Below are 55,298 nucleotides of genomic sequence, written 5' to 3' on the forward strand. Positions count from 1 at the left end.
CGTCGCCGCGGGTGCCGCCGCCGCGGGCGCCGTCGCCGCGCTCGCCGGCAGCGGCGCCGTCGCGAAGCCCTCGTTGTTCGCGTTGGGCAGCTCGGCTGGGCGCGCGTAGTGCGTCACCTCGGGCGTCGCCGTGCCGTTCAGCGTCAGGAACGCCGCGTCGCCCTGGCAGCCGTCGTCGCAGACCGCCCACAGGCCACCGCGCACGGTATCCCAGTCGAGCGCCATCACTCCGCTGAGGCCCGGCTTCACCTCGGCGACGCGCTGCGCGCTGCCGTCCGAGTTGAGCGCGAACGCGAACACCTGGCCACCGTCCTCAACGGCGACGAAGAAGAGTCCATCCCCGTGCAGCGGGTAGGCCGCAGGGTCGTAGCCCGCGCCGGTGTTCGCGTCGACGAGCTTCCCAGCGAGGTCGGCATCGGCCACCCACTCCACGGCCTCGATCCCGAGGTTCGCGCTCACCTGCGGCAGCAGGGCCGTGAGATCCCACTCGGTGGTCGCCACGACGTCAGGGCCGGCCGCCTCCGGGTCGATCTGCATGACCACGTTGAAGTTGACGCCCTTCGCACTGTTGTCGCGCTCGGAGGCGAGGTAGATGAAGCCGTCGTTCGCGGCGGTGATGCCCTCCGTGTCGGGGCCCGCCGCGCGCGGGTTGTCCGCGTCCTTCTGGAATCGCGCGCGCTTCCCCTCGGCCCAGCCGGGCGCGAACGACGCGCTGCCGTCGGCCTGCGCGTTGAGCTTCCAGAACCGACCCTCGCCGTTGTCGACCGCCCACAGGACGAGCCCGTCGGCCGTCGCCTGCGTGTCGAGTCCCGAGCTGTCCTCGCGGAACATCTGCGTCGCGTCCACCGCGGTCACCGCGGCAGCGCCCGGCCACGTCTCGTTCACGTAGCCCGGCGTCTCGCCGCCGCCGTCACCGCCGCCGTCGCCGCCGCCCGTGTCCGTCGCGCAGCGGTTCGCCGCGCCGGGCGTCGGGTGCGCGAGCACGAACGGGCCGGTGCCGCCGGTGCAGCGCGCGAGCGTTGCGAGGCTCGTGTCCCCGCCGAGCGCGGCGTGCGCCGTCCACGCGCTCGTGTCGTCGATCAGCGTGCCAGCCGGGTCGAAGAGCCGGATCTGGTCGGCGCTGCCGATCCCGATCGCCTCGCGGAAGAGCCCGGGCTGCGCGCCGACGGTGCCGAGCGAGTTCTCGTCGACCACGAGGTACGCGCCGCCGGCGAGCGTCGCGCCGGCCGGGAACTTCCAGCTGTGATCGTCGGAGTTGTCGCGGAGCTCGTAGCCAGCGAGGTCGAACGCCTCGGTGCCCGTGTTGACGAGCTCCACCCAGTCGGCCGGCTGCGAGTCCACCTCGCTGAGGCGCAGCGTCGCCGCCGGCTCGGGCTCGGTCGGCTCGGCAAATCGGTTCTCCGCCCCCTTCGTCGGCTCGAGGGTCTCCGCCCACTCCCCGGCCGGCGTGAGACCCAGCGTCTGCGCCGCGTGCGCGGTCCAGCTGACCTGGTCGACGAGCGCGCCGCTCGCGTCGAACAGCCGCACGGAGTCGGCCTTCCCGAGGCCGAAGTCGAACGCACCAGCGCCGGTGTTCGTGTCGAGCTCGTCGAGCACGAGGAACGCCCCGGGCTCCACCGTCGTGCCGGCTGGGATCACGTACACGTGCGTGTCGTCGCTGTCGCGCACGCTCGCGCCGCCGAGGTCGACCGCCGTGTCACCGATGTTGCGGAACTCGATCCAGTCGCCCGGCGTGCCCCCGTTCGACTCGATTTCGGACAGCTGGACCCCTGCGAGCGGCGCGGGATCCTGGCCGGGCGCAGCGAGGGCGGCGCCGACCGGCGACAGCGTGAGACAGGTGGCCCCGATCGCGCCTGCGGCAAGCGCGGCGAGCGGGCGGACAGTTCTCGGCAACGTAACTCCTTCGTGATGGATGGTGCGAAACCATCGCATCAGTCGGAGGTTGCCGACGCGCGAACACCGCGCAAACGCACGGTGTCCGCGCGCGGAATCTACCCCTGCGCCACGACCCTCGCGAGCAGCTCGGGTGCCTTGCGGTCGTAGATCGCCGCGCCCCAGCGCACGCCGAGCCAGCACACGAGCGCACCGCTGACCAGGCCAACCGCGAGCGTCAGCCAGATGAAGAGCGGCTGCCCGGTGACGCCGGCCGCGATGGTGAGCCCGATCGTCGGCAGGGCGACCACCGCGAGCGAGCCGTAGGATCCGACCATGCCGATGAGGCTCAGCATGCCGGCACCCGGCTTCGAGGCGAAGGGGTTCTCCCCCGACTGCGGGACGGGCATCACGAAGAGCGCCGAGCACACGCTGGCCACGCCGAAGCCGCCGAGCGTCACCGCAGCGGTGAGCCCGAGCAGCGTCGGCAGCTGGTCGAAGCGGCCAACGATCGCGGTGGTGACGATCGCGACGATCACCACGGCGGGCACCGCGATGATCGCGTTCGCCCAGATGCGGCCGAGCCGATCGTCGACGCCGCGCACCCCGCGCAGGATGTGGGTGCTGAACGCGGTGCCGTCGTACGAGATGTCGGTGAACGTGCTGAGCGACAGCATCACGGCGACCAGCACGGTCGATCCGGGGAGCATGATCGTCGCCCCCGTGCTGTTCGCGACGAAGGCGAACAGCACGGGGAGCACGAGCACCACGAGGAGGCTCTGCAGGTAGCGCGGATCGCGCAGCCAGTACGTGAACGCGCGTGCGGCGACCGCGCCGCGCGGCGTGTCGGGGAAGCGCGCGAACCAGCCGGCGCCGCGCGCGGCGGTCATCCGCGATCCCTCGCTCAGCGTGCCGAGGCTCGCGCGATAGAGGGAGCGCCACGCGAAGAACAGCGCGAGCGGGGTGGCGAGCGCGATGAGCAGCTTGAGCGCCGCGATCCCCCACGCGCCGCGCGCGAGCTCAGCGGGAACCGCCCACACGGCACCGAGCGGTGACCAGGAGATTCCCTCGGCGACCGCGGGGAGCCGCTCGGCGAACGTCGCGGCCCCGTCCGTGACGGCCGCGAGGATCGGGCCGGCGCACACGAGCAGCAGGATCACGATCCCGCCGATGATCTCGCGGAACCGGCGGCTCGATGTGGCGCGCGAGAGCGCCGTGATCATGAGCTGGCACGCGAGCACGCAGGTGAGCGCGGCAACCGGGGCGAGGAGGATCGCCGCGACCACCGCGGCCGGCGAGCGGAACCAGGTCGCCGCGGTCGCCGCCGAGACGAGCAGGGTCACGATGCCGGGGACGCCGAGCAGGCTCGCGGCGACGATCCCGCTCAGCTGCGTCCCGGCGCTCATGGGGAACATCACGAGCCGCGCGGGATCCAGGGTGCGGTCCATCCCGGATGACACGATCGGTCCGAGCATCCAGCCCAGGATCAGGGCCGCGCCGCCGAAGATCAGCACGGTGCGCGCGAGCTGCGGATCGAGGCCCGACGCGGTGATGAGGCCGACGAGCACCATGCCGAGCACGCCAAGCCCGTACAGCGCGCCGATGATCGCGCCGACCAGCTGCCAGGTGTGTCGCGTCAGCGTGTTCCACATCACCCGGAAGCGCAGGCGCACGAGCACGCGAATGCGCGCGAGGGCGCCGGTGCGCGGCTGCGCAGCTCCGCCGAGGGGCGCAATGCTGTGCGGGATCGGGGCTACGCCTGGTTCAGCCATGACGGGCCCTCCAGGTGCTGCCGACCGCCGACCAGCTCAACGAAGCGATCCTCGAGCGTTGACTCACCGCGCACCTCGGCGACGGTGCCTGCCGCGAGCACGCGTCCGTTCGCGATCACCGCGACGTGGTCGCACATGCGCTGCACGAGATCCATGGAGTGGCTCGACACGATCACCGTGCCGCCGCCGCGCACGAACCCCTGCAGGATGTCGCGGATGTTCGCCGCGGAGACCGGGTCGACCGACTCGAACGGCTCGTCCAGCACCAGCACGCGTGGCGCGTGGACGAGCGCGCAGGCGAGCGCGATCTTCTTGGTCATGCCGGCCGAGTAGTCGACCACGAGGGTGTTCCGCGCGTCGTTCAGGTCGAGCATCGTAAGGAGGTCGGCGCAGCGGCGCGCGACCGTCTCGGCGTCGAGCCCGGACAGGAGGCCGTTGTAGGTGATGAGCTGCTCGCCCGTCAGCCGGTCGAACAGCTTCACGCCGTCGGCGAGCACCCCAACGAGCTGCTTCGCCTCGGTGGGCTGCGCCCACACGTCTACGCCGTGGATCAGCGCCTGGCCGAACTCGGGCCGGAGCAGCCCCGTCGCCATCGAGAGCGTCGTGGTCTTCCCGGCACCGTTCGGGCCGACGAGGCCGTAGCACGACCCCGCAGGGATACTCAGCGAGATCCCGTTGACGGCGATCTTCTCGCCGAATCGCTTGGCGAGCCCGCGCATCTCGACCGCGGCCTGGTGAGTGAGAGTTTCCATACATTCACCCTAGCGACCGCGCGCACCGCGTCCCCTCCCCCGCGAGGGGGAAATCTAGCGGTCCAGGTGCCGCTCGGGCGAGCCGATGTACAGCTGCTGCGGGCGGCCGATCTTCGTCTGCGGGTCCTCGCGGGCCTCGCGCCACTGCGCGATCCAGCCGGGCAGGCGGCCGATCGCGAACAGCACGGTGAACATGCGCGTCGGGAAGCCCATCGCCTTGTAGATCACGCCGGTGTAGAAGTCGACGTTCGGGTAGAGCTTGCGCTCCTTGAAGTAGTCGTCCTCGAGCGCGATCTGCTCCAGCTCCTGCGCGAGGCCGAGCAGCGGGTCGTTGACGCCGAGCTCCTGGAGCACCTTCGCCGCGCTGTCCTTCACGATGCGGGCGCGCGGATCGTAGTTCTTGTAGACGCGGTGTCCGAAGCCCATGAGCTTCACGCCGTCTTCCTTGCGCTTCACCTTCTCGACGAAGGTTTCGACGCTCTGCCCCGAGTCGCGGATCTGCGCGAGCATGTCGAGCACGGCCTCGTTCGCGCCGCCGTGGAGCGGGCCGGAGAGCGCGTTGATGCCCGCGGAGATGGAGGAGAACATGTTCGCGCCGGTCGAGCCGACGAGGCGCACGGTCGAGGTCGACGCGTTCTGCTCGTGGTCGGCGTGCAGGATCAGCAGCTTGTCGAGCGCGTCGACGAGCACCGGGTTCATCTCGTACTTCTCGGCCTTGTTGCCGAAGTTGAGGCGCAGGAAGTTCTCGACGAAGCCGAGGTTGTTGTCCGGGTACAGGAACGCCTGCCCGATCGACTTCTTGTGCGCGTACGCCGCGAGCACGGGGAGCTTCGCGAGCAGGCGGATCGTGTTCACCTCGACGAACTCGGGCACCGCGGTGTCGAGCGAGTTCTCGTAGTAGGTCGACATCGTCTGCAGGCCGCCGGAGAGCACCGCCATGGGGTGCGCGGTGTGCGGCACGCCCTCGAAGTAGTAGCGCATGTCCTCGTGGAGGAGCGTGTGGCGCCGAATCTCGTCGTCGAACGCGGCGAGCTCGTCGGCGCTCGGCAGCTCACCGTAGATGAGCAGGTACGCGACCTCCAGGAACGTCGACGCACGCGCGAGCTCCTCGATCGGGTAGCCGCGGTAGCGCAGGATCCCCTCGTCGCCGTCGATGTACGTGATCGCCGACTTGGTCGACGCGGTGTTCACGAAGCCGTAGTCCAGCGCGGTGTAGCCGCTCTGGCGAGTGAGCGTGCTCACGTCGATGGCGGACTGGCCACTCACCGCTTCCTGGATCGGCAGCTCCGCCGATCCGCCGGGGAAGGTCAGTTTCGCTGAGGCCGAGCCCAGGCCCTGAGTCGATTCGGTCACGTCGTCTCCTCGTGGGGTCTCATGTGTGGCGAGGCGTCGGGTGCGACGCCGCCATTCCTACACCTTAGCGGCTCCGCGCGGAGCCGCGTCGCGCGACGTAGATCGCACGCATCACCTCAGAATATCTTGACGTCGAACAAAAAGTCGATTCGTCGCCGGTGTCGCACCCGCTCAGGAGCAGTTTCGCCGCGCCTGCTCGGGCCGTCAGCTACGCCGCGCTGATCCGGCTCGCCGCGGCCGAAATGTCGGTGTCGCTCGCGGTGAGCGCCAGCCGCACATGCTGCGGCGAGTGGTCGCCGTAGAAGTGGCCTGGGCCCACCACGATCCCGAGCTTCGCGAACTCGGCAACGCTCTCCCACGCGTCGGCGCCGCGCGTGGCCCACAGGTAGAGCCCGGCCTCGCTGCCCTCGATGCGGAAGCCCGCGGCTTCGAGCGCTGGCCGCAGCACATCGCGCCGCGCACGGTAGCGCTCGCGCTGCTCGGCAACGTGCGCCTCGTCGGCGAGCGCGGCGATCATGGCCGCCTGCACCGGCGCCGGCAGCATCAGTCCGGCGTGCTTGCGCACGGTGAGCAGCTGCGCGACCAGCTCGGGATCCCCCGCGAGGAACGCCGCGCGGTAGCCGGCGAGGTTCGACTGCTTGCTCAGCGAGTACACGCTCAGCACACCCTCGTGGGAGTCGCCGACGACGGCGGGGTCGAGGATCGACGGGATCCGCTGCCCATCCCACGGCGCGTCCCAGCCGAACTCGGCGTAGCACTCGTCGCCGGCGATCACGGCGCCGAGCTCGCGTGCGCGCGCAACCGCGGCGCGGAGCCGCTCGGTGTCGAGCACGCGTCCGTCCGGGTTCGACGGCGAGTTCACCCACACGAGCCGCGTGTGCTCGGGCCAGTCGGCCGGGTCGTCTGCGGCGATCGCGTCGGCCCCGACGAGGGCGGCGCCCATCGCGTAGCTCGGGTACGCGATCCGCGGGAACACGACGGCCTCGCCGGCCCCGATCCCGAGCAAGAACGGCAGGAGTGCGACGAGCTCCTTCGAGCCGACCGTCGGCAGCACAGCGTCCGGCGCAACGGTCACCCCGCGGCGGCGCAGGAACCACTCGGCGATGGCCGCGCGCAGCGGCGCGGATCCGGCCGTCGCCGGGTAGGCGTGCGCGTCAGTCGCGTTCGCGAGCGCGTCGCGCACGCTCTCGGGGCTCGGGTCGACGGGCGAGCCGACGGAGAGATTCAGCGCCCCGTCCGGGTGGCTGGCGGCCTCGGCCGCGTAGGGCGCCATCGCGTCCCACGGGTAGTCGGGCAGCTGACCGCGCACGGCTAGTCGCCCTGCGGCGGCAGCACCGCGACGACGGGGTGGTCGAAGTCGTAGACCCCCACCTTCGCTGCCCCGCCCGGGGAGCCGATCTCGTCGAAGAACTCGACGTTGGCCTTGTAGTAGTCCGACCACTCGCCGGGCAGATCGTCCTCGTAGTAGATCGCCTCGACGGGGCAGACGGGCTCGCACGCGCCGCAGTCGACGCACTCATCCGGGTGGATGTAGAGCATGCGGTCGCCCTCGTAGATGCAGTCAACGGGACACTCGTCCACACAGGCGCGATCCTTCACATCGACGCACGGCAGAGCGATGACGTAGGTCACGTCGCCCCCTTTCACTCGGCACTACGAACAACACCGCCAGTCTACCGGTGCGAGCGCGGCTCCGTTCGCGCGCGCCTCGGCGGGGCGCTTCTCGCGGGGCGATGCGCGTCAGGCCCCGGCGCGCATGGCGGTCCCGGCGATGGGGGCGAGCCAGCTCGCGGCGAGGATCGCCGGGCCGAGGGCGAGTTCGGCGCGCGGCCGGGCGGCTGCGCGGTGTCGTGTGAGCCGGAGCGCGGCGGCACACGCGACGACGAGGAGGGCGGCGGCGAGGAGGGCGGGGAACAGTTCGATCGCGTCGCGCGGCGCGCTCAGTGTCGCCCCGAGTACCGCGAGCGGCAGCAGTTTCACGTCGCCTGCGCCGATGGCGCTGCGGTCGCGTCGCGGGCTCGGCCCTGCCGCGGGGAGCCAAGCCGCGCGGAACCAGGCCGCGAGAAGCCAGGCCGCTGCCGCCAGCGCCCCGGCGCACGCCGCGATCCCGATCGAGACGAGCGCGCGCCGCGGCTCCCCCGCGAGGACCCAGGCCGCCGCGAGCGGCAGCGCGGTGCCGAGCGCTGCCGCCCCGAGCACGGCGTTGGGGAGGCGGTGCGCGCGGAGGTCGGCGGCGCTGAGCCAGGCGCTCCCGCAGGCGTAGGCGCAGACCGCGAGCAGCCAGGCGCCGTCCGCGAGCGGGGCGCCGTCCGGCGCGCCGCTCCCCCAGCCGAGCGCACCGGTGCCGGCGAGGAGCGCACCACCGATCGGCGCGAGCGCGACGAGCACCCGCGCACCGGGCGGAAGCGCCCGGAACTCGGCGAGGAGACTGCGCGCTGCGCCGCCCCCTCGCCGCGCCAGCATTACTCCGGCGTCACTTCGGTGCCGATTCCCCGCTCCGTGAAGATCTCGAGCAGCACCGAGTGCGGCTCGCGCCCGTCGATGATCGCCGCCTTCGAAACCCCGCCGCGCACCGCGTCGAGGCACGCGCGCATCTTGGGGATCATTCCCGATTCGAGCGACGGCAGCATCTCCTCGAGCTCCGTCGCCGAGATCGACGAGACGAGCGAGTCGCGGTCCGGCCAGTTCGCGTAGAGCCCGGCGACGTCGGTGAGGATGACGAGCTTCTCCGCCCCGAGCGCTGCGGCGAGCGCGCCGGCGGCCGCGTCGGCGTTGATGTTGAGCGAGTCGCCCGGCCGGTCCGCGTCTGGTGCGATCGAGGAGACCACGGGGATCAGGCCGGCTTCGAGCAGCGCGAGCACGGGCTCGACGCGCACGTCAACGACGTCGCCGACGAGCCCGAGATCGACGAGTTCGCCGTTCACCTCGATGGGCGGCCGGCGGCGGCCGACGAAGAGCCCGGCGTCTTCTCCCGTGGTGCCGGCGGCGAGCGGGCCGTGCGCGTTGATCTCGTCGACGAGTTCGGGGTTCACCTTTCCGGTGAGCACCATGCGCACGACGTCCATGGTCTCCGGGGTGGTGACCCGGTAGCCGCCTTTGAACTCGCTCTCGATGCCGAGCCGCGCCAGCATCGCGTTGATCTGCGGGCCGCCGCCGTGCACGACGACGGGCCGGATCCCGGTGTGGCGCAGGTACACGACGTCCTCGGCGAAGGCCGCGAGCAGCGCGTCGTCGACCATCGCGTTGCCGCCGAACTTGATCACCATGATCGCGTCGCGGAACTTCTTGAGCCACGGCAGCGACTCGATCAGCACCTGCGCCTTTTCGGCCGCTTCGGTGTGGTCCATGGGGTCCAGTGTGGTGGTCATGGTGTCCTAGCTCGAGTACGCGCTGTTCTCGTGCACGTAGTCGTGCGTGAGGTCGTTCGTGCGGATCGTCGCGCTGTGCGATCCGGCGAAGAGCTCGATCTCGACGTGGGTGCGGCGCGGCGTGAGGTCGCAGTCGTCGACGGGGCGGTCGGGGGCGCCGGCGTGGCAGAGGCGCACGCCGTTGAACGACACGTCGACCTGGTACGGGTCGAAGGCGGCGTCCGTGGTGCCGATCGCGGCGAGCACGCGACCCCAGTTGGGATCGTTGCCGAAGATCGCGGCCTTGAAGAGGTTGTTCCTCGCGACCGAGCGTCCCACCTCGACGGCGTCGGCCTCGCTCGCAGCCCCGCGCACCTCGATGTCGATGTCGTGGCTTGCCCCCTCGGCGTCGGTCTGGAGCTGCGCGGCCAGGCTGTCGCAGACCTGCACGAGCGCCGCGGCGAACTCTGCCTCGTCTGGCGTGACACCCGACGCCCCGCTCGCGAGCAGCGTGACCTGATCGTTCGTCGACATGCAGCCGTCGGAATCGAGCCGATCAAAGCTCGGCGCGGTGGCGCCGCGGAGCGCGCGATCCAGCGCAGCGTCATCGAGCACGGCGTCGGTGGTGATGACCACGAGCATCGTGGCGAGCCCCGGCGCGAGCATGCCAGCACCCTTCGCCATCGCGCCGATGGACCAGCCGGCCCCCGTGTGCACGGCGGTCTTCTCCACCGAGTCGGTCGTGAGGATCGCTGCGGGTGCGGTCGTGTCGTCCGCGGCGAGGCGCGCAACCAGTTCGGGCACGTTCCCCACGATCTTGTCGCGGAATGCCTGGTCGCCGGTGCCGATGAGGCCGGTGGAGCAGACCAGGATCCGCTCTGCGGCGTCCGCGTCGCCCAGCTGCGCGGCAACCGCCTCGGCCGTGAGCCGCGTCGTCTCGTAGCCGAAGTCGCCCGTGAAGCAGTTCGCGCCACCCGAGTTCAGGATGATCGCCCGCGCCGGACCGTTGTCCGCGACCTTTCGGCTCCAGAGGATCGGGTTGGCCTGCGCCCGGTTGCTCGTGAACACGACGGCGCTGGCCTGGGCCGGCCCGTCGTTGACCACGAGTGCGAGGTCGGGCTTCCCCGTGCTCTTCAGGCCGACGGCGATGCCTGCCGAGCGGAAACCGGCTGGGGTGGTGACGGTCACGGTGTCTCCTTGGTGCCGCACGCGCGGCGAGTAGTGGATAGGACGTCTGGTGCGGTTACGGCGCGACGCCGTTAACGCTGAGCCCAGTGGTTTCTGGGAGGCCAAGCGCGATGTTCGCGGACTGAATTGCGGCGCCTGCGGTGCCCTTCGCGAGGTTGTCGAGTGCGGCGACCACCACAACGCGACCGGCGGCCTCGTCCACCGCGACGCCCATGAGGCAGGTGTTTGCCCCCAGCGTGTCGGCGGTGCGCGGGAACACGCCCTCCGGCAGCACGTGCACGAACGCCTCGTCGGCGTACGCGGTCTCCCACGCGGCACGCACCTCGGCCGCCGTCACCCCGGGCGCGAGGCGGGCGGTCGATGTCGCGAGAATGCCGCGACTCATCGGCACGAGCACCGGGGTGAAGCTCAGCGTCACCGCGGACGATGCGCCGGCCGCGCGGAGCGCCTGCTGGATCTCCGGAATGTGGCGGTGGCTGCCGCCAACAGCGTATGGGTTCGCGGTCCCCATGAGCTCCGCGCCCAGCAGGTGCGTCTTCGCGGCTTTGCCCGCGCCCGACGGGCCGACCGCGAGCACGCTCACGATGTCGGCGGGCTCGATGACCCCGGCCGCAATGCCAGGCGCAAGGGAGAGCGCCACCGTCGAGGCGTTGCATCCCGGCGCGGCGATCCTGCTCGTGCCGACCAGCGCGTCGCGCTGTTTTCCGGCCCCGGCGACGATCAGCTCGGGCACGCCGTACGTCCACGGCTCGTGGTGCTCCCCACCGTAGAACGCCGCCCAGTCCGCCGCGCTCGTCAGCCGGTGATCCGCACCGCAGTCCACCGCCAGCCGCACATCGGTGAGCTGGGCGGTCAGCTCCCCCGACGCGCCATGGGGCAGCGCGAAGAACACGATGTCGTGGCCGTCGAGGACCTCGGGCGTCGTGGCCTGCAGCGTGAGGTGCGCGAGTGAGCGCAGGTGCGGCTGCGATGCGATGAGCGGCTGGCCAGCGGTCGAGTGCCCGGTCACCGTTCGCACCTCGAACTCCGGATGCCCCGCAAGCAGGCGGAGGATCTCGCCTCCGGCATAGCCCGATGCTCCCGCTACCGCCACGCTGTACGTCATCGACGCTCCTTTCGATTGCGCTCCCCCTATTCTGGCACCTCGCGGACGGCCGACGCGCTGTTCTCCACAGGCGAGCACGTCCATGATCCCGATCCGCGTCTGCCTGTGGATAGCGTCTGCGCGGCCGCGCGATACCTGGCTGAATGGGGTCATGTCTCCCAGCACCTCACTCCCAACGCCCGAAGCGGCGTCCGCCCAGCACCGCATCATCGACCGCGTGGAAGCGCTGGAGCGCGAGCAGCGCGCTCGCGATGCCGAGCGGATGTCGCTCCTCGCCGCGGCGCTCGCCGGCGCGCTCGACCCGGAGTCCGCGGAGGGCACCGGGGGCGGCCCCGCCGCGCCAGCTGCCAGGCGAGGCCCACCGACGTTTCGTCCCGGCATGCGTGAGCTGCGCTATCGCGCGCTCCGCGCCGAGATCGCGACCGTGCGGCAGCAGTCCGAGCGGTGCGTTGATGCCGAGCTCTCCGCCGCGCATGCACTCACCTCCCAGTACACGCGCACGCACGAGGCGCTCGGCGCTGGCGAGATCGCGCTGGATCACGCGATCGTGATCACGTCGGCTGGGACGACGATCGGGCCGGGCGACGACGCGGAGACCGTCGCGCGGCGCGGCGCATACGAGGCTGCCGTCGTCTCCGAGGCCACGCGCACCACCGCGCACCGGCTCCGCCCGATCGCCGCGCGGCTCGCCGCCCAGGTGTCGCCGCGCTCGCTCGCCGAGCAGCACACCGCCGCCCGCGAGCGCCGCAGCGTGAGACTCGTCGACCTGGAGAACGGGATGGCAGACCTCGTCGCACACCTCCCCCTCAGCGAGGCGCACGCGATCCACGATCGAGTGACCCGCATCGCCACCGCGGTGCGGCGCGCGCCGCAGGCGGCCGAGTCTGCGCAGCACGGCGCCGAGGAGCGCAGCCTCGACCAGCTCCGCGCGGACGCCCTCGCGGATCTCCTGCTCGCGGCGTCCCCGACCGGGCTCTTCGCCGGCAGCCCCGAGGAGGCGGTGCAGGCGCGGATCCAGCTGATTGTCCCCGCCCCGGTGCACGGCGACGCTGGCTCGCTCCCGCCGCCGCCCGAGCTCGTGGGGCGGGGCCTCGTCGACGGTGACACCGTCGGCAGTTTTCTGCTCAACGCCAGGTGGTGGGAACGGATCACCACCACGGCTGCCGGGGAGATCACCGCGATCGATCGGTACCGGCCGGGCGCCGCGCTCCGCAAGCTCCTCCGCGCGAGGGATCTCCACTGCCGCTTCCCGGGGTGCCGGGTGCCGGCACACCGCTGCGACATCGACCACACCATCGACTACACCAGGGGCGGCGCCACCGCGCAGGAGAACCTCGTGCACCTCTGCCGGGGGCATCACTCCGTGAAGCACCACACCGCCTGGCGCTCCACGCAGGCCCCCGACGGCACGCTCACCTGGGAGACCCCCACCGGGCGGAGGCGGGCAGAGCCGCCGCCGAGCCGGGTGCGCTTCGCGCGCCTCACGCTTCGGGAACCGCCGTCTGGCGCGGGGCCAGGCCCACGCCGGGCAGTCGAGACCGATGTTCCGTTCTGAGCGGGGCGCGCCGTGCCGGCCACGGTCGCGCAGCGCGCTCGGACGCCTAGCGGTGCGTGAAGTTCGCCTCGCGCTTCTCGGCGAACGCGCGCATGCCTTCCTTCTGGTCGTCGGTCGCGAACGCCGCGGCGAACGCGAGTCGCTCGAGCCGGAGCCCCTCGGAGAGCGGCACCTCCTGCGCGGCCTGCAGGGCATTCTTCGCGGCGTACAGCGCGAGCAACGACTTCGACGCGATCGTGTCGGCGAGCTTCGCGGCCTCGGCGAGCAGGTCATCGGTGGGCACCACCCGCGAGACGAGCCCGGAGCGCTCCGCCTCTTCGGCGCCCATCATCCGGCCGCTCAGCACCATCTCAGCGGCCTTGGCCTTGCCGATCGCGCGCGGCAGCCGCTGCGAGCCACCGAAGCCCGGCAGCACGCCCAGGTTGATTTCGGGCTGCCCGAACTTCGCCGACTCCGCGGCGAGGATGATGTCGCACATCATGGCGAGCTCGCAGCCGCCGCCGAGCGCGAACCCCGACACCGCGGCGACCACGGGCGTGCGCATCCGCTCGAAGCCCTCCCAGCTAAGGAACGCGCTGTTCACGAACATGTCCGAGAACCCGAGCTCTGCCATCTCCTTGATGTCGGCGCCCGCCGCGAACGCCCGTTCCGAGCCGGTGATCACGATGCACCCGATCTCGGGCGATGCGTCGAACTCGAGCGCCGCGTCGATGAGTTCCCCGACCAGCTGCCCGTTCAGCGCGTTCAGCGCGGCGGGCCGGTTCAGGGTGATCCACCCCACTCGCCCCCGGACCTCGGTGAGTACGGTGCGGTCAGCTGTGCTCTCGGCCTTCGCAGTCTGAGTCATGGTGTTCGCCCTCTCTCGGATCTCGGGGCCGGATCGCAGCCCCACGCTGGGTGTCACCCCAACGCTACAAGCTCGACCACCGACGCGTCACGTCACCCTGCACACCGCAGCCCAGCCCCGCCGTGCGGAAGGGCGGCGACGCGGGATTCACGCCACGTGGCGCTCCGCGGGGCCGACGTAGGCGGAGAGCGGGCGGATCAGCGCGTTCGATGCCGCCTGCTCCATGATGTGCGCGGTCCACCCGGTCACCCGAGCCGCGACGAACAGCGGCGTGAAGATCTCCGTGTCAAAGCCCAGCAGGTGGTACGCGGGACCGGACGGGTAGTCGAGGTTCGGGAAGATCCCCTTGCGCGCAACGAACTCGGTCTCGAGCGCGGCGTACAGCTCTGCGAGGTCGTCGCGCCCGTGCTCCGCGAGCAGCAGTTGGAGCGCCGCGTGCATGGTCGGGACGCGCGAGTCGCCGTGCTTGTAGACGCGGTGCCCGAATCCCATGATCTTCCGCTTTTCAGCGATCGCCCGGTCGAGCCAGGGCACCACATTCTCGGCGCTCCCGATCTCCTCGAGCACGTGCATCACCGCCTCGTTCGCGCCGCCGTGCAGCGGACCCTTCAGCGCGCCGATCGCGCCGACCACCGCCGAGTACATGTCGGACGTGGTCGACGCGATCACCCGCGCGGTGAACGTCGAGGCGTTGAACGAGTGCTCCGCGTAGAGCACAAGGGAGATGCGAAACACGTCAACGGCCGCGTCAGACGGCAGCTCACCGAAGGTCATCCAGAGGAAGTTCCGCGCGTAGTCCAGGTCGTCGCGCGGCGGGACGAGCGGCAGCCCGCGCCGGCGACGCTGCACCGCGGCGACGATCGTTGGCAGCTGCGCGAACAGGTACTCCGCGCGACCCAGATCGAGCGTGCGGTCGGTCCAGCCGCCATCCCGATGGAGCGTGTGATCGAACGCGCCGAGCTGGCTCACCGCGGTGCGCACGAGATCCATCGGGTGCGCGTCGGCCGGCATCGTGTCCAGGAGCTCGCGCGTGCGCGGGTCGAGCGGGCGCAGCGCGCGCTCGCGGCGCTCGAACTCGGCGAGCTGCTCGGCGCCCGGCAACTCGCCATGCCACAGCAGGAGGGCCACCGCCTCGAACGACTGCGACGCGGCGAGCTCCTGCACCGGATACCCCCGGTAGAGCAGGCTGTTCGTCTCGGGGTTGACCTTCGAGACCGCCGTCTCATCGACGACGACCCCGGCGAGGCCCTTCTTGATTTCCGTGTCAGACATGGTCGCTCCTTTGCGAAGTGTGTCGGGCTGGTGCTGGTGGGACCGGGTGCTAGCGCTCCACCTCGAAGTTGAACACGCTCGTGTCGAACTGGGTGTACCCCTCGTAGTCGACGAGCTCGTAGAGCTCGGCACGGTGCTGCATCTCGTCGAGCTTGCCGGTGAGGTGCCCCTCCGCGTTCAGCGTGTCGAGCGCCCGCTCGGTCGCCCCCATCGCGATCCTGAGCATCGACACCGGCCAGATCACGAGGTTCACGCCGACGTCGGCGAGCTGCTGCACGCTGAACAGCTCGCTCTTGCCGAACTCGGTCATGTTCGCGAGGATCGGCACGTCGACGGCCGCGCGCACGGCCGCAAACTCGGCGAGCGTGCGCATCGCCTCGGGGAAGATCGCGTCGGCGCCAGCGTCGACGAGCGCCCGCGCACGGTCAACCGCTGCGGTAAGACCGGCGTCCCCCTGGGCGGTGGCGCGAATGTCGGTGCGCGCCATCACCAGGAAATCGGGATCGCGGCGCGCGTCGACCGCTGCCCGGATCCGCTTCAGCGCGGTCGCCTCGTCCACCACCGTCTTGCCGTCCAGGTGGCCGCAGCGCTTGGGGTTCACCTGGTCCTCGATGTGCGCGCCGGCGAGGCCGGCGTCCTCGAGGGTCTGGATCGTGCGCGCCACATTCATCGGCTCGCCGAAGCCCGTGTCGGCGTCGACGAGTGCCGGCAGTTCGGTCATCCTGGCGATCTGCTGCGCGCGGCCGGCCACCTCAGTGAGCGTGGTGAGCCCGATATCGGGGAGTCCGAGATCGGCAGAGAGCACCGCGCCGGAAATGTAGACCCCGTCGAAGCCTTTCCGCTCGATCAAGCGCGCCGAGAGCGGGTTGAACGCGCCGGGGAAGCGGAGCAGCTCGCCGCTCGCGAGGCGCGCTCGGAACGCGCGGCGCTTCTCGGCCGGGGTCGACTTCGCGTAGAGCATCAGAACAGTCCCTTCGGTGCGGCGGCAAGATCGATCACGCCGGGTTTCGCGACGATGCCGAGCTCGCGCACCTCCGCGGCGCTGAGCTCCGGCAGGCGCTGCACGAGCGCGAGGAAACGCTCCACCTCGGCGTCGGCGAGCACGGGAGCCGCGAGCGTGCGGAACTTCGCGATGTAGTGCTCGCGCGCGAACGGGCGTGCCCCGAGCGGGTGCGCGTCGGCGACCGCGATCTCGTCGACGATCCGCTCCCCCGAGCTCAGCTCGATCTCGACGCGGCCGCCGAACGCTTTCTCCTTCGGGTCCTCGGAGTGGTACCGGCGGGTCCACTCGGCGTCCTCGGCCGTGGTGACCTTGTGCCAGAGCGCCACCGTGTCGGCGCGGCCAGCGCGCTCCGGCGTGTACGAGTCGACGTGGTGCCAGCCGCCGTCCTGCAGCGCCACCGCGAAGATGTACGGGATCGAGTGGTCGAGCGTCTCGCGCGAGGCCGTCGGGTCGTACTTCTGCGGGTCGTTCGCGCCGGAGCCGATCACGAAGTGCGTGTGGTGGCTCGTGTGCAGCACGATGCTCGCGATGTTCGCCGGGTCGGCGAGCTCGGGGTGCTCCGAGCCCAGGCGCCTGGCGAGATCGATCCACGCCTGCGCCTGGTACTCCGCGGAGTGCTCCTTCGTGTAGCTGTCGAGAATCGCGCGCTTGGGTTCGCCAGTGGCGGGCAGCGGCACCTCGTAGCTCGCGTCGGGGCCATCGAGCAGCCACGCGATGACCCCGTCCTCCCCCTCGTAGATCGGGCTCGGCGAGGTCTGGCCGCGCATCGCTCGGTCGACGGCCTCGACCGCCATCTTGCCGGCGAACGCCGGGGCGTGGGCCTTCCACGTGGAGATCTCGCCCTTGCGCGACTGCCGCGTCGCCGTCGTCGTGTGGAGCGCCTGCGCAACCGCCTGCGCGATCGTCACGGTCCCGAGCCCGAGCAGCGTGCCGATGCCGGCGGCAGCCGACGGCCCGAGGTGGGCAACGTGGTCGATCTTGTGACGATGCAGGCAGATCGCGCGGACCAGATCCATCTGGATCTCGTAGCCGGTCGCGATCCCGCGCACGAGCGCGCGCCCGTCAGCCCCGACGTGCTGGGCGACCGCGAGGATCGGCGGGATGTTGTCGCCCGGGTGGGAGTACTCCGCCGCGAGGAACGTGTCGTGGTAGTCGAGCTCGCGCACCGCGACCCCGTTGGCCCACGCCGCCCACTCGGGGCTCGTCAGGTGGGCCGCGCTGGCCGCGAGGCCAAAGATCGACGCGCCGGCACCGCCAGAGGACACCGGATGCGCGAGCGCCTGCGCCCGCGCCGCGACGATCGGCCCGCGGGTGAGCGACGCCGCGGCGACCGCAGCATTGTCGATGATGCGGTTGATGACCATGTCGGTCACCTCGGGATCGACCGCGACGGGATCGACCGCGACCTCCGCGATCTTCCAGGCGAGCTGCTCCGTGCTGGGCAGTGGCTCCTCACTGCGGTAGACGCGAACGTGGTGCGAAACGGTCATCGTGAAGCTCCTTCGGTGGCGGTGTGGCGTTCCGTGCTCGGCGGCACTGCCGCCTCGTCGATGGCCGCGAGTATCGCGGCAAGGGCGCGGTGGAGGTGGACGTGCGTGGCGTGCGCCGCGAGATCCGGATCGCGCTGCGCGATCGCCTGGGCGATGAGCGCGTGCTCGCGCACGGACGCGTGCAGCCGTTCCGCGTTGTCGCGGGCGAGCCGTCTGGCCCGCGCGAGGTGCGCGCGGATGGGGCGAAGCGCGTGCGTGAGGTAGTCGTTCGCAACGGCCTCGTCGATCGCCGCATCAAAACGCGAGATCAGCGCGTAATAGTCGTCGGTCTCGCTCGCGCCGGACTCGGGGTGCGCCGCGAGGAAGTCGGCGGCGAGCGCGCTGAACACGGCGCTGTCGCCGCGCTGCGCTGCGAGCCGCGCGGCGCTCTCCTCGAGCGCGCGGCGCACCTCGAACAGTCGCCGGATGTGCACCGCGTCGAAGCCGGAGACCACGAGCACTCGCGCGGACTGCTGCTGCACGAGCCCGTCAGCGAGGAGCCGAGCGATGGCCTCGCGCATCGGCGTGCGGCTGACGCCGAGGCGGGCGGCCTGCTCGACCTCCCCGATCACGGCACCCGGGGCGAGCGAACCGCCCTGAATCTCCTCGACCAGCCCCTGATAGGCCCGCTCGCTTGCGCGCATCTTCGCCTCCTCCGCTTCGCCTTAATGTATACATAAATCCGGAACGAGGCAAGCTCTACGCCGAATCCAACGATTTATGTATACGTAATGCGGGAGGGGGCACCGCCTCAGGCGCGCGCTACAGCTCGGCGATGATCAGTTTCTTCATGGCGAGCATGCGCTCGAACGCGCCGGGGTGCGCCATGAGCTCCCCCATGTTCTCGGGCACGATCTGCCAGCTCACACCGAAGCGGTCGGCGAGCCAGCCGCACTGCTCGGCCTCCGGCACCGCGGAGAGCGCATCCCACAGCCGGTCGATCTCGGCCTGGTCAGCGCACTGCACCTCGAGCGAGACGCCACAGCTGAACGTCTCGTGCTGCTGAACGCCGGAGTCCATCGCGCAGAACCACTGCTCCCCCACACGAAACTCGCCGAACATGAGCGCGTCGGCTGTGGCCGGCCCCGTCGGCTCGCCGTACGGCACCAGCTGACCGGGCGCGGCGTCCGGGAACACGTCCGTGTAGAAGCCGATCGCCTCGGTCGCGCGATTCTGCACGGGGCCGCCGAACATGAGGCACGGGAGCACGCCGGGGCGCGGATCCCCATCTGGTTGCGTCAGCATGAGCTGCCAGTTCACCCCGTAGCGGTCCTCCACCCAGCCGTAGCGCGCGCTGAACGGGTACTCGCCGAGCGGCATGCGCACCTCACCGCCGTCGCTCAGTCGCTCCCACGCGGCGTCGAGCTGCTCGCGCGCCGCGATCGCGCCGCCGGCGATGCGCGACGGATCGAAGTTCAGCATGAGGGAGAGCGCGAGATTCGGCCGGAACTCGGGCCCGGCGTTCACGAGCACGAGTCGATAGTCGCCCACCGTGACGGCAACCGTCAGCGGCTGCCCGGCGAGCGGCTCCTGAAACGGGAGCAGCCCCTCCGTCGGGTATCGGGACTCGACGGTGAAGTTCGTGTCGGGAAGCGCGCCGGCGTAGAACGCCCCGGCCTCCTCTGCGGTGCCGTTGCACCAGATGTTCGGCACGATCCGCTGCGTCGTGTGATCGCTCATGATTCCCCGCTCCCGTTCCTGCGCCGCCCCGCGCCGTGCTGGCGCGAGTGCGGCGTCGTCTGGGGCCAAGTATCCGCCCGTCGGGCTCGCACCACAAGGGGCGCTGGCACGAGGGGCGCGGGGCACCGCGCGCCGCAGCACGCCCGCGCCCCGCGCGCCTCGTGCTAGTCGCGCAGCTTCGCGTCGAAGGCGAGCTCCGCCGCGGCGACACCCTCGAGCTTCGCGGCGCTGGCCTCCTCGGCCTTCAGCGTGCGGTCCTCCGCACGGAAGCGGAGCGCGAACGTGAGCGCCTTCTGGCCCTCGGCGATGCCGGCCCCCCGGTAATCGTCGACAATGCGAGCGCTCTCGAGCAGCTCACCGGCACCCGCGGTCACGACCGCGAGCACATCGCCGGCCGGCACCTCGGCGCCGACGACGAGCGTGAGATCCTGCGTCGCCGCCGGGTACGTCGAGAGCTGCCGCGTCTCCGGCTCGCGCGGGGCAAGCTCGATGATGCGGTCGAGATCCAGCTCGAACGCCACCACCCGGCCGGGCAGGTGATGATCCGCAACGAGCTCGGGCAGCAGCTCGCCGGCGACGCCGACCACCTCAAGACCGCCGTCCTCGCCGTCGACATCCGAGGCGACGCGGATGCTGAGCTCCGCGGTGCGGCCGGGGTGGAACGCGCGGTGCGCGCCCTGGGTCACCACGAGCTCGGCGGCGACCGCGCCAGCGACGATCCGCGCGGCGTCGAGGGCGTCAGCCCAGTCCACCGCACGCGCGCTCTCGCCGGCCTGCTTCGCCACGGCGTCACCGAGCAGCAGCGCGGCGGCGCGGCGCGGCTGATCCGGCACCGCGGCGTAGAGCGCGGTCAGCGTCTCAGCGTCCGGTAGCTGCGCGAGCGGCGGCACCGTGTCCGTGCCGAGGTCGGCGCGCGGCTCGAACACCGAGCCGAACTCGACGAGCGCGAGATCCGTGAGGCCGCGCGAGACGTTGCGCTGCGCGGCGGTCACGAGTCCGGGCAGCAGCGAGCGGCGCATGAAGGGCGACTCGCCGTCGAGCGGGTTCGCGAGCTTCACCGCGGCCACCTGAGCACTCGGCTCCTCGGCCTGCGCGACGCCATCGAGCACGGGGATCGCTGGCTCCGCGCCAGCGCCGAACGCGTCGAGCTGCGCGCGGCTGACGAACGGGTAGCTCTGCACCTCGTCGAGGCCCGCCGCCGTGATCACGTTCGCCGCGCGACGGCGCAGCCGCTGCACGCGCGTGAGGCCACGGCCCGCCGGGGCGACGGGCAGCACCGAGGGGATGCGGTCGTAGCCGACGACGCGCGCCACCTCCTCGATGAGATCGGCCGGGCGGGTGAGATCCGAGCGCCAGCTCGGCGGGCTCACGAGCAGCACCGCGCTGCCCTGGGCGTCGGCCGGCGCATCGGCGACGGCGCAGCCGATCATCTCGATCGCTGCGCGCGCCTCGCCGTCCGTGTAGTCGGTGCCGAGCAGCCCGTTGATGCGCGCGAGCGGCAGCTCGATCTGCGGCGCCTCCCACGGGGCGAGGATCTCGGCGCCGAGCTCGTCGGCGGTGCCGCCAGCGAGCTCGACGAGCAGGTCGACCATGCGCTGCGCCGCGGCGCGAGCGACCAGCGGGTCGACGCCGCGCTCGAAGCGCTTGGACGCCTCGCTCGGCAGCTTGTGGCGGCGCGAGGTGCGCGCAATCGAGATCGCGTCGAACGACGCCGCCTCGATGAGGACGTCGGTGGTCGACTCGTCGGCCTTCGTCGAGTTGCCGCCCATCACGCCGGCGAGCCCGATCACGCCGGACTCGTCGGTGATCACGAGGTCCTCGGGGTGCAGCGTGCGCTCCTGGCCGTCGAGCGTCACGAGCGTCTCGCCCGCGGCTGCACGGCGCACCGTGATGCCGCCGGAGAGCTTCGCCAGATCGTACGCGTGGAGCGGCTGTCCGAGTTCGAGCATCACGTAGTTGGAGATGTCGACCTCGAGCGAGAGGCTGCGGATCCCCGCGAGCTGCAGGCGCGCGACCATCCAGGCCGGCGTTGGCCGGGACTGATCGATGCCGCGCACCACGCGCGCGACGAAGCCAGCCGCACCGACGCGGCCGCGGATCGGGGCCTGATCGTCGATCGCGATGGGGAATCCGGTGCCCGTCGCAGGGGTGACGGCGGTCGCGGGATCCCGGAAGGCCGCGCCGGTCGCGTGTGAGACCTCGCGGGCGACGCCGCGGATCGAGAACGCGTAGCCGCGATCGGGCGTCACGTTGATCTCCACCGCGGTTTCGTCGAGACCGAGGAGCGCCTTCGCGTCCGCACCGACCTCGGGATCGAGGCCCAGCGTGGAGAGCACGATGATGCCGTCGTGATCCTCGCCGAGCGTCAGCTCACGCGCCGAGGCGATCATGCCGTCGGACACGTGGCCGTAGGTCTTGCGCGCCGCGATCTCGAAGCCGCCAGGCAGCACCGCGCCGGGCAGCGTGACCACGACCTTGTCCCCCACCTCGAAGTTGTGGGCGCCGCACACGATGCCGCGCACGTCCTCGCCGCCGTCGGCGGCCGCCTGGCCGGCGGGCGCGACGCGCACCTGGCACCAGTTCACCACCTTGCCGTTGGAGTGCTCCTCGGGCTCGCGGGAGAGCACCTCGCCCACCACGATGGGTCCGGTGACGTCGAAGCGGCGGATGTCCTCCTCCTCGAAGCCGACGCGCACGAGATCGGCGTGCACGGCCTCGGGGGTCACTCCCGCGGGGAGCTCAACGGATTCGCCCAGCCAGCTGAGTGGAACGCGCATTAGACCAGTCCTCCGAACTGACGGTTGAAGCGCACGTCGCCCTCCACCATGTCTCTCATGTCATTGATGTCGTGGCGGAACTGCAGGGTCCGCTCGATCCCCATGCCGAAGGCGAAGCCCTGGAACTCCGACGAGTCGATGCCGGCAGCGTCGAGCACGCGCGGATCGACCATGCCGCAGCCGCCCCACTCGACCCAGCGTGCGCCGCCCTTCGCGTTCGGCTGCCACACGTCCATCTCGGCGGACGGCTCGGTGAACGGGAAGAAGTTGGGGCGCAGGCGAATCTTCGCCTCCTCGCCGAACATCTGGCGCGCGAAGTGCTCCAGCGTGCCGCGCAGGTGCGCCATCGTGAGCCCACGGTCGATCGCGATGCCCTCGATCTGGTGGAACACCGGGGTGTGCGTCGCGTCGAGCTCGTCCGTGCGGTAGACGCGGCCGGGAGCCACGACGTAGACGGGCAGCTCGCGGTCGAGCAGCGACCGGATCTGCACGGGCGAGGTGTGGGTGCGCAGCAGCAGGTGCCGATCGGCCGGCTCAACGAAGAAGGTGTCCTGCATCGCGCGCGCCGGGTGATCGGGATCGAAGCCGAGCGCATCGAAGTTGAACCACTCGTGCTCCACCTCGGGCCCCTCGGCGACCTCCCAGCCCATGCCGACGAAGATGTCTGCCGCCTCCTCCTGGAGCTGAGCGAGCGGGTGACGCGATCCCGCGCGCTGGCGCGTCGGGGCAGCGGTCACGTCCACCGTCTCCTCGAGCAGGCGTGCGGCGGCCTCCTGCGCGACGAGCTCCGCCTCGCGGCCCTTGTACGCGCCCTCAATGCGGCCGCGCGCCTGGCCCATGAGCTTGCCCGTTGCGGCCTTCTCGTCCTTGGGCACCTCGCGCATGCGGGCGTTCAGCTGAGCGATCGCCGAGCCGTCGCCGGCGTGCGCCGTGCGAGCGGATTTCAGCGCCGCAACAGAGTCGGCTGCGGAAAACGCTGCGAGCGCTTCCGCGACGGCCGCGTCGGCGGCTTCCTGGGTGATCGGATTGAGGTCTGACACGGGGGTCAAGTCTAGCCTGTGCGCGTGACGCGCGCGTGCCCGCGGTGCGATCCCCAGCGAGCAGCCGCGTACACTGGAACACATGCAGAGCTCGCGGCGTTTCCCGCGGGTCGTTCCGGCTGCCGGGATGACCCGCGGCGTCCGGGTATTCCGCGGCGCCATCGGGGCTGCCGTCGCCGTGGCACTCGCCGCAGCCTCGCACGGGCTCGCCGGTGGCGTCATCACCTGGCCGTCCGTCGTCGCGACCGTGGTGCTCACGCTGCCGCTGTGCGTCGCGCTCGCCGGCCGGGTCGGCTCGATCTGGCGGCTCGCGCTCGCGGTCTCCGCCGCGCAGTTCCTGTACCACTGGACCTTCGCTGGTCTCGGGATCGCCGCAGCTGGCGGCCCGGACGGCGCGCCGGTGTCCCCGCACGCGGCGCACTTCGCGGCCCTCGAGGCGTTCTCTCCGCGGCTCGCCGAGGCCGGCGCGGCCGACACCACGATGTGGGTGCTGCACGTCTGCGCCGCCGCGCTCACGACGGTGCTCCTCGCACGTGGCGAGCGCGCGGTCGTCGCGCTCGGCCGCGCGCTGCGGCGCGTGCTCCCCTCGCGCCGGCGCTCGCTCACCCCGAGCCCGCACCGCGCCCGTGTGCTCCCGCGGTTCGCCGCGCCGCGGCAGCTGCGCGATCGGCTCCTCGCCGTCGGGGCGATCTCCCGGCGCGGGCCACCACGCTTCGCCTGATTCCACTCACCCTTTTCCCGCGCCACCACTCAGATGTGGCGCTCCGCTTCGCGCACCCGGCGCGGCGGAGTCGTCGGCGCACACGGACCCGGCACACGCCGGAGAGAATCAGGAGACCATGTCTCAGTCAACACTTCCCACCACACCGCTTCCCCGCACGGCGCGTCCCGCCGCAGCGCGGCGCGCGTCGCTCGGCCTCGCGGCAATCGCGCTGCTCGCGGGCGCGACCACGCTCGGCGTCGCGGCGCCGGCGCTCGCCCACGATGAGCTCCTCAGCACCGAGGTCGTCGCTGACGCGAACACGGGCGCGGTCGAGGCGTTCGAGCTGAAGTTCAGCAACAGCATCATCGAGGTCGGCACCGAAATGGTGGTGACCGGCCCGGACGGCGCCGATGTGCGCGACGGCGAGCCCGAGATCGCCGGCCCGATCGTCACCCAGAAGCTGAGCGCGGACCTCGCACCTGGCGACTACGCCGCAGCGTGGCGCGTCGTCTCGAGCGACGGCCACCCCATTGAGGGGGCATTCGGCATCAGCGTTGCCGAGGACGGCAGCGGCGAGATCGTCGCGGCCGATGCGGTCGAGGCCGGCGCGGACCACGAGCACGCGGACGACGCCGAGGCGCACGAGCACGCAGATGATGCCGAAGCGCACGAGCACGGCGCCGCGGGTGACTCCGATGGGGCTGCGGACAGCGCGGATGGCGCTGAGGCCACCGACGCGGCTGGCCTGCCGCTCGGCGGCATCATCGCCATCGTTGGCGGCACGGCCGTCGTCATCGTCGGCGCCGCAGCAGTCCTGATCGGCCGCCGCCGCCGCGCGGCCGGCATGGCCGCCGCCGCAGCAGGCACCGACGCCGCACCCGCCGACACCGCAGCATCCGAGGGAGACGCCAAGTGAACCGCAGCACCACCGCACGCATCGCAACGCTGTCCGGGACCGCCCTCGCGGCCGCGCTCCTCTTCACCGGCTGCGCGGCGACTCCGCCCGTTGATGCCCCCGCAACGCAGGACACGCAGGCGTCCTCCGCTGAGCAGGGCGGCCACGCGACGTTCTCGATCGAGGGCGGCTGGGTGAAGGCGCAGGAGGGGATGACCGGCGTGTTCGGCACTCTGAAGAACTCGGGCGACACCGACCTCACGCTGGTGAGCGTCGAGAGCTCCGCCGCGAAGATGGTCGAGCTCCACGAGACCGTCACCTCCGGCGCAACCGCCACGATGCGGGAAGTGGACGGCGGCTTCGTGATCCCGGCAGGAGGTTCCTTCGAACTCGCGCCCGGCGGCAACCACATCATGTTCATGGACATGCCGGAGCCGATCCTGCCGGGCGACGATGTGTCGCTCACGCTCCACTTCGACGACGGCTCGCAGGCCGAGGTCACCGTGCTCGCGAAGGCCACGGATGGGGCGCAGGAGAACTACGAGGGCGGCAGCGAGGACGGGTCGGATGACTCGGCCGATCACGGCGAGATGTCACACGATGACGCCGCGAGTGATGAGCATGCCGCACACTAAGCCCGACACTGGTTCGAGCAGCGCGGCCCCCACGGCGGGGGCCGCGCCCGCGGGCGACGGTCAGGCCGACGAGCAGCGCACTGACCCGCGCATCGGCCGCCGCGCGCTCCTCACCGGGGGCGCCTGGGGTGCCGGTCTCGGCGCCGCGCTCGGCCTCGGAGCGGCGATCGGGGTGCCTGCGCTCCGCGACTCGGCCGCCCCCGCAGCAGCGGACGACGATTTCGGCGGCGACACGCTCCCCTGCCACGGCGCGCACCAGGCCGGGATCATCTCGACGCCGACCGCGCACCTGCGCTACCTGTCGTACACGCTGAAGCCTGAGACGGACCGCGACGCGATCCGTCGCATGCTCCGCATCCTGAGCGGCGACGTCGAGGGCCTCACCTCGGGCGCGGCGCCGCTCGCCGATCCCGAGCCCGAGCTTGCTGCTCGGCCCTCGCGCCTGACCATCACGGTGGGCGTCGGCCCGGAGCTCGTGAATCGGGTCGATCCCGCGAAGCGTCCGGAGTGGCTCGCGCCGCTGCCGGCGTTCTCCCGCGATCGGCTCGCTGGGACGCACGACGGCGGGGATCTGCTGTTGCTGCTGCAGGCCGATGATCCGCTGCCGCTCGCGCACGCCGCACGCATGCTCGAGCGGGATCTTCGCGCGTTCGCCGACCTCGCGTGGAGCCAGCAGGGCTTTCGGCAGGCGCGCGGCGCCGAGCCTGCAGGCACCACGATGCGCAACCTCATGGGGCAGGTCGACGGCACCATCAACCCCGCGCCGAAGGACGAGGACTTCAGTGACCTTGTGTGGGTGGGCGCCGGCGACGCCGCGGCGGCCGGCGGCGGTTGGCTCACCGGCGGCTCGGCGTTCGTGCTGCGCCGAATCCGGATGGAGCTCGACACCTGGGATCAGGTGGATCGTCCGGGTCGCGAGCAGACGATCGGGCGGACGCTGACCGACGGCGCCCCGCTCACCGGCGGCACCGAGCACACCCCCGTCGACTTCGAGGCGAAGAGTTCGCTCGGGCTCCCCGTGATCCCGAGCTACGCGCACATTCGGCGCGCGCACTCGACGGATCCCGCCGAGCGCATCTACCGGCGCGCGGCGAACTACGACGAGGGCGGCGAGTCCGGGCTGCTGTTCGGGTGCTTCCAGCGGGATCCGCGCACGCAGTTCGTGCCGATCCAGCAGCGCCTTGACGAGCTGGATCTGCTCAACGAGTGGGTGACGCACACCGGCTCAGCCGTGTTCGCGATCCTGCCGGGCTTCGCGCCGGGCGAATCGCTGGGCGCTTCGCTGCTCACGTAGCGCCCACTCCCGGGGCCGCGCTCCTGCACCCCCGTTCACACGGACGCCCCCAACCCACACGGACACCCCAATCCACACGGAGAAATCTGAGATCTCGGGCGCTCCCGCGCAAACACCTCCGAGATTCCAGATTTCTCCGTCGGGGTTGGCGGGTGCGGGCGCACCTAGCTCCGCTGCGCGAACGCCGTCTCGTAGATCAGCACGCTCGCGGCGGTCGCAAGGTTGAGAGACTCCGCCGCACCGTAGATCGGCAGCTTCAGGCTCCGATCAGTGAGGACGCGCTCAGCCTCCGTGAGCCCGCGCGCCTCGTTGCCGAACACCCAGGCCACCGGCCCGGCGAGCACACCATCCGCGCGGGCCGCGAGCAGTTCGTCCCCGCGCACGTCCGCGGCGAGCGTGGTGAGGCCCGCCGCGCGCGCCGCGTCGACGGCAGCCGCCAGATCGGGCGCCACGGCGACCGGCAGGTGGAACAGTGAGCCCGTCGTGGAGCGCACCACCTTCGGGTGGAACGGGTCGATGCTCTCGCCGGCAAACACCACGGCGTCCGCGCCAGCGGCATCCGCCGCGCGCAGCACCGCGCCAGCGTTCCCCGGATCCCGCACCTCGTGCATGATCGCGACGAGCCGCGCGCCGGCGAACGTCTCAGCGAGCGTGGCCTCCCAGGTCCGCGCGACCGCGATCACGCCCTGCGGGGTGATGGTCTCCGCCATCGCCGCGAGCACGGGCTCGGTGACCCGCTCAAGGGCCACCCCCGCGTCGGAGGCCAGCCGGTCGATCTCGTGCTGCCAGGGTTCGGTCCCCATCGTGGCGAACACGACCTCGGCGAGCTCGGGGCGGTGCGCGAGCAGTTCCCGGACCGCCTGCGGCCCCTCGACGAGGAACCGCCCCTGCACCTGACGCTCCTTCTTCCTGGCGAGCGCCGCCGCCTTCTTCACGCGCAAGGACTTCGGGTTTTCAATCACTCGGCAAGTCTACCGAGCCCCAGAAACGCAGAACGCCCCGTCGCGGAGGACGGGGCGTTCTGTCGTGATTCCGGTGCGTTACGCAGCCTTCGGAGCCGAGGTGTCCTCGGGAAGGGCGTTCTTCGCGACCTCGACGAGCGCGGCGAACGCCGTGGGCTCGTTGGTGGCCAGCTCGGAGAGCATGCGGCGGTCAACCTCGACACCCGCGAGGCCGAGGCCCTGGATGAAGCGGTTGTACGTCAGGCCGTTGGCGCGGGCGCCAGCGTTGATGCGCTGGATCCACAGGCGACGGAAGTCGCCCTTCTTCTTGCGACGGTCGTTGTATGCGTAGACCAGCGAGTGGGTGACCTGCTCCTTGGCCTTGCGGTACAGGCGCGAACGCTGTCCGCGGTAGCCCTCAGCGCGCTCGAGGATAACGCGACGCTTCTTGTGGGCGTTGACGGCCCGCTTTACTCTTGCCATTTCAGTTCTTCCTTACAAAATCTGTGATGAAACGCGTGGTGCTCGTGGCTTAGTGGCCGAGGAGCTTCATCGCCTGCTTGGCGTCACCCTTGGACAGCACCTGCTCAGCGTTCAGGCGGCGCTTGCGACGCGAGGACTTCACCTCGAGGTTGTGGCGCATGCCGGCCTGCTGCTTCATCAGCTTGCCGGAGCCGGTCAGCTTGAAGCGCTTCTTGGCCCCAGAGTGGGTCTTCTGCTTTGGCATCGATTTCTCCTTGTTGTGTGCGCGCCCGAGGGCTGCGTTGTGCACGGCTGCAGCGGCGCGAGGGGCGCTGCGCCGACAATTAGTCGTCGGTGGCGACGGCCTCTGCGGCCTTGTCTGCCTTCCGCGTGGCCTTCTCCTCGGCACGGCGAGCGTTCTGCTCGGCCTTCGCCTCGGACTTGTTCTTGAGCGGGGCGATGACCATCACCATGTTGCGGCCATCGATCCGGGGGTTCGACTCGACGGTACCGAACTCGGCGATGTCTTCCGCGAACTGCTGAAGCAGGCGAACGCCCTGCTCCGGACGCGACTGCTCACGGCCACGGAACAGGATCATGGCCTTGACCTTGTCACCCTGCGAGAGGAAGCCAACGGCACGCTTCGTCTTGGTTTCGTAGTCGTGCGTGTCGATCTTCAGGCGGAAGCGGACCTCCTTGAGGACCGTGTTCGCCTGGTTACGGCGAGCTTCCTTCGCCTTCTGCGCAGCCTCGTACTTGAACTTGCCGAAGTCCATGATCTTGGCCACCGGGGGCTTCGAGTTCGGGGCAACCTCAACGAGATCGAGATCGGCGTCGGCGGCCATGCGCAGTGCGGTCTCGATCGGCACGACACCGACCTGCTCGCCACTGGCACCTACCAGTCGCACCTCGGGGACGCGGATTCTGTCATTCGTACGGGGATCGCTGATCGCCGGCTCCTCTGCTTCCGTGTGGCCACTCCCAGTCGGGAGAACCGTTGACGCTCCCTTGCGGGAGTCACGGAGAGGAAGATCAGGATCGCGCACGCGCCATCCCACACCCTTCACTGCTGCCTCCTGGGAGGCGGGGTGCCAACAACCCGATAACCTATAACCGGTGCCGGGTGGGAGAATCTCCTCTTCCGCGTCTCGGCTGAAACACCGAGAACCGAATCAATGGTAGCACACCACAGCAGCAACAGTCAGGACAGCATGAGCGAGAACCCCAGCGATCAGCCGCAGACCGAGGCCGCAGCAGCGGCAACCGCGCCCGAGGCGCCAGCGCAGGAGAGCGCGGCCACCGAGGATGTCGCGCAGGCGACCCGCGATATCGCTGACGTCGCAGCGGTCGAGGTGATCACCACCGCCGCCGTGCACCTGCTGAGCGCCGCGGCCGTGAAGGTGGGCCTCGCCGACGACCCCGAGACGCAGATCGACCTGGACGAGGCGCGCAAGCTCATCAACGCGCTCGCCGGCCTCATCACCGCGGCGGCGCCCGAGGTGAGCGACATGCATGCGCGGAGCTTGCGCGATGGCCTGCGTTCGGTGCAGCTCGCGTTCCGCGAGGCGTCAGCGATCCCCGACGCCCCGGGCCAGGGCCCGGGCGAGAAGTACACGGGGCCGGTCAACTAGCCCGAGCGCCCCGACACCCGGGCAGCGCGCACCCCGCGGCGTGTCCGCACGCCGCACCGCACGCCGCCACCGAGCTCCCGCTTCGCCGTCACCCCTTGATGTTTTTCATGGCGAAGTGGGAGCTCACCTTTCCCACCCCGCGGATCGACATGATGCGCGTGGTGAGGAACTCCTCGTACCCCGCGAGGTCGGCCACCGCGATGCGCAGGTAGTAGTCGGGTGTCCCGAAGAGGCGCTTGAACTCGGAAACCTCGGGGAGCGCGGCGGCCTCCTGCTCGAAACCCGTCACAACCGTGGCCTCCTGGGTGACGAGATCGACGTGCAGGATCACCTCGAAGCCACGGCCCACCGCGTGCGGATCGACGATCGCCCGGTAGCCGCGGATCACGCCGTCCGCCTCCAGCCGCTGCACCCGCCTGAGGCAGGGGCCTGGCGTCAGCCCAACGCGCGCGGCGAGTTCCACATTGGTGATCCGCCCATCTGCCATGAGCTCCGCAATAATTGCGCGATCGAGTGCATCCATGCAGCTATATTGCCGGATTCGAGTACGGAGCGCACGATCACGCACGCACATTGCGGGGATTTTCCGCAAATATAGTCGTATGCACGAACCCCCTGGCGCCACGCGCGCCGCACAGATCCGCGCCGGTCTCGGCGACTCGCTCGGCGTCGGGCTCGGGATCTTCCCGCTCGGCATCGCGCTCGGCGTGCTCGTGATCCAGGCGGGGCTCCCCTGGTGGATCTCCCCCGCGCTCGCGATCGGGGTCTTCGCCGGCTCGGTCGAGCTCCTGCTCGTCGGGATGCTCGCCGCGGCCACCCCGCTCCTCACGATCGCCGTCACCGTCTTCGCGGTGAACTTCCGGCACGTGTTCTACGCGCTCTCGTTCCCCGTGTCGCGCGTGCGCCGCGGACTCCCCCGCGCATACTCGATCTACGCGATGGTCGACGAGGCGTACGCCACCTACGTGCTGATGCCCGAGGAGAAACTGTCCTCCGCGCGCATGGTGAGCGGGCAGCTCGCCATGCAGGCGTACTGGGTGGGCGGCGGCCTCGTCGGCGTCCTCATCGCCACCGCCCTGCCCGCACCCATTGAGGGCTTCGAGTTCGCGCTCGTCGCGCTGTTCGTCGTGATGACCCTCGACGCGCTGCGAAGCCGACGCGAGATTCCCTCCGCGGTGCTCGCCGGACTCTCCGTCGGCGTCGCGCTGCTCGTCTTCCCCGGCCAGGCGCTGCTCGCTGCGCTCATCATGTTCACGCTCGCGCTCACCGGGCGCTTCTTCCTCACGAAGGGGGCAGCGCGTGCCTGAGATCGCCTACCTCATCGCCGGCGTCGTGGTCGCCGGCCTCATCACGCTCCTGCTCCGCGCGCTCCCGTTCGCGATCCTGAAGCCGCTGCGGAAGTCGCGGTTCGTGCAGGCGCTCGGCCGCTGGATGCCGGCCGGGATCATGCTGATCCTCGCGGTCGTTGTGCTGCGCGACGAGCTCGCCGCGCGCCCCGATCACCTGTGGGCGGTGTTCGCGGCGACCGCGGTGACCGTTGTCGTCCACCTGCTCGGCAAGCGCCGTGCGCTGCTCAGCATCGCGGCGGGCACAACGGTCTACGTCGTACTCCTGAACGTGCTGTAGGGCGGGCGGGCCACCGCACGCCCGCCCGACAGCACACCCAAGGGTCTATTCGATGCGCTCGAACTGCCCGTCCTCGCCGCCTGCCGGGTACTCGGCAACCTCGGGACGCCGCATCAGGAACACCGTGCTCGCGATGAGCCCACCCCAGATGATCACGAGGGCGAGAATCAGGAAGGCGATAGCGATCGGGGTCATCGTGCGTTCTCCTCGTTCGGTGCAGCGGCGGGCGCTGCGGACGCTGCTGGTGCTGCTGACGCGCCGGGCGCGAGCGGCGGCCACGGCGTGAAGCGATCCGGATCGTAGCGCCACGGCGCGAGCGTCAGCACGATCGAGCCGATGATCATGAGCGCGACCGAGCCCCACCCGACGATCAGTAGGTAGCCGGTGTCGTAGCCGGAGTACGGCTCCTGCACCAGGTTCACGATCGTGGCGATGAGCATGTAGCCGAGCACCACGGGGCCGAGCACCGACACGAAGAAGAGCCAGGTGCGGCCCACCTTGAAGGTGGAGAGCACGCTCAGGTGCCCGGCGAGCTGGGTCCCGGCGCGCCGGATCCAGAGCACGGTGACCGTCATCACCACGGCCGAGGCCACGATGCCGATGTTGTTCGACCAGTTGTCGATCGTGTCGAGCGCGGTGAGCCCCGACTGCGTGCCGAACAGGACCACGGAGATCACGGCGAGGACGCCGCCGATGCCGTAGACGGCGCGGCGTCGCGTGAGCCCGAACTTGTCCATCACGCCGGCCAGGATCACCTCCATGATCGAGATCATCGAGGTGAGGCCAGCGAGGGTGAGCGCGCCGAAGAACAGCGCGCCGAAGATCTCGCCGCCCGGCATCTGCGCGGCGATCGCGGGGAACGTCATGAACGCGAGGCCAACGCCCTTCAAGCCCTCGAGGTCCGCAACGGCGACGCCCTGCTGGTGTGCGAAGAAGCCGAGGGTCGCGAAGACTCCGATGCCCGCGAGGATCTCGAACGACGAGTTGCCGAACGCGACCACGAGGCCGGGGCTCGTCATGTTCGATCGGCGGCGACGGTAGGACGCGTACGTCATCATGATGCCGAACGCGACGGAGAGCGAGAAGAAGATCTGGCTGTACGCCGCGACCCACACCGACGGGTCGGCGAGCGCCGCGAAGTCGGGGGTGAAGAGCGCGTTCAGGCCCTCGGCGGCGCCGGGCAGGAACAGCGCGCGAACGACCAGGATGAGGAAGCCAACAACGAGGAGCGGGATCGCGATCATGTTGAGCCGCTGCACGCCCTTCACGACGCCGGCGCCGAGCACCACGAGCGCGACCACCCACATGACGATGAGCGGGATCAGCACCGCGGGCACGAACGTCATGCTGAAGGGCTCTTCGGAGAGCTGCAGGTACTCCCCCGTGAAGAAGCCGGCCGCGTCGTCGCCCCATGTGAGATCGAAGGAGTAGACGAAGTAGCTCGAGGCCCACGCGAGCACGGCGGTGTAGTAGATCGCGATGAATACGCAGATCATCACCTGGAACCAGCCGATTCCCTCGCCGAGCTTCCCCGCGATGCGGCGCAGCGCGAGCGGGGCGGAGCCACGGAAGCGGTGCCCGATCGCGTAGTCGAGGAACAGGATCGGGATCCCCGCGGTGAGCAGCGCGACGATGTACGGGATCAGGAAGGCCCCGCCACCGTTCTCGTAGGCGACGCCGGGGAAGCGCCAGATGTTGCCGAGCCCGACCGCGGATCCGATCGCGGAGATAATGAAGCCGAACTGGCCGGTCCATTCGGCGCGCTGGGGCGCTGCTGCTGCTGTGGTGGTCTGAGTCATGGTTCTCGCTTCGTCTGGGATCGGAGCCGCGCGCACACCCCGCACGGCGCCAGAGGCACCCCGCGAGCGTAGCAGGCTGCGGGGCCTCACGCCCAGACGTTGGCGAGGGCTACGGCGCCGATCGCGGCCGGACGCGCATCGAATCCACCCGCTCAGCGATCACTTCGGAGCTCGCCCAGCCGGCCTGCGCGCGCTCCAGCAGCGCCGTGAGCGCTGCGCGGTCGAGCCCGGGCGCGAGGCTCACGTGCACGTCAACCTCGGGGGCACGCAGCCGCCCCTCCGGATCGCCCGGCGCGAGCCACAGCTCGACGACCGCTGGCTCGCCTGCGACCCCAGCGCGGAACGCGGCGAGCACCTCGTCGTCGGCCCACGCTGGCACGTACGGCTCACCGAGCGCGAGGGCGCGAAGCGCCGGTCGCCGGATCCCGTACTCGAGATCCGGCGTCGCAGCGTCGAGAATGATGAGGTCGGTCAGCTCCTGCACAGCGGCGAGCGCGGCCTGCGTCGCGGGGACGGGGATCGGCCGCGCGCTCTCGTGCCACGTCGCGAGCGTGGTCACCGAGCTGAACACCGGGAGCACCCGCCGCCCATCCGGCGCCGCGACCGTGACGATGGAGAGCTCCTGCGTCTTCTCGACGGTCTTCCCCTCCGGGGTGACGCCAAGATCGCCGGCCTCTGCGAGCATCGGCACGAGCACGCGGGCCGAACCGAGCTCGGCGATCACGCGGCCGTGCGCGGCAGCGATCTGGGCGACCGCCGCCCAGTGCGTTGCCGCGTCGCTCGCGGCTGCGGCCGCAGCCGCGGCAGCCCGCAGCTCGGCGACCGCCGCGGCGACGAGCACGGGCGTCGCCCCGTCGTCCTCGGCGAACGCGGTGCCGTGGTGGTCGAACGTACGCCCAGCCCAGGGGAAGCCGGCAGAGTCGGCGGCGCCACCGGGGACGAGGCTCTCCGGGACCCCCGTCGACCGCGGGGCGTCTCCCGTCGACGGGAGCTTCTTGATCGCCACTCTGTCCGTCCCTTCTCGGCTGTGCGGTCTCGGCTGCGCCTGCGCGCGCGCGTGGGTGCGTGCCCCTGGGCCGCTAGGAGACGCGGCTCGGGCGCCCGGCGACGTCGAGCGCCGCGGGCAGCGTGAACGCGCCGTCGTACAGCGCCTTCCCGATGATGGCGCCCTCCACGCCGAGCGGCACGAGCTCGCGCAGCGCGACGAGATCGTCGAGGCTCGACACTCCGCCAGAGGCGACAACGGGACGGTCCGTCCGCTCGCACATCTGGCGCAGCAGCTCCACGTTCGGCCCGCGCATCGTGCCGTCCTTCGTGACGTCGGTGACGACGTACCGCGAGCAGTTGGCGTCCTCGAGCTGCTCAAGCACCTCCCAGAGGTTCCCGCCCTCCTCGGTCCACCCGCGCGCCGCGAGCGTCTCGCCGCGCACATCGAGCCCCACCGCAATCTGGTCGCCGAAGCGGGCGATCACCGAGCGCGTCCACTCGGGGTTCTCGATGGCCGCGGTGCCGAGGTTCACGCGGCGCGCGCCCATCTCGAGCGCGGCCTCGAGGCTCGCGTCGTCGCGGATCCCGCCCGAGAACTCGATATCAATCTGGCTGCCAGCGCGCTTGATGATCTTGCGCGCCACAGCGACGTTGCTGCCGCGGCCGAACGCCGCGTCGAGGTCGACGAGATGGATCCACTCCGCGCCCTGCTCGATCCAGTCCATCGCGGCGTCGACCGGGCTGCCGTAGTTCGTCTCGGTGCCGGCTTCGCCCTGCGTGAGGCGCACCGCCTTGCCGTCGACCATGTCGATCGCGGGCAGGAGCTGCAGCTTCGGGCCCTCGGTGAACTCGCTCATGTGTGATGTGCTCCTTGTGTGGGTCAGAACGTCGCGATCCAGTTGCGCAGCAGCTGGATCCCGGCTTCGCCGGACTTCTCCGGGTGGAACTGTGTGGCTGAGAGCGGGCCGTTCTCGACCGCGGCGATGAATCGCTCACCGTGCTCGGCCCAGGTGACGCGCGGCTTCGTCGCGGCGCTGCGGCCCTCGATCGACCACTCGGTTGCGGCGTTGGAGTGGACGAAGTAGAACCGCTCGTCGGAGATCCCGGCGAACAGCTGCGAGTCGGCGGGGGCCTCGACGGTGTTCCACCCCATGTGCGGCAGCACCGTGGCGTGCAGCTCGCGCACCGTGCCCGGCCACTGATCCAGTCCTGCGGTCTCGATCCCGCGCTCGATCCCGCGCTCGAACATGACCTGCAGGCCGACGCAGATGCCGAGCACCGGCCGACCGCCGGCGAGGCGCCGGTCGATCAGCTCGTCGCCGCGCACGGCGGTGAGCTGCTGCATCACGGCGTCGAACGCGCCGACGCCGGGCACCAGCAGGCCATCGGCGGACTGCACGGCGCGCGGATCGCGGGTCAGCTCAACCTCGGCGCCGGCCGCGGCGAGCGCTTTCACCGCCGAGTGCACGTTGCCCGAGCCGTAGTCGAGCACGGCGACGCGTGGGCTCGCGCCCGCGGCTGCGGTCACAGCGCGCCCTTCGTGGAGGGCACCCCGGTGACGAGCGGGTCGAGCGCCTTCGCCTGGCGGAACGCGCGCGCGAACGCCTTGAACTCCGCCTCGGCGATGTGGTGCGGATCGCGCCCCTCGATCAGCGTGAGGTGCACGGTGAGCCGCGCGTTCAGCGTCAGCGCCTCGAAGAAGTGGCGCACCATCGAACCGGTGTAGTGCCCGCCGATGAGGTGGAATTCGAAGCCGGCCGGCTCCCCCGAGTGCACGAGGTAGGGCCGCCCGGAAATGTCGACCACGGCCTGCGCGAGCGCCTCGTCGAGGGGCACGAGCGCGTCGCCGTAGCGCGAAATGCCGCGCTTGTCGCCGAGCGCAGCGAGGAGCGCCTGGCCGAGCAGGATCCCCGTGTCCTCGACGGTGTGGTGCACGTCGATCTCGACGTCCCCCTGCGCGCGGACCGTGAGGTCGGTGAGCGAGTGGCGCGCGAACGCCGTGAGCATGTGATCGAAGAACGGCACCCCGGTCTGAATGTCGGAGGCGCCGGTGCCATCGAGATCAAGGCTCAGGCTGATCTGCGACTCACTCGTCGAGCGCTCGAGCGAAGCAGTGCGTGTAGCTGCGGTCATACCGCCAGTCTATCCGGGTTCGCGATCAGCCCGCGGCCTGCCGCGCGCGCCGGCGCCGCAGCACGAACACGGTGAGCCACACGGCGACGAGCACCACGAACACGAGCGCGACGATCCAGCCGGGGACCGCGTTCGCCCACCCCATCACTCGCGCCTCGAGGTTCGCCTGCGCGGTGGCCCCGAGCACCCCGCCGAGCGAGGTGGTGCCCTGCGTGACGAGCAGCAGCACGCCGATCGCGACGGTCAGGAGCCCGCCGACGACGTTCGTCCACGCGTTGCGCCACTTCCCGATCACGAGCTCGCGCGGGCGCACGAGCTTCCGCACGCCGGGCATCCGATCCCAGAGCAGCGCGAGCAGCAGCAGTGGCACGGTCATACCAGCGGCGAACACGAGCAGCACGAGGCCACCGAGGAGCGCGTTCCCGCCGAACGCGGCGAACGCGAGCGCCGCGCCGAGCAGGGGCCCAGCGCACACCCCGGCCAGCCCATACACCGTGCCGAGGGCGAACACCGACGCGATCGACGCGCTGCGCACGCCCTGCTGCTGGATCACCCCGGGGAGGCGCACGCCGAGCGCCATCGCGAGCCCGAGCACGATCACGATCACCGAGGCGACCGTCACGAGCGCGAAGCGGTGCTGGTTCACCCAGGCGCCGAGCGTGCCGGCGAGCAGGCCGAGCGGCACGAGCGCGGTGGCGAGGCCGAGAAAGAACACGCCGGTGCGCGCGAACAGCGCGCCGGGGCTCGAGAACGCGTACGCGAAGAACGCGGGGAGGAGCATCACGGAGCACGGGCTGAGGAGGGTCAGCATCCCGCCGAGGAATGCGCCGAGCAGGCTGAGCGACATTAGGCGATCACCGGCCGGCCGCCGCGCGGGCGGTGGTGAACGCTCGCCGCCCGAATCACTGTGCGGCGTCCACTGCCTCGTCGAGCAGGGTGCGGAAGGTGTCGACCGGCTGCGCCCCGCTCAGGGCCTGGCCGTCGACCGCGAAGAACGGCACGCCGGTGACGCCGAGCTGCTGCGCCTGCGCGGTGCTCGCGGCGACCGCGTCCTGCAGGTCCGTGCGCGCGAGGTCCGACTCGAACTGCGCGAGGTCGGCAACGCCGACCTGCTTCGCGAAGGCGATCAGCTCCTCGGTCGGCAGCTCGGGGTGCCCGCTCTCGGGGGCCGCCTCGTAGACCGCCCGCACGAACTCCGCGTACTTGCCCTGCTCGCCGGCCGCGCGGGCGGCGACCGCCGCGCGCGCCGACTGCTCTCCGAAGAAGGCGACGTCGTGGAACTCGATGCGCACCTTGCCGGTGTCCACGTACTCCTCGATGAGCACGGGGAGGGTGTCGCGCGTGTAGACCGCGCAGAAGGGGCAGCGGAAGTCGATCCACTCGCTCATCACCACGGGCGCGTCGACATCGCCGATGGCCATCGCGTCGGCGGGATCGCGGCGCTCGATACTCGTGGCATCAGGCTGGCCGGCGCCCTCCCCTGCCCCGTCCGCTGGCGCGGAGTCGCCTGCGCCCGCGCTGCCGCTTGCACCGGTGTTCCCGCCGGCGCCGGTGCCCTGCGCGAGCTGCACCCCGCCGAACACGAGGCCGATCGCTGCGAGCGCGCCGAGGGCGACGTTGAGCGTGCGTGAGCGGCGGAGCTTGCGCTCAAGCTCGTGGCGAGGAAGGGCTTCGGGTGGCTGGGACATACTCCCAGGCTATCCGGATGCGCAGCAACACCCTCAACCGTCTCCCAGGAAACCCCCGGGCCCGCCCCGGGCGCCGCCCGACCCCGACCCTGACCCCAGCGCTCCCCCGCACAAAGTGTGACTCCGGGCCGGATCAGCCCCCGGATACCGGATCAGAGTCTCACCAATCCGCTCGGAGGGATCGGGAGACGATCAGGCGCCGCCCGGGCCGAGCTGCGCGATCGCCTCGATGAGCGTGCTCGTCTCAGCGTGGGTGCCCGCGGTCATGCGCAGGTGCCCGGGAACGCTGAGGTTGCGGATCAGGATCCCCTGCGCGCGGAGCGCGGCGAACGTCGCGCCGGGGTCGGCGAAGCCGCCGACCAGGAGGAAGTTCGCGCCCGAGGGGTGCACGGTGTATCCGAGCTCGGTCAGCGCCGCGGCGAGCCGGTCGCGTTCGGTGCGGATCTCGGCGACGGCGCCGAGCATGGCGTCCGAGTGCCGCAGCGCGGCGGTGGCGGCGGCCTGCGTCAGTGCGGACAGGTGGTACGGGAGCCGAACGAGTCGGAGCGCGTCGATCACGGCTGCGTCCGCGGCGAGGTATCCCAGGCGCACCCCGGCGAACGCGAAGGCCTTGCTCATTGTGCGCGAGACGAGGAGCCGGGGACGGCCGGGGAGCAGCGCGACCGCGCTCTCGGTCTCCGCGTCGAACTCCTGGTAGGCCTCGTCCACGATCAGGATGCCATCGAACGCGTCGTACGCCGCGCGGATGACCTCGCGGTCGAGCACCGTGCCCGTTGGGTTGTTCGGGCCGCACAGCACCACGATGTTGGGCCGGTGCTCGGCGATGGCGGCGGTGACGAGCTCCGGCGTGAGCGCGTAGTCCGCGGGCCGGGGAACGTCGATCCACTCGGTATCGGTGCCAGCGGCGAGCAGCGGGTACATCGAATAGGTGGGGCTGAAGCTGAGGAGCGAGCGGCCGGGACCACCGAACGCCTGGAGCACCTGCTGCAGCACCTCGTTGGAGCCGTTCGCTGCCCAGAGCTGCTCGGGCGTCAGCCCGTGCCCCAGGTAGTCCGCGAGCGCCGCGCGCAGCCCCATGAACTCACGGTCGGGGTAGCGGTTCACCCCGCTCACGGCCTCCGCGAGTGCTGAGACGATGTCCGCGACGACCTCGTCGGGGATGGGGTGGGTGTTCTCGTTGACGTTCAGGCTGACGGGAACCGGATCCTGCGGTGCACCGTAGGGCTCTTGCCCGACAAGGTTGTCGCGGAGTGGAAGATCACTGAGGCTGGTCACCACACCAGTCTAGTTTCGAATCGTGGAGCTCAGCGCCACGCCCGGGCGCGAACCACACCAGACGATGGCTACGCGGACAGCCCCAGCTCGGCTGCGGGGATGGTCCGGGGGTCATCGGCATACCGCAGCGGCACCGCGAGCGGCTGACCAGCGTCGATGCCCGACTCAGTCAGCTGGTTCAGCTGCACGATCTCGCTCACCAGGTCGCGAGGGTCAGCCGACGGGTCGAGCTGCGTCGCGATCTCCCAGAGCGAGGACCCTGGCGTGACGACGACGTAGGAGAACTCCTGCCCAGCGCCGGCCTCGTCGGAGGCACTGGCCTGCGGAGCCACAAATGTGGCGAGCAGCGCAAGCGCACCAGCGACGAGCACGGTCGCAAGTGCACCGAGCACGACGCGGCCGCGTCGCGTCAAACGGAGCCGCGTGCGCACCTGCGCAGCCGCGGAATCAGAGAGGAACCGATCGGAGGCACCGAACGGGTGAGCCTCCGGGGCGATCGACGCAGTTGCGCTCATGCGGGATCCGGTGAGGGTCGTAGCACTCATGGGACTTCCTTTCGTCGCGACGCCCGCTCAGGCCGGCGCCGTGCGAACATCTGTTTCGAATATATCTTCGAGTCTTCGAAACCGCAAGCCCATATTCGAAGATCAGTTTCGATCTTTTCGAACGACACTCGAACAGATGTTTGCCTCTGCTCTGTTCGCGCGACTAGGGTTTCGTTCAACGCGATCACTGAACCAGACACCACCGACATTCAGTACTCCACGCCCCCAGCACTGCCCCTCCGGGCCCGAAAGGACAGCCATGAGCGACGCCGCAGCGCCACAGCCCCGGAAGCCCCTGAGCGAGAAGCAGCAGGCAATCCTCGAGTACATCGCGCGCTCGGTCGAGTCGCGCGGTTACCCGCCCAGCATGCGAGAGATCGGAGACGCAGTCGGACTCTCCTCCCTCTCGAGCGTCACGCACCAGCTCAGCCGTCTCGAACTCGGCGGCTACATCCGCAGGGACCCCAATCGTCCGCGCGCTCTCGAGATCCTCATCGAACTGGCGAGCACGAGCGACGCGCTCGCCGACGCCCCCAACCAGCAGGTCGAGGAGGCGGCCTACGTCCCGCTTGTTGGCCAGATCGCGGCGGGCGTGCCCATCACGGCCGACCAGCAGGTCGAGGAGATCGTTCCACTCCCCCGCCAGCTCGTCGGCGATGGCCAGCTCTTCATGCTCCGCGTCGTCGGCGAGTCCATGATCGACGCGGCCATCTGCGACGGCGACTTCGTGGTCGTGCGCCAGCAGCGCGAGGCTGAGAACGGGGACATCGTCGCCGCCATGCTCGACGGCGAGGCCACGGTCAAGGTGTTCCGCCGCCGCGACGGCCACACGTGGCTCCTCCCGCGCAACAGCGCATTCGAGCCCATCGTCGGCGATCACGCAGAGGTGCTCGGCAAGGTGGTCGCCGTGTTCCGCTCCGTGTAACCGGAAGACCCCAGGCCACCCCGAACCCCGGGGTGGCCTTTTTTGCCCACATTGATTTGTTAAACTCGGTCCATCTATAGTGGCGGCATGACCGCAGACACCGCCTCCCGCCCGCCAAACGCGCGCACCCCTCACGACCGAGCGCCGATCCCGGCCTGCGCGCCAAGCCCTGGGCTCCGCGTCATCGGGCTCGACTCCGAGCCCGTGCCCTACGCGCGCGGCCTCGCCCTCCAGCGCGAGGCCGCCGCACGCCTCGCCGCGCACACCGATCACGGCACGCTGATTCTGCTGGAGCACGAGGCCGTGTTCACGGCCGGGCGCCGCTCGACTCCCGACGAGTATCCGCGTGACGGCACCCCGGTGATCCCCGTCGACCGGGGCGGCCGCGTGACCTGGCACGGCCCCGGCCAGCTCGTCGCTTACCCCATCGTGCGGCTGGCCACCGGCGTCGGCGTCGTTGATTGCGTCCGCGCGCTCGAGGAGGCGCTCCTCGCGACCGCAGCGGCGTTCGGGGTACACGGGCACCGGGTCGACGGGCGCAGCGGCGCGTGGGCCAGACCCGACGCCCCCGTCAAGTTCGCCCAGGTGGGCATCCACGCGAGCGCGGGGATCATCACGCACGGCGTCGCGCTCAACTGCAGCAACGCGCTCGCGCCGTTCGCCCAGTTCGTTCCGTGCGGCATCACCGACGCCGGCGTCAGCTCGCTCAGCGAACTCGCGGGAACGACGATCACCCCGGCGGACGCAGCGCCGATCCTGCGCACCGAACTGCGCAGCGCGCTCGCGGAGCTCACCGCATGAGCGCGCGCATGCTCCCGTCGACCGGAACGAGGCCCGAGCCCGAGGGGCGCAAGCTGCTGCGCGTTGAGGCCCGCAACGCCGAGACCCCCATCGAGCGCAAGCCCGAGTGGATCAAGACGCGCGCCCGCTCCGGCCCCGAATACCAAGCAGTGCGGGATCTCGTCGCCGCCGAAGGCCTCCACACCGTGTGCAAGGAAGCCGGCTGCCCGAATATCTCCGAGTGCTGGGAGGACCGCGAGGCCACCTTCCTGATCGGCGGGGCGATCTGCACGCGGCGCTGCGACTTCTGCATGATCAGCTCAGGCAAGCCGCTCCCGCTCGACACCGACGAGCCGAGACGCGTCGCGGAGTCCGTTCGCACAATGGGGCTCCGCTACGCCACCATCACCGGCGTGACGCGCGACGATCTGCCCGACACCGGCGCGTGGCTCTACGCGGAGACGATCCGGCAGATCCACGAGCTGAACCCGGGATCCGGGGTCGAGGTGCTCGTCGACGACCTCGGCGGGCGGCCGGACGGGCTGGCGCAGGTGTTCGCGGCGAAGCCCGAGGTGTTTGCGCACAACCTAGAGACCGTGCCGCGCATCTTCCGGCGGATCCGGCCGGGCTTCCGCTACGAGCGCTCGCTCGAGGTCCTCGCGGAGGGGCAGCGCGCCGGCATGGTCACGAAGTCGAATCTCATCCTCGGGATGGGCGAAACGCGTGCGGAGGTTTCGGACACCATGCGCGAGCTCCGCGACGCCGGCTGCGACATCCTGACGCTCACGCAGTACCTCCGGCCGTCGAGCCTGCACCACCCCATCGATCGGTGGGTGCGGCCGGAGGAGTTCACGGAACTCAAAGCGGAGGCGCAGGCGCTCGGTTTCGCCGGGGTGCTCGCGGGGCCGCTCGTGCGCTCCTCCTACCGGGCCGGCCGGCTCTGGGCCGAGACCATGCTGCGCACGGGTCGCGAGGTGCCCGAGCAGCTGCGGCACCTCGCGGAGCGCGCGGCCGCGGACTTCCCGCAGGCGGTGTGACCCCGCGGGGTGCGGGCCCGCGCTGCGCCTGCGCCCACTCACTTCCCCTGCACCCTCTCATTTCCCTCGGAGAAATCTGGGATCTCGGAGCCTTTCGGCCGAGAGGCTCCGAGATCCCAGATTTCTCCGCGCGTTGTGGGGCGCGGGCGGCCCGGCACGTGCGCGCGGGCACGCCTCCCTAGCGCAGCGGCGACGGGGTGAGCAGGTTCAGCTCACGCAGCACCGCGAGCACCTGCTCGTGCCGGTTGAACGTGTAGAGGTGCACGGACGGCGCGCCGCCAGCGAGCAGCTCACGGGCGAGCTGCACGGTGTGCTCCACCCCGAGCTCGGGGGCGTACCCGCCGGCCTCGGCGAGCTCCGCGGCGAGCAGCCCGGGCGCAGGCCGCCCGGCGAGCTGCGCCACTTTCCGCAGCTGCGCGCTCGTCGACACCGGCATCAGCCCGGGCAGCACGGGGATCCGCAGCCCGGCCGCGCGCGCCTCGTCGACGAACCCGAGGTACTCGTCGGCTTCGAAGAAGAGCTGCGTGATCGCGAACTGCGCGCCGGCCTCCTGCTTCGCGATCAGCCACTCGATGTCTTCGGCTCGGGATCGCGACAGCGGGTGCCCGTTCGGGTACGCGGCGACCGCGGTGCGGCCGACGCTCGTGAGCGCTGGCCGCTCGGTGCGCGCCTCGGCGACGAGTTCGACGAGTTCGAGCGCAGACAGCGAGCCGGCCACCTCGGAGTCAGCCTCCGTGCGCCCGCGCGGTGGGTCGCCGCGCAGCGCGAGGAAGTCGTGCACGCCGGCGTCCATGATGCCGTGGATCGCCTGCCGCACCGCGTCGCGGGACTCCCCCACCGTCGTGAGGTGCGCGAGCGGCAGCGCGTCGGTGTGATCACGGAGGTACTTCAGCAGGTCGACCGACGCGTCACGGTTCGACCCGTTCGCGCCGTACGTCACGGAGATGAAGTCGGGCCCTGCCGCCGACAGGTGCTGCACCGCGTGCCCGAGGGCGAGCGCGGCGGCGCCGCTGCGCGCGGGGAACACCTCGAACGAGAAGCGCGCACGCGTCGGCGCACTGCCGGTCAACAGCTCGGGGCTCATGCCTGTCCTCCGTCGTGCGCGGGCGTGCCGGTCGCGCCGTACCCAGCGTACGAGACGCCGGAGCCGGCGAGCCCTGCGCTGCCCGCGAGCTCGTCAGCGGCGAGCGCGGTGCCGCGCACGCGCGCGGCGATCTTGGCGAACGCGACATCGCGCGCGAAGTCCGGGGAGCCGTGCCGCGGCTTCTCGTCGATCAGGTACGGCGAGAAACCGCAGTCGTCGGTCGAGCCGAGCAGCTCGGCCGGGATGAACCGTGCGGCACGCACGAGCTGATCCCGCACCTGCTCGGCGGTCTCGAGCTTCGGGTTGGTCGGGTTCGTGACGCCGAGCAGCACCCGAGGTACCGCGCCGCCGCTCCCGGCTTCGGCTGCCGCCCTGGCCCGCCCGCGCAGCTGCCTGCCGACGAGGCGCGCCACCCGGTCCGGCTCCTGCTCCCCCGCCGCCTGCACGAGGAAGTAGCCGGCCTCGATCTGGAACAGCTCGGGGAGCAGCTCGGCGTAGTCGACGTCGGCGCTGTGCGCCGAGTCGTTGTCGTTGCCCGGGCAGGTGTGCACGCCAACCGCGGCGCGCTCCGCGTCGCTCAGCTGATCCAGCACCCGGTTGATGAGCTCGATGAACCCGCCGAGCGCCTGCGGGCCGGCCCAGGGGGCGCGCAGGTCGCGCCGGAGCGCGAGCCGCCCCTCGGTGAAGTCGATCGAGACGCGCGAGGCGCCGGCCGCGAACGAGCGGCGGATGTCCTCGGCGCAGCCGGCGACCACGTCGGCGAGGAAGTCCTCACGGCCGTAGTCGCCGAGCCCGTGCTCCGGCACCATGAGCGAGAGCATCGACGGCGAGATGACCGCCTGCTTCAGCGGCAGATCGGTGAGTTCACGCGCGGCGGCGAGATCGTCGGCCGCCCACGCCTGGAAGCGGAACGGCGCGCGCGCGAGGCTCGGGATGACCCGGTGATGCCCATCGGCGAACACCGCGAACACGGGCCCCGCCGAGAGGTCCTCGGTGCCGAGCGGGTAGCTCGCGAAGCTCTCGCGGCGCTGCTCCCCGTCGCCGACGATCGGGGATCCGGTCGCGGCGAAGCGCTCGATGGTGTCGGCGACGGCGCGATCCTGCTCGGCGCGGAGCTCCGCCGTGGTGGCGAGGCCCGTGTCGGCGTCGAGCACCACGCGCTGCAGGCTGGCCGGGCGCGGCAGGGAGCCGACCGCCTCCGTGGGGAGGCCGTCGGCTGGCCAGGGCGCGGCCGGGCTGAGGTGTGCGTGCGCCGCAGCGCCGACCGCCCCCTGCGCCACGACTACGCTCCGCGGACGGCCCGCGCCGCCTGCACCAGGTTCGTGAGGCTCGCCACGGTCTCCTCGTAGCCGCGGGTCTTGAGCCCGCAGTCGGGGTTCACCCAGAGCTGCTCGCCAGGGATCCGCGCGGCAGCGATCCGGATCAGCTCCTCCTGCTCGGCAGCGCTCGGCACGCGCGGTGAGTGGATGTCGTAGACGCCAGGGCCGATGCCGCGCGAGTAGCCGTGGTCGCCCAGCGGGTCGACGACATCCATGCGGCTGCGTGCCGCCTCGATGCTCGTCACGTCGGCGTCGAGCCCGTCGACGGCGTCGATGATCTCACCGAACTCGGAGTAGCAGAGGTGGGTGTGGATCTGCACGTCGCTCGCGGCGCCGCTCGTCGCGAGGCGGAACGAGCCAACCGACCAGTCGAGGTACGCGGCCTGGCGGTCGGCGTCGAGCGGCAGCAGCTCGCGGAGCGCCGGCTCGTCGACCTGCACGATCTTGATGCCCGCGGCGACGAGGTCGTCGATCTCGTCGCGGAGCGCGAGGGCGACCTGCTCGGCGGTGTCCGCGAGCGGCTGGTCGTCGCGCACGAACGACCAGGCGAGGATCGTCACGGGGCCCGTGAGCATGCCCTTCACCGGCTTCTCGGTGAGCGACTGCGCGTACGCCGACCACGCGACCGTCATGGGCGCCTGCCGCGAAACGTCGCCCCACAGGATCGACGGCCGCGTCGCGCGGGTGCCGTACGATTGCACCCAGCCGTTCTCGGTCACCGCGAAGCCGTCGAGCAGCTCGGCGAAGTACTGCACCATGTCGTTGCGCTCGGCCTCGCCGTGCACGAGGACGTCGAGCCCGATCTCCTCCTGCAGGCGGATCACCCGCGCGATCTCCTCGCGCAGGAAGCCGTCGTAGGCGTCCTGGTCGATCTCGCCGCGGCCGAAGGCGGCACGCGCCTTGCGGATCTCCGTGGTCTGCGGGAACGAGCCGATCGTCGTGGTGGCGAGCTCGGGTACGCCGAGTTCGCGCTGCGCGTCGCGGCGCTCGCCCTCCGCGGCGCGGCTGCGGTCCGCCGCGGTGACGGCGGCAGCGCGCGAGCGCACGGCGGCGTCCGCGACGCCGGGCGCACCCGCCCGGTCGGCGAGCGCGGCATCGGTGTCGGCGAGCTCCGCTTCGATGGCCGCGGCGCCCTCCGCGAGGCCGCGGGCGAGCGTTGCCACCTGCGCAACCTTCTGGTCGGCGAACGCGAGCCACGACTTCAGGCGCGCGTCGAGCTGCGTCTCGTCGGCCACGTCGTGCGGCACGTGCTGCAGCGAGTTGGACGTGCCGATCACGGTCGCGATGCCGGCGTCCGCGAGCTGCTGCGCCTGCGCGAGCGCCGCGCGGAGGTCGGTGCGCCAGATGTTGCGGCCGTCGACCACGCCGGCGACGAGCTGCGTCCCGGCGAACGCGGCGGCGAGGGAGCCGTCGGCGAGCGCCGCGGCGGGCAGCGCGCCACGCACGAGGTCGGCCTGCACGGCCTCGACGGGCAGCGCGCCGAGCCGCGCGAGTGCTGCGGACGAGTCGCCGTAGGGCGCCGTGAGCAGGATCGCGGGGCGGTCGGTCCCCACCGCGCCCTGGCCGAGCACCCCGTACGCACGCTCGATCAGCGCGAGCACGTCAGCGCGCGGCACCGCGAGCGAGTCGGAGACGAGCGCCGGCTCGTCGAACTGCACCCAGGACGCGCCGCCTGCCGCGAGCGCGGACAGCAGCTCGGCGTAGACGCCAACGACCTCGTCGAGCCGGTCGATCGGGGCGAACCCCTCGGCCGCGCCCTCCGACGCCTTCGCGAGCAGCAGGTAGGTGACAGGGCCGACGATGACGGGGCGGGACTCGATGCCCTGCTCCGCGGCCTCGGCGAGCTGCGCGACGAGCGCCGAGGCGTTCGCGGCGAAGCTGGTGTCCTCGTCGATCTCGGGCACGCTGTAGTGGTAGTTCGTGTCGAACCACTTGGTCATCTCAAGCGGCTGGTGCGACTCGTCGCCGCGCGCCAGCGCGAAGTACGTTGCGAGGTCGTTCCCGGCCTCGGCGACGTCGGCGAAGCGGCTCGGGATCGCGCCGAGCGCGAGGGTGGCGTCGAGCACCTGGTCGTAGAAGCTGAAGCTCTCCGGCACGGCACCGCCGGCCGCGGGCAGCCCGAGCTCGACGAGGCGGGCGCGGGTGGCGGCGCGCAGCTCGCGCGCGGTGTCCTGCAGCTGCGCCTCCGAGCTGTTGCCCTTCCAGAACGACTCGACCGCGCGCTTGAGCTCGCGGCGACGGCCGATGCGTGGGTAGCCGAGGATGGTGGCCTGCGGCAGCGGCGCGGCGCCGTGCGGCGCTGCGGTGTGGGCGGGAGCGGTCATGGGGATCCTCCGGGAACGTGCGAGATGGGACCCGGCGGGTGCCCCGGGCTCTCACACGCTAACCGGCGGGAGGCCTCTGGCGCGCGCATGTTGCAGTGTGTGAATGACGCCGTGTGACGGCAAGCTACGCCGCGTTACGGCTCGCGTCGATCCCCAGCAGCGCGGGATCCGGGCCGAGCGCCGATCAGCCCCTGATCAGCGCGGGATCGGCCGTCCGCTCGGCCGTCCGCTCAACCGAGAAAGGGTGCGAGCTTGGCGTACATCTCCGAGGTCACGTACGCGCGCACGCGCGTGCCCTCTGCGACGTACTCGGTCTCGAGCACGCGGTTGCGCTCGTGCATCTCGGCGACGATCTCGCCCCGGTCGTACGGGACCACGACGGTGACCTCGCGGTCGGGGACGGGGAGCGCGGCATCGATCCTGCGCGCGAGCTCCTCGAGCCCCTCCCCGGTGCGCGCCGAGACGAACACGGCGTCGGAGACGAGCCCGTGCAGCACGAGCCGCTGCGAGTCGTCGATCAGGTCCGACTTGTTGAAGGCCACGATCTCGGGGATGCCCTGGGCGTCGACCTCCGCGATGACCTCGCGCACCGTGCGCAGCTGGGCCTCGGGGTCCGGGTGCGAGCCATCGACCACGTGCAGGATCACGTCGGCCTCCCCCACCTCCTCGAAGGTGGAGCGGAAGGCCTCGACGAGCTGGTGCGGCAGGGCGCGCACGAAGCCGACCGTGTCGACGTAGGTGAAGCTGCGCCCATCGTCGGTCTCCGCGTGGCGCACCGCGGTGTCGAGCGTGGCGAACAGCTGGTTCTGCACGAACTCCTGGGTGCCGGTGAGGCGATTCAGCAGGCTCGACTTGCCGGCGTTCGTGTAGCCGGCGATCGCCACGGACGGCACCTCGCCGCGCTTGCGGTTCGCCCGCTTCGCCTCGCGGGCCGGCGCCATCTGCGCGATCTGCTTGCGCAGCTTCGACATGCGCGTGTGAATTTTACGGCGGTCGAGCTCCATCTTCGTCTCGCCTGGGCCGCGGGAGCCCATGCCAGCGCCGCCCGAACCGACCTGGCCGCCGGCCTGGCGCGACATCGACTCGCCCCAGCCGCGCAGGCGCGGGAGCAGGTACTGCAGCTGCGCGAGCTCGACCTGCGCCTTGCCCTCGCGGCTCTTCGCGTGCTGGCTGAAGATGTCGAGGATCACCGCGGTGCGGTCGATCACCTTCACTTTCACCACGTCCTCGAGCGCGCGCCGCTGCGACGGGGCGAGCTCGGTGTCGGCGACCACGGTGTCCGCGCCGACCGCGGCGACGAGCTCGGCGAGCTCCTGCGCCTTCCCCTTGCCGAGATACGTCGCGGGATCCGGGTTCTGCCTGCGCTGCAGGAGGCCGTCGAGCACGTTGGCGCCAGCGGTCTCCGCGAGGGCCGCGAGCTCACGCAGCGAGTTCTCGGCGTTCTCGGCGGACTTCTCCGAGTAGATCCCGATCAGCACCACGTTCTCGAGCCGCAGCTGGCGGTACTCGACCTCCGTGACGTCTTCGAGCTCGGTGGAGAGGCCCACCACGCGCTTGAGCGATGCGCGGTCCTCGCGCTCCATCCGGATCGCGTCAAGGTCTGCGCCGAGCTGATCGTGCGCCTCGTCGCCGAGCGCCTGCGCGCCGCCCGTCAGGTCGCGGATCACCGTCGCCGACTCCGCGCGCTCGGCGCGGCTCAGGAGGCGCGCGAGCGGATCCGAGGCCAGCGCCGCGGCGTCCTCGTGGCTCGACTCGTCGGTCACGACCTGGTCTGCATCTGCGGGAACACGTTTCGTCATCTGACCTCCAGTGTACGCCGGGCGCGTCCGCACCGCACCGGCCGTTCGCCGACGGCGCAGGCGCGCGCGACCCGGCGCGATCCGGCGCGGGCACGCACGATCCGGCACTCGCATGCTGCGATACTGGATCAGTGAGCGAGCACTACTTCTCCGAGACCCCCAGCGGTGACTTCCGGCCGCGCGAGATCGAGGTCGTCCTCGCTGGCGCGCCCCGCCGCGTGCAGACCGCCGGCGGCGTGTTCAGCCCCGAGCACCTCGATCGTGGCACGGAGATCCTGCTCCGCACCCTCGCGAAACTCGACGACGCCCGCCAGGGGCCGGTGCTCGACCTCGGCTGCGGCTGGGGCCCGATCGCGCTGTCCGCGGCGCTCAGCGATCCCGATCGAGCAGTCTGGGCCGTCGACGTGAACGCCCGCTCGCGCGAACTCACCGCGGAAAACGCCGCGCGGCTCGGCCTCGGCTCAGTGCGCGTCGCCGCGCCGGAGGACGTGCCGGAGGAGGTGCAGTTCGGGGAGATCCACTCGAACCCGCCGATCCGCGTCGGCAAGGAGGTGCTGCACGGCATGCTGCGGCAGTGGCTCCCCCGGCTCGCGCCCGGCGGCGCGGCGCACCTCGTCGTCGCGAAGCACCTGGGAGCCGGCTCCCTGCAGCGCTGGATCGCGGCCGAGTTCGCGGAGCTGTCGGTCGAGCGCGTCGCGCGCGACAAGGGCTTCCACGTGATCCGCGCGGAGCGCGCCGCGCGTTAGCGCTCCGGCAGCTCGATCTCGCCGGAGTACACGAGCTCCGCCGGCCCGTTGAGGGAGACGTGCTCCCCCTCCTCCGTGGGGAACATGCGCACGGCGAGGCGGCCGCCAGGCACGTCGACGCGCCAGTGGTTCGGCATGCCCTCGCCGCCCCAGTGGCGGAAGGCGAGCGCCGCGGCCGCGGTGCCCGTGCCGCACGACAGGGTCTCCCCGACCCCGCGCTCGTGCACGCGCATCCGGATGCGCGCCACCCCGTCGACCACGAGCGGATCCTCGGGCACCACGAACTCCACGTTCGCGCCGTCGGCGGGCGCCGGGTCGAGCCCCGGCGCGCGAGTGAGGTCGAGTCCCTCCAGTTCGGCCACGTGCGCGAGCGCCGTGACGATGTGCGGGTTGCCGAGGTCGATCCCGAGGCCGGGGCGCGCGACGGGCAGGCCGTGCGCGGCGACGAGCCGCTCGGGCGCGAGCCGCCAGCGCCCGAGATCCACGGTGTACCCCGACACCCCTGCGAGCACGTCCTTCACCCCCGCGCGCGTGCCGATCGGCAGGGTGTCGCGCCGCTCGGGGGCGACGAGGCCCTCCGTGATCAGGTAGTGCGCGTACACGCGGATGCCGTTGCCGCACATCTCGGCCGGCGTGCCGTCGGCGTTCCAGTAGTCCATGAACCACTCGGCCTCCGGCTCCTCCGCGAGGCTCGCCGCACCCTCGGGCAGCGCGCGCGAGCGCACCGCGCGGATCACGCCGTCGGCCCCGATCCCGAAGTGGCGGTCGCAGAGGAAGCGGATCTGCTCGGGCGTGAGCGTGATGTCACCCTCGGGGTCGGTGAAGAGCACGAAGTCGTTGCCCGTGCCGTGGCCCTTGGTGAACGCGAGGGTCGTCATGCCCTCCAGTGTACGCGCCGCCGCCAGGGCAACTCATGCCCCCGGCACGTCGAGGCGCTTTCCGCGCACCACGACGTCGGACCCCTCGTAGCCGAGCGCGTCGTAGTAGGACACCACGCCGGTGTTCTCGGAGCGCACCATCAGCTGCACTTTCGGGCAGCCCATCGCGGCGAGCCGCGCCTCAGCCTCGGCGACGAGCGCGCGGCCTATCCCCTCGCCGGCGCGCGCGGCATCGCTCGCGAGATAGTAGAGCCAGCCGCGGTGCCCGTCGTAGCCCGCCATCACCGAGCCGACGATCTCGCCGGCGGCCTCGGCGACGAGGAACAGCTCGGGCTGCACCCGGAGTTTCCGTGCGATGTCTGCGGCTGGGTCGTTCCACGGCCGGGTGAGGCCGCGCGCCTCCCACAGCGCGATGACCGCGCGAGTGTCCGGCTCGGCGAACTGGCGAATCGTGATCGGCATTCGGGGTGCTCCTGTTCCACTGCGACGACAAGTGATTCGGCGAAAGCCAGCCGGAATCCTCGGTTTCGGGCTTATGCAGGCCGAATCGCCCCGAGTTCCGGCAGCATACCCGGCGCGCGCCACTCGATCCCGGGGTAGCGCCTGAACCAGCTCACCTGCCGGCGCGCGTAGCGCCGCGTGAGCGCCTGCGTCTCGGCGATCGCCTCGGCCTCGCTCAGCTCCCCGCGGAGTTCGGCGAGCGCCTGCGCGTACCCGATCGCGCGCGACGCCGTCGGCCCGTGCTCGATACCGTGCGGGATCAGCGCGCGCACCTCAGCGAGCAGCCCGGCCTCCCACATCGCCGAAACGCGGGCGTCGAGCCGCGCCACGAGCTCGGCGCGCCCCACCTCGACCCCGAGGATCCGGGTCGCCGGGTGCCAGAGCTCAGGATCGGCCGGCAGCGTCGTGCGCGCGTCGCCCCCGAGCAGCGCAACCTCGAGGGCGCGCACCACGCGGCGGGGGTTCTGTGCGTCGACGCTCGCGGCCGTCTCGGGCGAGCGCTCGGCGAGCCTCGCGAGGAGTGGCGCGACGCCCCGCTCGGCGAGCTCCGCCTCGAGCTCAGCGCGCAGCGCCTCGTCGCGCGGCGGGAACTGGAAGTCGAAGATCACGCTCGACACGTAGAGTCCCGAACCGCCGACGAGGATCGCGTCGGCGCCGCGCGCGTGGATCCCAGCGATGGCGGCTCGCGCCTCCGGCTGGTACCACGCGACGGTGGCCTCCTCCGACGGTGCGAGCACGTCGAAGAGGTGGTGCGGGATCCCGCGCCGTTCGGCCGGCGGCAGCTTCGCCGTGCCGATGTCCATACCGCGGTAGAACTGCATCGCGTCGGCGTTCACGATCTCGGCGGCTCGACCGGTGGCCGCGAGCGCGTCGGCGAGGTCGAGCGACAGCGCCGACTTGCCGGTGCCCGTCGCGCCGACGACGGCCCAGAGGCGCGGCGGCGCGGCGCTCATCGGGTGCGGAGCGTCGGCAGCCCGAGGCTCACCGCGCGTGGGGCGGTGTCGCTCGCCGGGGCTGGCACGCCGCAGCTCTCGGCCTGGCGCCGATCCCACGCGTCGCCAGCGCGGGTGCGGCGCAGGCGGTACACGCCGGGCACCTCGTCGGCGATCACGAAGTGCGGCGCGGCGGAGGTCACCTGCACGGTGACGACGTCGCCGGGACGCGGCTCTTCCGCGCCCTCCGGCACGGCGAAGTGCACGAGCCGGTTGTCCTCGGCGCGGCCGGACAGGCGCCGCGTCGCCGAGTCCTTGCGCCCCTCGCTCACCGAGACGAGCACCTCCACCGCGCGGCCGATCTGCGCCTGGTTCTCCTCCAACGACAGCCGCTCCTGCAGCGCCATCAGCCGCTCGTAGCGCTCCTGGACGATCTCCTTGGGGATCTGGCCGTCCATCGTGGCCGCGGGGGTGCCAGGGCGGATCGAGTACTGGAAGGTGAACGCGCTCGCGAACCGGGAGGCCTCCACCACACGCAGCGTGTCCTGGAAGTCCTCCTCGGTCTCGCCGGGGAAGCCGACAATGATGTCCGTCGTGATCGCGGCGTGCGGGATCTGCTCGCGCACCGAGTCGAGGATGCCGAGGAACTTCTTCGACCGGTACGAGCGGCGCATTGCCTTGAGGACGGTGTCGGAGCCCGACTGCAGCGGCATGTGCAGCGACGGCATCACGTTGTGGGTCTCCGCCATGGCGGCGATCACGTCGTCGGTGAAGGCGGCCGGGTGGGGGCTCGTGAAGCGCACGCGTTCGAGGCCCTCGATCTCGCCCATCGCGCGGAGCAGCTTGCCGAAGGCCTGGCGGTCGCCGAACTCGACGCCGTAGGTGTTCACGTTCTGCCCGAGGAGGGTGACCTCGATGGCGCCATCATCGACGAGCGCCTGCACCTCGGCGAGGATGTCGCCGGGTCGGCGGTCCTTCTCCTTGCCGCGGAGCGCCGGCACGATGCAGAACGTGCAGGTGTTGTTGCAGCCGACGGAGATGGACACCCAGCCGCTCGACGCGGAGTCGCGCTTGGTGGGCAGGGTTGAGGGGAAGACCTCCAGCGCCTCGAGAATCTCGACCTGGGCTTCCTCGTTGTGTCGCGCGCGCTCCAGCATGGCCGGGAGCGAGCCCATGTTGTGCGTGCCGAACACGACGTCGACCCACGGCGCCTTCTCGACGATGGTGCCCTGGTCCTTCTGGGCGAGGCACCCGCCGACGGCGATCTGCATGCCGTCGCGGCCGCGCTTCACGCCGGCGAGGTGGCCGAGCTGACCGTACAGTTTGTTCGCGGCGTTCTCGCGCACGGCGCACGTGTTGATGACGATCACGTCGGCATCGGCCGGGTCGGTCGCAGCGATGTACCCAGCAGCGTCGAGTGAGCCGGAGAGGCGCTCGGAGTCGTGCACGTTCATCTGGCAGCCGAGCGTGCGCACGCTGTAGCTGCGCGGGGTGCCGTCCGGGCGCAGCGCCGCGGGTGACGGGGAGATCACGGTGGGTTCTGCCGATGCAAGACTCATGGCTTCAGTTTACCGGCGCGCTGCGGGGCGAACTGCGCTGGCCGCGTGGCTACTGGAATCGCACGCCGCTGCCGCGCCCGGTGCGGCTCCCGCCGCGGCCGGTGCCGTCGAGCGCTTCGCGCACGGCTCGCGAGGCGGGCTCGCCCGACCAGCCGCGCCGCGCGAGGAAGCCGAGCAGGCGGCGCTCAGCGACGGAGCGTTCGAGCCCGCCAAGCTTCGCGGCGCGCGCGATCGCCGCCTCACGCAGCAGCGAGAACTCCTCGTCGTCGTCGAGCTCGCCGAGCGCGGCCTCGATGACGGCGTCGGGGAGGCGCCGCTCGCGCAGCTTCACCCGGATCTGCGAGCGGCTGGCACGCTTCGAGTCGCGCAGCTTCTCGGTGACCGCGCGGGCGAGCCCCGCGTCGTCGAGGTAGAGCCGCTCCTCGAACTCCGCAATCACGACGTCGACCTCGCTCGCGGCGTGATCGAGGCGCAAGAGCTCCTCCCGCAGCTCACCGCTCGAACGCGCGCGGCGCGCAAGCAGGCGGACGCCGTCCTCGTGCGCTTCCTGCAGCGCGGTGTCCGTTTGCTCGGCCGCGTGCTCCGATGCGAACTCAGCCGCGTGCCCGGAATCTGGTTCGGCGGCCGCGGCGGCCGGCGCGACGCGGTACTCCGGCGTACCGGCCGACCCGCGCCCAGGCTGCGCGGCGCGGGCGAGATCGCTCGCGCGCGTGAGGTGGTCACCGAGCGCGGAGATCACGGCGGTGCGGCCGCCCCGCGCGCCCTCAGCCTTTGCCGCAGCGGGCACTGGCTCGGGCTCGGACTCGGGCTCGCGCTCGTCCGAGCCGCCCAAGTCCGGGTCATCCAAGTCCGAAACACCCTGCTCCGTGGCGCGCGACGGGTCCGCCCACGCGCGCTGGCGCAGCATGCCGCGCAGCTCGATGACCTCGGCGAGATCCCCCCGGTCGGGCCCCGCCCCCGCGGCGGGGTCGCCGGGGGGCGGGAGGAAACGGACCGCCATGAGCTACGCGCTCGCTCGCTCAGCGGGCTTGGTCGCGGCGGGAGCCTTCGCGGCAGCAGGAGCCTTCGCAGCGCCAGCATCCGCGGCGCCCGTCGCACCCTCGACCGGGGTCGCCTTCGCATCAGCGACGGCCTCCTCGGTGCGGCCGTTGACGCCGAGCTTCGTGAGAATCTTCTCCTCGATCTCCGCGGCAATGTCGGCGTGCTGGATGAGGAAGCGGCGCGCGTTCTCCATGCCCTGGCCGAGCTGATCCCCGTCGTAGGTGAACCAGGCGCCGCTCTTCTTAATGAGCCCCTGTTCCACGCCGTAGTCGATGAGCGAGCCCTCGCGGGAGATGCCGATGCCGTAGAGGATGTCGAACTCGGCCTGCTTGAAGGGCGGGGCCATCTTGTTCTTCACGACCTTCACGCGGGTGCGGTTGCCCACGGCGTCGGTGCCGTCCTTCAGCGTCTGGATGCGACGGATATCGAGTCGCACCGAGGCGTAGAACTTGAGGGCCTTGCCGCCCGAGGTGGTCTCGGGGCTGCCGAAGAAGACGCCGACCTTCTCGCGGAGCTGGTTGATGAAGATACAGGTGGTCTTCGTGGCGTTCAGGCTGCCCGTGATCTTGCGGAGCGCCTGCGACATGAGGCGGGCCTGCAGACCGACGTGGCTGTCGCCCATCTCGCCATCGATCTCGGCCTTCGGCACGAGCGCCGCCACCGAGTC

Annotated in this window: 55 protein-coding genes (1 of these 55 running past the window's edge); 12 read left to right on the forward strand and 43 right to left on the reverse strand. The window is 71.3% G+C overall.

The annotated features are described in order from the left end of the window. From EGM46_RS08635 to argC, 10 genes are all read right to left on the reverse strand, one after another. The coding region (locus EGM46_RS08635; RefSeq protein ID WP_241156251.1) for a lamin tail domain-containing protein at positions 1–1,893 on the reverse strand (1,893 nt) is incomplete at its 3' end. 98 nt (positions 1,894–1,991) lie between these two features. Beyond that, positions 1,992–3,644, reverse strand: a complete 1,653-nt coding sequence (locus tag EGM46_RS08640; protein WP_125099757.1) for a transporter — start codon at positions 3,642–3,644, stop codon at positions 1,992–1,994. Further along, the gene (locus tag EGM46_RS08645) at positions 3,626–4,396 is read right to left on the reverse strand and encodes an ABC transporter ATP-binding protein (RefSeq protein WP_125099758.1); all 771 of its coding nucleotides are present in this window, start codon (positions 4,394–4,396) and stop codon (positions 3,626–3,628) included. The genes EGM46_RS08640 and EGM46_RS08645 overlap by 19 nt, the downstream gene beginning before the upstream one ends. A 54-nt stretch (positions 4,397–4,450) precedes the next feature. Next, on the reverse strand, positions 4,451–5,749 hold the full coding sequence (locus tag EGM46_RS08650) for a citrate synthase (RefSeq protein ID WP_125099759.1): 1,299 nt from the start codon (positions 5,747–5,749) through the stop codon (positions 4,451–4,453). A 208-nt stretch (positions 5,750–5,957) separates the two neighbouring features. Next, positions 5,958–7,058 (reverse strand): succinyldiaminopimelate transaminase, encoded by a 1,101-nt coding sequence (gene dapC / locus EGM46_RS08655; protein ID WP_125099760.1) that lies wholly within the window; start codon positions 7,056–7,058, stop codon positions 5,958–5,960. Positions 7,059–7,060: 2 nt separating this feature from the next. Next, the gene (gene fdxA, locus EGM46_RS08660) at positions 7,061–7,381 is read right to left on the reverse strand and encodes a ferredoxin (protein WP_125099761.1); all 321 of its coding nucleotides are present in this window, start codon (positions 7,379–7,381) and stop codon (positions 7,061–7,063) included. A 108-nt stretch (positions 7,382–7,489) separates the two neighbouring features. After that, on the reverse strand, positions 7,490–8,212 hold the full coding sequence (locus EGM46_RS08665; RefSeq protein ID WP_125099762.1) for a prepilin peptidase: 723 nt from the start codon (positions 8,210–8,212) through the stop codon (positions 7,490–7,492). Beyond that, positions 8,212–9,117 (reverse strand): acetylglutamate kinase, encoded by a 906-nt coding sequence (gene argB, locus EGM46_RS08670; protein WP_125099763.1) that lies wholly within the window; start codon positions 9,115–9,117, stop codon positions 8,212–8,214. Before argB ends, EGM46_RS08665 begins: the two co-directional genes overlap by 1 nt. Before the next feature lie 6 nt (positions 9,118–9,123). Continuing rightward, entirely contained in the window at positions 9,124–10,284 is a 1,161-nt protein-coding gene (argJ, locus tag EGM46_RS08675) for a bifunctional glutamate N-acetyltransferase/amino-acid acetyltransferase ArgJ (protein WP_125099764.1), read from the reverse strand. A gap of 55 nt (positions 10,285–10,339) precedes the next feature. Continuing rightward, a complete protein-coding gene (gene argC, locus EGM46_RS08680) occupies positions 10,340–11,389 on the reverse strand; it encodes an N-acetyl-gamma-glutamyl-phosphate reductase (protein ID WP_125099765.1) in 1,050 nt (349 codons plus the stop codon). A gap of 151 nt (positions 11,390–11,540) precedes the next feature. Here argC and EGM46_RS08685 point away from each other — a divergent pair, with 151 nt between their 5' ends. Next, positions 11,541–12,944 carry an HNH endonuclease signature motif containing protein gene (locus EGM46_RS08685; RefSeq protein ID WP_125099766.1) on the forward strand — a complete coding sequence of 468 codons (1,404 nt, stop codon included), beginning with the start codon at positions 11,541–11,543 and terminating at the stop codon, positions 12,942–12,944. A 46-nt stretch (positions 12,945–12,990) separates the two neighbouring features. On the opposite strand, the gene EGM46_RS08690 is transcribed toward EGM46_RS08685, so the two are convergent. From EGM46_RS08690 to pheS, 8 genes are all read right to left on the reverse strand, one after another. Then, positions 12,991–13,791 (reverse strand): enoyl-CoA hydratase-related protein, encoded by an 801-nt coding sequence (locus EGM46_RS08690; RefSeq protein WP_125099767.1) that lies wholly within the window; start codon positions 13,789–13,791, stop codon positions 12,991–12,993. 147 nt (positions 13,792–13,938) lie between these two features. Next, positions 13,939–15,063 carry a bifunctional 2-methylcitrate synthase/citrate synthase gene (locus EGM46_RS08695; protein ID WP_125099768.1) on the reverse strand — a complete coding sequence of 375 codons (1,125 nt, stop codon included), beginning with the start codon at positions 15,061–15,063 and terminating at the stop codon, positions 13,939–13,941. A 49-nt stretch (positions 15,064–15,112) separates the two neighbouring features. Continuing rightward, positions 15,113–16,024 (reverse strand): methylisocitrate lyase, encoded by a 912-nt coding sequence (prpB, locus tag EGM46_RS08700; protein ID WP_125099769.1) that lies wholly within the window; start codon positions 16,022–16,024, stop codon positions 15,113–15,115. Further along, positions 16,024–17,556 carry an MmgE/PrpD family protein gene (locus tag EGM46_RS08705; protein WP_125099770.1) on the reverse strand — a complete coding sequence of 511 codons (1,533 nt, stop codon included), beginning with the start codon at positions 17,554–17,556 and terminating at the stop codon, positions 16,024–16,026. Before EGM46_RS08705 ends, prpB begins: the two co-directional genes overlap by 1 nt. Continuing rightward, positions 17,553–18,239: a GntR family transcriptional regulator gene (locus EGM46_RS08710; RefSeq protein ID WP_125099771.1), complete on the reverse strand. Its 687-nt coding sequence runs from the start codon at positions 18,237–18,239 to the stop codon at positions 17,553–17,555. Before EGM46_RS08710 ends, EGM46_RS08705 begins: the two co-directional genes overlap by 4 nt. Before the next feature lie 118 nt (positions 18,240–18,357). Then, positions 18,358–19,275, reverse strand: a complete 918-nt coding sequence (locus tag EGM46_RS08715) for a VOC family protein (RefSeq protein ID WP_125099772.1) — start codon at positions 19,273–19,275, stop codon at positions 18,358–18,360. Positions 19,276–19,439: 164 nt separating this feature from the next. Then, the gene (gene pheT, locus EGM46_RS08720; protein ID WP_125099773.1) at positions 19,440–22,052 is read right to left on the reverse strand and encodes a phenylalanine--tRNA ligase subunit beta; all 2,613 of its coding nucleotides are present in this window, start codon (positions 22,050–22,052) and stop codon (positions 19,440–19,442) included. Further along, positions 22,052–23,092: a phenylalanine--tRNA ligase subunit alpha gene (pheS, locus tag EGM46_RS08725; protein ID WP_125099774.1), complete on the reverse strand. Its 1,041-nt coding sequence runs from the start codon at positions 23,090–23,092 to the stop codon at positions 22,052–22,054. The genes pheT and pheS overlap by 1 nt, the downstream gene beginning before the upstream one ends. Before the next feature lie 82 nt (positions 23,093–23,174). Here pheS and EGM46_RS08730 point away from each other — a divergent pair, with 82 nt between their 5' ends. From EGM46_RS08730 to EGM46_RS08745, 4 genes are all read left to right on the forward strand, one after another. Then, on the forward strand, positions 23,175–23,813 hold the full coding sequence (locus EGM46_RS08730) for a hypothetical protein (RefSeq protein ID WP_125099775.1): 639 nt from the start codon (positions 23,175–23,177) through the stop codon (positions 23,811–23,813). A 118-nt stretch (positions 23,814–23,931) separates the two neighbouring features. Continuing rightward, entirely contained in the window at positions 23,932–24,711 is a 780-nt protein-coding gene (locus EGM46_RS08735) for a copper resistance CopC family protein (protein WP_125099776.1), read from the forward strand. Then, entirely contained in the window at positions 24,708–25,325 is a 618-nt protein-coding gene (locus tag EGM46_RS08740; protein ID WP_241156252.1) for a copper chaperone PCu(A)C, read from the forward strand. Before EGM46_RS08735 ends, EGM46_RS08740 begins: the two co-directional genes overlap by 4 nt. After that, positions 25,312–26,619: a Dyp-type peroxidase gene (locus tag EGM46_RS08745; RefSeq protein ID WP_125099777.1), complete on the forward strand. Its 1,308-nt coding sequence runs from the start codon at positions 25,312–25,314 to the stop codon at positions 26,617–26,619. Before EGM46_RS08740 ends, EGM46_RS08745 begins: the two co-directional genes overlap by 14 nt. Positions 26,620–26,783: 164 nt before the next feature. On the opposite strand, the gene EGM46_RS08750 is transcribed toward EGM46_RS08745, so the two are convergent. From EGM46_RS08750 to infC, 4 genes are all read right to left on the reverse strand, one after another. Continuing rightward, positions 26,784–27,581, reverse strand: coding sequence for a TrmH family RNA methyltransferase (locus EGM46_RS08750; protein WP_125099778.1), 798 nt, complete (start codon positions 27,579–27,581; stop codon positions 26,784–26,786). Between the two features lie 78 nt (positions 27,582–27,659). Next, a complete protein-coding gene (gene rplT / locus EGM46_RS08755; RefSeq protein WP_125099779.1) occupies positions 27,660–28,043 on the reverse strand; it encodes a 50S ribosomal protein L20 in 384 nt (127 codons plus the stop codon). A 49-nt stretch (positions 28,044–28,092) separates the two neighbouring features. After that, positions 28,093–28,287, reverse strand: a complete 195-nt coding sequence (gene rpmI / locus EGM46_RS08760; protein ID WP_025133275.1) for a 50S ribosomal protein L35 — start codon at positions 28,285–28,287, stop codon at positions 28,093–28,095. A gap of 79 nt (positions 28,288–28,366) precedes the next feature. Next, positions 28,367–28,930 (reverse strand): translation initiation factor IF-3, encoded by a 564-nt coding sequence (gene infC / locus EGM46_RS08765; RefSeq protein ID WP_431194072.1) that lies wholly within the window; start codon positions 28,928–28,930, stop codon positions 28,367–28,369. Positions 28,931–29,233: 303 nt separating this feature from the next. Here infC and EGM46_RS08770 point away from each other — a divergent pair, with 303 nt between their 5' ends. Further along, positions 29,234–29,653 (forward strand): DUF1844 domain-containing protein, encoded by a 420-nt coding sequence (locus EGM46_RS08770; protein ID WP_125099780.1) that lies wholly within the window; start codon positions 29,234–29,236, stop codon positions 29,651–29,653. 88 nt (positions 29,654–29,741) lie between these two features. Here EGM46_RS08770 and EGM46_RS08775 read toward each other — a convergent pair whose 3' ends face one another. Continuing rightward, a complete protein-coding gene (locus EGM46_RS08775) occupies positions 29,742–30,176 on the reverse strand; it encodes an Lrp/AsnC family transcriptional regulator (protein WP_125099781.1) in 435 nt (144 codons plus the stop codon). A 79-nt stretch (positions 30,177–30,255) separates the two neighbouring features. On the opposite strand from EGM46_RS08775, the gene EGM46_RS08780 reads away from it, so the two are divergent. Next, positions 30,256–30,960: an AzlC family ABC transporter permease gene (locus tag EGM46_RS08780; RefSeq protein ID WP_125099782.1), complete on the forward strand. Its 705-nt coding sequence runs from the start codon at positions 30,256–30,258 to the stop codon at positions 30,958–30,960. After that, positions 30,953–31,279 carry a branched-chain amino acid transporter permease gene (locus EGM46_RS08785; protein WP_125099783.1) on the forward strand — a complete coding sequence of 109 codons (327 nt, stop codon included), beginning with the start codon at positions 30,953–30,955 and terminating at the stop codon, positions 31,277–31,279. The genes EGM46_RS08780 and EGM46_RS08785 overlap by 8 nt, the downstream gene beginning before the upstream one ends. A 45-nt stretch (positions 31,280–31,324) precedes the next feature. Here the strand turns inward: EGM46_RS08785 and EGM46_RS08790 are convergent, their stop codons facing one another. The 10 genes from EGM46_RS08790 to EGM46_RS08835 all read right to left on the reverse strand — a co-directional run bounded on the left by EGM46_RS08790 (position 31,325) and on the right by EGM46_RS08835 (position 39,706). Then, positions 31,325–31,474, reverse strand: a complete 150-nt coding sequence (locus EGM46_RS08790) for a methionine/alanine import family NSS transporter small subunit (protein ID WP_125099784.1) — start codon at positions 31,472–31,474, stop codon at positions 31,325–31,327. Next, positions 31,471–33,078 (reverse strand): sodium-dependent transporter, encoded by a 1,608-nt coding sequence (locus tag EGM46_RS08795; RefSeq protein WP_125099785.1) that lies wholly within the window; start codon positions 33,076–33,078, stop codon positions 31,471–31,473. The genes EGM46_RS08790 and EGM46_RS08795 overlap by 4 nt, the downstream gene beginning before the upstream one ends. A 109-nt stretch (positions 33,079–33,187) precedes the next feature. Beyond that, positions 33,188–34,084, reverse strand: coding sequence for an SseB family protein (locus tag EGM46_RS08800; RefSeq protein WP_125099786.1), 897 nt, complete (start codon positions 34,082–34,084; stop codon positions 33,188–33,190). 73 nt (positions 34,085–34,157) lie between these two features. Next, positions 34,158–34,922: a bifunctional 1-(5-phosphoribosyl)-5-((5-phosphoribosylamino)methylideneamino)imidazole-4-carboxamide isomerase/phosphoribosylanthranilate isomerase PriA gene (priA, locus tag EGM46_RS08805; protein WP_125099787.1), complete on the reverse strand. Its 765-nt coding sequence runs from the start codon at positions 34,920–34,922 to the stop codon at positions 34,158–34,160. Between the two features lie 23 nt (positions 34,923–34,945). Then, positions 34,946–35,593: an imidazole glycerol phosphate synthase subunit HisH gene (gene hisH, locus EGM46_RS08810; protein ID WP_125099788.1), complete on the reverse strand. Its 648-nt coding sequence runs from the start codon at positions 35,591–35,593 to the stop codon at positions 34,946–34,948. Then, entirely contained in the window at positions 35,590–36,198 is a 609-nt protein-coding gene (gene hisB / locus EGM46_RS08815; RefSeq protein WP_125099789.1) for an imidazoleglycerol-phosphate dehydratase HisB, read from the reverse strand. Before hisB ends, hisH begins: the two co-directional genes overlap by 4 nt. 25 nt (positions 36,199–36,223) lie before the next feature. Beyond that, positions 36,224–37,045 carry a cytochrome c biogenesis CcdA family protein gene (locus EGM46_RS08820; protein ID WP_125099790.1) on the reverse strand — a complete coding sequence of 274 codons (822 nt, stop codon included), beginning with the start codon at positions 37,043–37,045 and terminating at the stop codon, positions 36,224–36,226. 55 nt (positions 37,046–37,100) lie between these two features. Continuing rightward, positions 37,101–37,886 carry a DsbA family protein gene (locus EGM46_RS08825; protein ID WP_125099791.1) on the reverse strand — a complete coding sequence of 262 codons (786 nt, stop codon included), beginning with the start codon at positions 37,884–37,886 and terminating at the stop codon, positions 37,101–37,103. 192 nt (positions 37,887–38,078) lie between these two features. Further along, a complete protein-coding gene (locus EGM46_RS08830; RefSeq protein WP_125099792.1) occupies positions 38,079–39,161 on the reverse strand; it encodes a histidinol-phosphate transaminase in 1,083 nt (360 codons plus the stop codon). 68 nt (positions 39,162–39,229) lie between these two features. Then, complete coding sequence (locus tag EGM46_RS08835; protein WP_241156253.1) at positions 39,230–39,706, reverse strand: LysM peptidoglycan-binding domain-containing protein; 477 nt, start codon at positions 39,704–39,706, stop codon at positions 39,230–39,232. A 259-nt stretch (positions 39,707–39,965) separates the two neighbouring features. Here EGM46_RS08835 and lexA point away from each other — a divergent pair, with 259 nt between their 5' ends. The 3 genes from lexA to lipA all read left to right on the forward strand — a co-directional run bounded on the left by lexA (position 39,966) and on the right by lipA (position 42,448). Next, a complete protein-coding gene (gene lexA, locus EGM46_RS08840) occupies positions 39,966–40,631 on the forward strand; it encodes a transcriptional repressor LexA (protein WP_125099793.1) in 666 nt (221 codons plus the stop codon). Positions 40,632–40,718: 87 nt separating this feature from the next. Beyond that, positions 40,719–41,432, forward strand: a complete 714-nt coding sequence (lipB, locus tag EGM46_RS08845; protein ID WP_125099794.1) for a lipoyl(octanoyl) transferase LipB — start codon at positions 40,719–40,721, stop codon at positions 41,430–41,432. Further along, positions 41,429–42,448 (forward strand): lipoyl synthase, encoded by a 1,020-nt coding sequence (gene lipA / locus EGM46_RS08850; protein ID WP_241156254.1) that lies wholly within the window; start codon positions 41,429–41,431, stop codon positions 42,446–42,448. The genes lipB and lipA overlap by 4 nt, the downstream gene beginning before the upstream one ends. A gap of 178 nt (positions 42,449–42,626) precedes the next feature. Here lipA and EGM46_RS08855 read toward each other — a convergent pair whose 3' ends face one another. From EGM46_RS08855 to hflX, 4 genes are all read right to left on the reverse strand, one after another. Then, on the reverse strand, positions 42,627–43,532 hold the full coding sequence (locus tag EGM46_RS08855) for a methylenetetrahydrofolate reductase (protein WP_125099795.1): 906 nt from the start codon (positions 43,530–43,532) through the stop codon (positions 42,627–42,629). Beyond that, positions 43,529–44,812, reverse strand: coding sequence for a hypothetical protein (locus EGM46_RS08860; protein ID WP_241156255.1), 1,284 nt, complete (start codon positions 44,810–44,812; stop codon positions 43,529–43,531). Before EGM46_RS08860 ends, EGM46_RS08855 begins: the two co-directional genes overlap by 4 nt. 2 nt (positions 44,813–44,814) lie before the next feature. Further along, positions 44,815–47,175, reverse strand: a complete 2,361-nt coding sequence (gene metE / locus EGM46_RS08865; protein WP_125099796.1) for a 5-methyltetrahydropteroyltriglutamate--homocysteine S-methyltransferase — start codon at positions 47,173–47,175, stop codon at positions 44,815–44,817. Between the two features lie 230 nt (positions 47,176–47,405). Next, complete coding sequence (hflX, locus tag EGM46_RS08870; protein WP_125099797.1) at positions 47,406–48,974, reverse strand: GTPase HflX; 1,569 nt, start codon at positions 48,972–48,974, stop codon at positions 47,406–47,408. Between the two features lie 131 nt (positions 48,975–49,105). On the opposite strand from hflX, the gene EGM46_RS08875 reads away from it, so the two are divergent. Then, positions 49,106–49,720, forward strand: a complete 615-nt coding sequence (locus EGM46_RS08875; RefSeq protein ID WP_125099798.1) for a class I SAM-dependent methyltransferase — start codon at positions 49,106–49,108, stop codon at positions 49,718–49,720. Here the strand turns inward: EGM46_RS08875 and dapF are convergent. The 6 genes from dapF to recA all read right to left on the reverse strand — a co-directional run. Continuing rightward, positions 49,717–50,598, reverse strand: coding sequence for a diaminopimelate epimerase (dapF, locus tag EGM46_RS08880; protein WP_125099799.1), 882 nt, complete (start codon positions 50,596–50,598; stop codon positions 49,717–49,719). The genes EGM46_RS08875 and dapF overlap by 4 nt on opposite strands. Before the next feature lie 33 nt (positions 50,599–50,631). Then, complete coding sequence (locus tag EGM46_RS08885; protein WP_125099800.1) at positions 50,632–51,060, reverse strand: GNAT family acetyltransferase; 429 nt, start codon at positions 51,058–51,060, stop codon at positions 50,632–50,634. 71 nt (positions 51,061–51,131) lie between these two features. Next, entirely contained in the window at positions 51,132–52,052 is a 921-nt protein-coding gene (miaA, locus tag EGM46_RS08890; RefSeq protein WP_125099801.1) for a tRNA (adenosine(37)-N6)-dimethylallyltransferase MiaA, read from the reverse strand. Continuing rightward, positions 52,049–53,590, reverse strand: coding sequence for a tRNA (N6-isopentenyl adenosine(37)-C2)-methylthiotransferase MiaB (gene miaB / locus EGM46_RS08895; protein ID WP_125099802.1), 1,542 nt, complete (start codon positions 53,588–53,590; stop codon positions 52,049–52,051). Before miaB ends, miaA begins: the two co-directional genes overlap by 4 nt. 49 nt (positions 53,591–53,639) lie before the next feature. Continuing rightward, entirely contained in the window at positions 53,640–54,590 is a 951-nt protein-coding gene (locus EGM46_RS08900; RefSeq protein ID WP_125099803.1) for a regulatory protein RecX, read from the reverse strand. A 3-nt stretch (positions 54,591–54,593) separates the two neighbouring features. Then, a protein-coding gene (recA, locus tag EGM46_RS08905) for a recombinase RecA (RefSeq protein ID WP_125099804.1) crosses the window boundary here: on the reverse strand, positions 54,594–55,298 show its 3' portion. The gene runs 432 nt beyond the window's last position; only the last 705 of its 1,137 coding nucleotides appear in the window; the start codon falls outside the window, past its right edge; the stop codon is at positions 54,594–54,596.

The organism is Leucobacter chromiireducens (assembly GCF_003917135.1).
GTDB lineage: Bacteria > Actinomycetota > Actinomycetes > Actinomycetales > Microbacteriaceae > Leucobacter > Leucobacter chromiireducens_A.

Excerpts from the sequence above, each read along its gene's own strand:
- EGM46_RS08640 (WP_125099757.1), bottom strand. The coding sequence starts at position 3,644 with ATGGCTGAACCAGGCGTAGCCCCGATCCCGCACAGCATTGCGCCCCTC.
- EGM46_RS08645 (WP_125099758.1), bottom strand. The coding sequence starts at position 4,396 with ATGGAAACTCTCACTCACCAGGCCGCGGTCGAGATGCGCGGGCTCGCC.
- EGM46_RS08665 (WP_125099762.1), bottom strand. The coding sequence starts at position 8,212 with ATGCTGGCGCGGCGAGGGGGCGGCGCAGCGCGCAGTCTCCTCGCCGAG.
- argB (WP_125099763.1), bottom strand. The coding sequence starts at position 9,117 with ATGACCACCACACTGGACCCCATGGACCACACCGAAGCGGCCGAAAAG.
- argC (WP_125099765.1), bottom strand. The coding sequence starts at position 11,389 with ATGACGTACAGCGTGGCGGTAGCGGGAGCATCGGGCTATGCCGGAGGC.
- EGM46_RS08685 (WP_125099766.1), top strand. The coding sequence starts at position 11,541 with ATGTCTCCCAGCACCTCACTCCCAACGCCCGAAGCGGCGTCCGCCCAG.
- EGM46_RS08690 (WP_125099767.1), bottom strand. The coding sequence starts at position 13,791 with ATGACTCAGACTGCGAAGGCCGAGAGCACAGCTGACCGCACCGTACTC.
- EGM46_RS08695 (WP_125099768.1), bottom strand. The coding sequence starts at position 15,063 with ATGTCTGACACGGAAATCAAGAAGGGCCTCGCCGGGGTCGTCGTCGAT.
- prpB (WP_125099769.1), bottom strand. The coding sequence starts at position 16,024 with ATGCTCTACGCGAAGTCGACCCCGGCCGAGAAGCGCCGCGCGTTCCGA.
- EGM46_RS08705 (WP_125099770.1), bottom strand. The coding sequence starts at position 17,556 with ATGACCGTTTCGCACCACGTTCGCGTCTACCGCAGTGAGGAGCCACTG.
- EGM46_RS08710 (WP_125099771.1), bottom strand. The coding sequence starts at position 18,239 with ATGCGCGCAAGCGAGCGGGCCTATCAGGGGCTGGTCGAGGAGATTCAG.
- EGM46_RS08715 (WP_125099772.1), bottom strand. The coding sequence starts at position 19,275 with ATGAGCGATCACACGACGCAGCGGATCGTGCCGAACATCTGGTGCAAC.
- pheT (WP_125099773.1), bottom strand. The coding sequence starts at position 22,052 with ATGCGCGTTCCACTCAGCTGGCTGGGCGAATCCGTTGAGCTCCCCGCG.
- EGM46_RS08730 (WP_125099775.1), top strand. The coding sequence starts at position 23,175 with ATGCAGAGCTCGCGGCGTTTCCCGCGGGTCGTTCCGGCTGCCGGGATG.
- EGM46_RS08735 (WP_125099776.1), top strand. The coding sequence starts at position 23,932 with ATGTCTCAGTCAACACTTCCCACCACACCGCTTCCCCGCACGGCGCGT.
- EGM46_RS08745 (WP_125099777.1), top strand. The coding sequence starts at position 25,312 with ATGCCGCACACTAAGCCCGACACTGGTTCGAGCAGCGCGGCCCCCACG.
- rplT (WP_125099779.1), bottom strand. The coding sequence starts at position 28,043 with ATGGCAAGAGTAAAGCGGGCCGTCAACGCCCACAAGAAGCGTCGCGTT.
- rpmI (WP_025133275.1), bottom strand. The coding sequence starts at position 28,287 with ATGCCAAAGCAGAAGACCCACTCTGGGGCCAAGAAGCGCTTCAAGCTG.
- EGM46_RS08770 (WP_125099780.1), top strand. The coding sequence starts at position 29,234 with ATGAGCGAGAACCCCAGCGATCAGCCGCAGACCGAGGCCGCAGCAGCG.
- EGM46_RS08775 (WP_125099781.1), bottom strand. The coding sequence starts at position 30,176 with ATGGATGCACTCGATCGCGCAATTATTGCGGAGCTCATGGCAGATGGG.
- EGM46_RS08780 (WP_125099782.1), top strand. The coding sequence starts at position 30,256 with ATGCACGAACCCCCTGGCGCCACGCGCGCCGCACAGATCCGCGCCGGT.
- EGM46_RS08790 (WP_125099784.1), bottom strand. The coding sequence starts at position 31,474 with ATGACCCCGATCGCTATCGCCTTCCTGATTCTCGCCCTCGTGATCATC.
- EGM46_RS08795 (WP_125099785.1), bottom strand. The coding sequence starts at position 33,078 with ATGACTCAGACCACCACAGCAGCAGCAGCGCCCCAGCGCGCCGAATGG.
- priA (WP_125099787.1), bottom strand. The coding sequence starts at position 34,922 with ATGAGCGAGTTCACCGAGGGCCCGAAGCTGCAGCTCCTGCCCGCGATC.
- hisB (WP_125099789.1), bottom strand. The coding sequence starts at position 36,198 with ATGACCGCAGCTACACGCACTGCTTCGCTCGAGCGCTCGACGAGTGAG.
- EGM46_RS08820 (WP_125099790.1), bottom strand. The coding sequence starts at position 37,045 with ATGTCGCTCAGCCTGCTCGGCGCATTCCTCGGCGGGATGCTGACCCTC.
- EGM46_RS08825 (WP_125099791.1), bottom strand. The coding sequence starts at position 37,886 with ATGTCCCAGCCACCCGAAGCCCTTCCTCGCCACGAGCTTGAGCGCAAG.
- EGM46_RS08835 (WP_241156253.1), bottom strand. The coding sequence starts at position 39,706 with ATGAGTGCTACGACCCTCACCGGATCCCGCATGAGCGCAACTGCGTCG.
- lexA (WP_125099793.1), top strand. The coding sequence starts at position 39,966 with ATGAGCGACGCCGCAGCGCCACAGCCCCGGAAGCCCCTGAGCGAGAAG.
- lipB (WP_125099794.1), top strand. The coding sequence starts at position 40,719 with ATGACCGCAGACACCGCCTCCCGCCCGCCAAACGCGCGCACCCCTCAC.
- lipA (WP_241156254.1), top strand. The coding sequence starts at position 41,429 with ATGAGCGCGCGCATGCTCCCGTCGACCGGAACGAGGCCCGAGCCCGAG.
- EGM46_RS08855 (WP_125099795.1), bottom strand. The coding sequence starts at position 43,532 with ATGAGCCCCGAGCTGTTGACCGGCAGTGCGCCGACGCGTGCGCGCTTC.
- metE (WP_125099796.1), bottom strand. The coding sequence starts at position 47,175 with ATGACCGCTCCCGCCCACACCGCAGCGCCGCACGGCGCCGCGCCGCTG.
- hflX (WP_125099797.1), bottom strand. The coding sequence starts at position 48,974 with ATGACGAAACGTGTTCCCGCAGATGCAGACCAGGTCGTGACCGACGAG.
- dapF (WP_125099799.1), bottom strand. The coding sequence starts at position 50,598 with ATGACGACCCTCGCGTTCACCAAGGGCCACGGCACGGGCAACGACTTC.
- EGM46_RS08885 (WP_125099800.1), bottom strand. The coding sequence starts at position 51,060 with ATGCCGATCACGATTCGCCAGTTCGCCGAGCCGGACACTCGCGCGGTC.
- miaA (WP_125099801.1), bottom strand. The coding sequence starts at position 52,052 with ATGAGCGCCGCGCCGCCGCGCCTCTGGGCCGTCGTCGGCGCGACGGGC.
- miaB (WP_125099802.1), bottom strand. The coding sequence starts at position 53,590 with ATGAGTCTTGCATCGGCAGAACCCACCGTGATCTCCCCGTCACCCGCG.
- EGM46_RS08900 (WP_125099803.1), bottom strand. The coding sequence starts at position 54,590 with ATGGCGGTCCGTTTCCTCCCGCCCCCCGGCGACCCCGCCGCGGGGGCG.